This is a genomic window from Luteibacter sp. KNZ12-1A, from assembly GCF_056755675.1.
In genome coordinates, this window is the sequence record NZ_JBPGXU010000009.1 from 1 (window position 1) to 57,671 (window position 57,671).

General features: G+C 65.4%; 47 protein-coding genes (1 of these 47 running past the window's edge). 29 read left to right on the forward strand and 18 right to left on the reverse strand.

What is annotated here, in order from left to right; translation table 11 throughout:
• The 5 genes from ACR9ZJ_RS03745 to ACR9ZJ_RS03765 form a co-directional block, all read right to left on the reverse strand.
• Positions 1-278, reverse strand: a 278-nt coding sequence (locus ACR9ZJ_RS03745) for a hypothetical protein (protein ID WP_481286918.1), incomplete at its 3' end; no start/stop codon positions are given.
• Between the two features lie 275 nt (positions 279-553).
• The gene (locus ACR9ZJ_RS03750) at positions 554-1,159 is read right to left on the reverse strand and encodes a hypothetical protein (RefSeq protein ID WP_481286919.1); all 606 of its coding nucleotides are present in this window, start codon (positions 1,157-1,159) and stop codon (positions 554-556) included.
• Between the two features lie 79 nt (positions 1,160-1,238).
• Positions 1,239-1,745 (reverse strand): hypothetical protein, encoded by a 507-nt coding sequence (locus ACR9ZJ_RS03755; protein WP_481286920.1) that lies wholly within the window; start codon positions 1,743-1,745, stop codon positions 1,239-1,241.
• 292 nt (positions 1,746-2,037) lie between these two features.
• On the reverse strand, positions 2,038-2,478 hold the full coding sequence (locus ACR9ZJ_RS03760; protein ID WP_481286921.1) for a hypothetical protein: 441 nt from the start codon (positions 2,476-2,478) through the stop codon (positions 2,038-2,040).
• A gap of 89 nt (positions 2,479-2,567) precedes the next feature.
• Complete coding sequence (locus ACR9ZJ_RS03765) at positions 2,568-7,034, reverse strand: RHS repeat-associated core domain-containing protein (RefSeq protein ID WP_481286922.1); 4,467 nt, start codon at positions 7,032-7,034, stop codon at positions 2,568-2,570.
• 560 nt (positions 7,035-7,594) lie between these two features.
• Between ACR9ZJ_RS03765 and ACR9ZJ_RS03770 the strand changes: the two genes are divergently transcribed.
• From ACR9ZJ_RS03770 to ilvN, 9 genes are all read left to right on the forward strand, one after another.
• Positions 7,595-8,824: a 2-isopropylmalate synthase gene (locus ACR9ZJ_RS03770; protein WP_481286923.1), complete on the forward strand. Its 1,230-nt coding sequence runs from the start codon at positions 7,595-7,597 to the stop codon at positions 8,822-8,824.
• A gap of 10 nt (positions 8,825-8,834) precedes the next feature.
• Positions 8,835-9,782: a branched-chain amino acid transaminase gene (locus tag ACR9ZJ_RS03775; protein WP_429198851.1), complete on the forward strand. Its 948-nt coding sequence runs from the start codon at positions 8,835-8,837 to the stop codon at positions 9,780-9,782.
• Complete coding sequence (gene leuC, locus ACR9ZJ_RS03780) at positions 9,779-11,194, forward strand: 3-isopropylmalate dehydratase large subunit (protein ID WP_481282264.1); 1,416 nt, start codon at positions 9,779-9,781, stop codon at positions 11,192-11,194. The genes ACR9ZJ_RS03775 and leuC overlap by 4 nt, the downstream gene beginning before the upstream one ends.
• On the forward strand, positions 11,191-11,787 hold the full coding sequence (gene leuD, locus ACR9ZJ_RS03785; protein ID WP_481282263.1) for a 3-isopropylmalate dehydratase small subunit: 597 nt from the start codon (positions 11,191-11,193) through the stop codon (positions 11,785-11,787). Before leuC ends, leuD begins: the two co-directional genes overlap by 4 nt.
• Entirely contained in the window at positions 11,784-12,848 is a 1,065-nt protein-coding gene (gene leuB / locus ACR9ZJ_RS03790) for a 3-isopropylmalate dehydrogenase (RefSeq protein ID WP_481286924.1), read from the forward strand. Before leuD ends, leuB begins: the two co-directional genes overlap by 4 nt.
• The gene (gene ilvD, locus ACR9ZJ_RS03795; RefSeq protein WP_481282261.1) at positions 12,845-14,605 is read left to right on the forward strand and encodes a dihydroxy-acid dehydratase; all 1,761 of its coding nucleotides are present in this window, start codon (positions 12,845-12,847) and stop codon (positions 14,603-14,605) included. The genes leuB and ilvD overlap by 4 nt, the downstream gene beginning before the upstream one ends.
• Positions 14,606-14,651: 46 nt before the next feature.
• The gene (gene ilvC / locus ACR9ZJ_RS03800) at positions 14,652-15,671 is read left to right on the forward strand and encodes a ketol-acid reductoisomerase (protein ID WP_481282260.1); all 1,020 of its coding nucleotides are present in this window, start codon (positions 14,652-14,654) and stop codon (positions 15,669-15,671) included.
• A 357-nt stretch (positions 15,672-16,028) separates the two neighbouring features.
• The gene (gene ilvB / locus ACR9ZJ_RS03805; protein WP_481286952.1) at positions 16,029-17,825 is read left to right on the forward strand and encodes a biosynthetic-type acetolactate synthase large subunit; all 1,797 of its coding nucleotides are present in this window, start codon (positions 16,029-16,031) and stop codon (positions 17,823-17,825) included.
• Between the two features lie 2 nt (positions 17,826-17,827).
• A complete protein-coding gene (gene ilvN, locus ACR9ZJ_RS03810; RefSeq protein ID WP_481282259.1) occupies positions 17,828-18,310 on the forward strand; it encodes an acetolactate synthase small subunit in 483 nt (160 codons plus the stop codon).
• A gap of 45 nt (positions 18,311-18,355) precedes the next feature.
• Here the strand turns inward: ilvN and ACR9ZJ_RS03815 are convergent, their stop codons facing one another.
• Genes ACR9ZJ_RS03815 through ACR9ZJ_RS03840 form a run of 6 tightly spaced genes read right to left on the reverse strand, consistent with a single transcriptional unit; the run spans position 18,356 to position 24,766 of the window.
• Positions 18,356-19,024 carry a hypothetical protein gene (locus tag ACR9ZJ_RS03815; protein ID WP_481282258.1) on the reverse strand — a complete coding sequence of 223 codons (669 nt, stop codon included), beginning with the start codon at positions 19,022-19,024 and terminating at the stop codon, positions 18,356-18,358.
• A gap of 31 nt (positions 19,025-19,055) precedes the next feature.
• Complete coding sequence (locus ACR9ZJ_RS03820) at positions 19,056-19,703, reverse strand: DUF1120 domain-containing protein (protein ID WP_481282257.1); 648 nt, start codon at positions 19,701-19,703, stop codon at positions 19,056-19,058.
• Positions 19,704-19,727: 24 nt separating this feature from the next.
• Positions 19,728-20,912 carry a DUF1120 domain-containing protein gene (locus ACR9ZJ_RS03825; protein ID WP_481286925.1) on the reverse strand — a complete coding sequence of 395 codons (1,185 nt, stop codon included), beginning with the start codon at positions 20,910-20,912 and terminating at the stop codon, positions 19,728-19,730.
• Complete coding sequence (locus tag ACR9ZJ_RS03830; RefSeq protein ID WP_481286926.1) at positions 20,909-23,407, reverse strand: fimbria/pilus outer membrane usher protein; 2,499 nt, start codon at positions 23,405-23,407, stop codon at positions 20,909-20,911. Before ACR9ZJ_RS03830 ends, ACR9ZJ_RS03825 begins: the two co-directional genes overlap by 4 nt.
• A gap of 16 nt (positions 23,408-23,423) precedes the next feature.
• Positions 23,424-24,125: a fimbria/pilus chaperone family protein gene (locus ACR9ZJ_RS03835; RefSeq protein ID WP_481286927.1), complete on the reverse strand. Its 702-nt coding sequence runs from the start codon at positions 24,123-24,125 to the stop codon at positions 23,424-23,426.
• Positions 24,125-24,766: a DUF1120 domain-containing protein gene (locus tag ACR9ZJ_RS03840; protein WP_481286928.1), complete on the reverse strand. Its 642-nt coding sequence runs from the start codon at positions 24,764-24,766 to the stop codon at positions 24,125-24,127. Before ACR9ZJ_RS03840 ends, ACR9ZJ_RS03835 begins: the two co-directional genes overlap by 1 nt.
• Positions 24,767-24,888: 122 nt before the next feature.
• Between ACR9ZJ_RS03840 and ACR9ZJ_RS03845 the strand changes: the two genes are divergently transcribed.
• From ACR9ZJ_RS03845 to ACR9ZJ_RS03890, 10 genes are all read left to right on the forward strand, one after another.
• The gene (locus tag ACR9ZJ_RS03845; protein WP_481286929.1) at positions 24,889-25,815 is read left to right on the forward strand and encodes an AraC family transcriptional regulator; all 927 of its coding nucleotides are present in this window, start codon (positions 24,889-24,891) and stop codon (positions 25,813-25,815) included.
• 253 nt (positions 25,816-26,068) lie between these two features.
• On the forward strand, positions 26,069-27,433 hold the full coding sequence (locus tag ACR9ZJ_RS03850) for an ABC transporter substrate-binding protein (protein WP_481286930.1): 1,365 nt from the start codon (positions 26,069-26,071) through the stop codon (positions 27,431-27,433).
• Positions 27,430-28,305, forward strand: coding sequence for a carbohydrate ABC transporter permease (locus ACR9ZJ_RS03855; RefSeq protein WP_481282250.1), 876 nt, complete (start codon positions 27,430-27,432; stop codon positions 28,303-28,305). Before ACR9ZJ_RS03850 ends, ACR9ZJ_RS03855 begins: the two co-directional genes overlap by 4 nt.
• A gap of 10 nt (positions 28,306-28,315) precedes the next feature.
• On the forward strand, positions 28,316-29,149 hold the full coding sequence (locus ACR9ZJ_RS03860; RefSeq protein WP_481282249.1) for a carbohydrate ABC transporter permease: 834 nt from the start codon (positions 28,316-28,318) through the stop codon (positions 29,147-29,149).
• A gap of 11 nt (positions 29,150-29,160) precedes the next feature.
• Complete coding sequence (locus ACR9ZJ_RS03865; protein ID WP_481282248.1) at positions 29,161-30,231, forward strand: ABC transporter ATP-binding protein; 1,071 nt, start codon at positions 29,161-29,163, stop codon at positions 30,229-30,231.
• 10 nt (positions 30,232-30,241) lie between these two features.
• The gene (locus ACR9ZJ_RS03870; RefSeq protein ID WP_481286931.1) at positions 30,242-31,726 is read left to right on the forward strand and encodes a mannitol dehydrogenase family protein; all 1,485 of its coding nucleotides are present in this window, start codon (positions 30,242-30,244) and stop codon (positions 31,724-31,726) included.
• 78 nt (positions 31,727-31,804) lie between these two features.
• Positions 31,805-31,963 carry a hypothetical protein gene (locus ACR9ZJ_RS03875; protein ID WP_481282246.1) on the forward strand — a complete coding sequence of 53 codons (159 nt, stop codon included), beginning with the start codon at positions 31,805-31,807 and terminating at the stop codon, positions 31,961-31,963.
• A 303-nt stretch (positions 31,964-32,266) separates the two neighbouring features.
• Positions 32,267-33,274 carry a 4-hydroxybenzoate octaprenyltransferase gene (gene ubiA, locus ACR9ZJ_RS03880; RefSeq protein ID WP_481282245.1) on the forward strand — a complete coding sequence of 336 codons (1,008 nt, stop codon included), beginning with the start codon at positions 32,267-32,269 and terminating at the stop codon, positions 33,272-33,274.
• A gap of 146 nt (positions 33,275-33,420) precedes the next feature.
• A complete protein-coding gene (locus tag ACR9ZJ_RS03885; protein WP_481286932.1) occupies positions 33,421-35,910 on the forward strand; it encodes a TonB-dependent receptor in 2,490 nt (829 codons plus the stop codon).
• Positions 35,910-37,406 (forward strand): CehA/McbA family metallohydrolase, encoded by a 1,497-nt coding sequence (locus ACR9ZJ_RS03890; protein ID WP_481286933.1) that lies wholly within the window; start codon positions 35,910-35,912, stop codon positions 37,404-37,406. The genes ACR9ZJ_RS03885 and ACR9ZJ_RS03890 overlap by 1 nt, the downstream gene beginning before the upstream one ends.
• Before the next feature lie 72 nt (positions 37,407-37,478).
• On the opposite strand, the gene ACR9ZJ_RS03895 is transcribed toward ACR9ZJ_RS03890, so the two are convergent.
• Positions 37,479-38,204: a ComF family protein gene (locus ACR9ZJ_RS03895; protein WP_481286934.1), complete on the reverse strand. Its 726-nt coding sequence runs from the start codon at positions 38,202-38,204 to the stop codon at positions 37,479-37,481.
• A 15-nt stretch (positions 38,205-38,219) separates the two neighbouring features.
• Complete coding sequence (locus ACR9ZJ_RS03900; protein WP_371022294.1) at positions 38,220-38,423, reverse strand: hypothetical protein; 204 nt, start codon at positions 38,421-38,423, stop codon at positions 38,220-38,222.
• 136 nt (positions 38,424-38,559) lie between these two features.
• Here ACR9ZJ_RS03900 and bioB point away from each other — a divergent pair, with 136 nt between their 5' ends.
• The 5 genes from bioB to bioC are packed head-to-tail and all read left to right on the forward strand — an operon-like array spanning position 38,560 to position 43,207.
• The gene (gene bioB / locus ACR9ZJ_RS03905) at positions 38,560-39,570 is read left to right on the forward strand and encodes a biotin synthase BioB (RefSeq protein WP_481282241.1); all 1,011 of its coding nucleotides are present in this window, start codon (positions 38,560-38,562) and stop codon (positions 39,568-39,570) included.
• 23 nt (positions 39,571-39,593) lie between these two features.
• Positions 39,594-40,787, forward strand: coding sequence for an aminotransferase class I/II-fold pyridoxal phosphate-dependent enzyme (locus ACR9ZJ_RS03910; RefSeq protein ID WP_481286935.1), 1,194 nt, complete (start codon positions 39,594-39,596; stop codon positions 40,785-40,787).
• A gap of 28 nt (positions 40,788-40,815) precedes the next feature.
• Positions 40,816-41,553: a sulfurtransferase gene (locus ACR9ZJ_RS03915; protein ID WP_481286936.1), complete on the forward strand. Its 738-nt coding sequence runs from the start codon at positions 40,816-40,818 to the stop codon at positions 41,551-41,553.
• On the forward strand, positions 41,550-42,323 hold the full coding sequence (gene bioH, locus ACR9ZJ_RS03920; RefSeq protein WP_481286937.1) for a pimeloyl-ACP methyl ester esterase BioH: 774 nt from the start codon (positions 41,550-41,552) through the stop codon (positions 42,321-42,323). Before ACR9ZJ_RS03915 ends, bioH begins: the two co-directional genes overlap by 4 nt.
• Positions 42,320-43,207, forward strand: a complete 888-nt coding sequence (gene bioC / locus ACR9ZJ_RS03925) for a malonyl-ACP O-methyltransferase BioC (RefSeq protein ID WP_481286938.1) — start codon at positions 42,320-42,322, stop codon at positions 43,205-43,207. Before bioH ends, bioC begins: the two co-directional genes overlap by 4 nt.
• Before the next feature lie 12 nt (positions 43,208-43,219).
• Here bioC and ACR9ZJ_RS03930 read toward each other — a convergent pair whose 3' ends face one another.
• From ACR9ZJ_RS03930 to ACR9ZJ_RS03945, 4 genes are read right to left on the reverse strand one after another with little or no spacing between them, the layout of a single operon-like run.
• Positions 43,220-44,083, reverse strand: a complete 864-nt coding sequence (locus ACR9ZJ_RS03930; protein WP_481286939.1) for a DUF72 domain-containing protein — start codon at positions 44,081-44,083, stop codon at positions 43,220-43,222.
• A gap of 45 nt (positions 44,084-44,128) precedes the next feature.
• Positions 44,129-44,842 carry a DNA-3-methyladenine glycosylase I gene (locus ACR9ZJ_RS03935; RefSeq protein WP_481286940.1) on the reverse strand — a complete coding sequence of 238 codons (714 nt, stop codon included), beginning with the start codon at positions 44,840-44,842 and terminating at the stop codon, positions 44,129-44,131.
• Positions 44,821-45,780 carry a threonine ammonia-lyase gene (locus ACR9ZJ_RS03940; RefSeq protein ID WP_481286941.1) on the reverse strand — a complete coding sequence of 320 codons (960 nt, stop codon included), beginning with the start codon at positions 45,778-45,780 and terminating at the stop codon, positions 44,821-44,823. The genes ACR9ZJ_RS03935 and ACR9ZJ_RS03940 overlap by 22 nt, the downstream gene beginning before the upstream one ends.
• A complete protein-coding gene (locus ACR9ZJ_RS03945) occupies positions 45,777-46,781 on the reverse strand; it encodes an aldose epimerase family protein (RefSeq protein WP_481282233.1) in 1,005 nt (334 codons plus the stop codon). The genes ACR9ZJ_RS03940 and ACR9ZJ_RS03945 overlap by 4 nt, the downstream gene beginning before the upstream one ends.
• 75 nt (positions 46,782-46,856) lie before the next feature.
• On the opposite strand from ACR9ZJ_RS03945, the gene pepN reads away from it, so the two are divergent.
• From pepN to ACR9ZJ_RS03970, 5 genes are all read left to right on the forward strand, one after another.
• Positions 46,857-49,505, forward strand: coding sequence for an aminopeptidase N (gene pepN / locus ACR9ZJ_RS03950; protein ID WP_481286942.1), 2,649 nt, complete (start codon positions 46,857-46,859; stop codon positions 49,503-49,505).
• Positions 49,506-49,995: 490 nt separating this feature from the next.
• Complete coding sequence (gene mnmG, locus ACR9ZJ_RS03955) at positions 49,996-51,870, forward strand: tRNA uridine-5-carboxymethylaminomethyl(34) synthesis enzyme MnmG (protein WP_481286943.1); 1,875 nt, start codon at positions 49,996-49,998, stop codon at positions 51,868-51,870.
• A 116-nt stretch (positions 51,871-51,986) separates the two neighbouring features.
• The gene (locus ACR9ZJ_RS03960) at positions 51,987-52,745 is read left to right on the forward strand and encodes an RDD family protein (protein WP_481286944.1); all 759 of its coding nucleotides are present in this window, start codon (positions 51,987-51,989) and stop codon (positions 52,743-52,745) included.
• Positions 52,746-52,849: 104 nt separating this feature from the next.
• Positions 52,850-55,195 (forward strand): Tex family protein, encoded by a 2,346-nt coding sequence (locus tag ACR9ZJ_RS03965; protein WP_481282229.1) that lies wholly within the window; start codon positions 52,850-52,852, stop codon positions 55,193-55,195.
• Between the two features lie 235 nt (positions 55,196-55,430).
• Positions 55,431-57,248 carry an autotransporter domain-containing protein gene (locus tag ACR9ZJ_RS03970; RefSeq protein ID WP_481282228.1) on the forward strand — a complete coding sequence of 606 codons (1,818 nt, stop codon included), beginning with the start codon at positions 55,431-55,433 and terminating at the stop codon, positions 57,246-57,248.
• Between the two features lie 81 nt (positions 57,249-57,329).
• Here ACR9ZJ_RS03970 and ACR9ZJ_RS03975 read toward each other — a convergent pair whose 3' ends face one another.
• On the reverse strand, positions 57,330-57,671 hold the 3' portion of the coding sequence (locus ACR9ZJ_RS03975) for a hypothetical protein (RefSeq protein ID WP_481286945.1). 51 nt of this gene lie beyond the right edge of the window; the window shows 342 of its 393 coding nt (coding positions 52-393); its start codon lies beyond the right edge, outside the window — the gene reads right to left on this strand; it ends in the stop codon at positions 57,330-57,332.

Below are 57,671 nucleotides of genomic sequence, written 5' to 3' on the forward strand. Positions count from 1 at the left end.
AGATGTGTATAAGAGACAGTCCCTTCGAAATATTCGATATCCCCCCTGTACTCGATGGAAAATAGCTTCCCTGATACACAGAAGACGTGCGCATTCAATGAAAGCCCGACTTCAGGAACCGACACCGTTACCACTGCGATGGAGAACTTATCTTTCCTACTGAATCGAGGCAGAGGCAGATAAGGATTCCTTCCAACACCGCGCATGTCGAAATTTACTTCGAGACCACCCGAAATCCGGCTAATGTTATTGATAGCATCTACCTGTTGATCCCACACATTTCGTTCGGACGGCGGCAGACAAGACGCTATGCAATCTATGATTCTTCGTTCCGACACCGTGAGATGACTACGGAGTTTCGTGCGCTTCGACCAACTCACGCATATCGGAAGTACGACCAAAAAAAGAACCACACTTATGTTGATCTTGAATTCCAAATAATCGGTGATCCACGGCACGCCGACGTACGTTGTCGTGAAGTGAACAAGAAGGGTAGCTGCGGCTGATATCGCGCTGGCAACTACCATGGTCTTTAGGACTTGAACCCCGACCTTCATTGCCTTGCACAACCACAAGACGTCCAGTTCGTCTCGACAACGTTGCTTCGTCCGGCGGTTCCTCCTGCGCCGAGCTCAAGCCCACTTTGCGAGCCGAACGATGGCCGAGACCATGCCCCCGAGTCCTTGGGGCGCGCAAGAATCCTGCCGTTCCCACCAAGCTGAATGCTGGACGCACCGTAACCAGGACCGAATGAAGCTCCGGCGCTCCAAACAGAAAACCAGCCGTTCAATACGCTGGGGTCCAGCCAGTGCCCGGCTTCGTCATACAGGATCAGCCCAGGCGTTCTGCCCGCCTCGGTCCGCACGATACGCTCGTCCGCCGCGTTGTAGCCGTAGCTGACCAGCGGTCGACCCTGCTGACTTGCCGAAGACAAACGACCCGCTGCGTCGTACGCCAACGTCGAGTCGCCGATGGCGATGGTGTTGCCCGCCGCATCATAGCGACGGAGCTTGCCGTCCGTGCTGGACAGGTGGTGACTGGCAGGGTCGTACAGATAGGTTTGTTTGATGCCGTCCACTTCTCCGACCCCACTTTCCATGATTTCCGAGCCGTCTATCGGGTATCGCATGACGTCGATGGCAACGCTCGCTCCGAACAAATCGGTCGAACCGATGGCGACGGATGGAAGATTTTTTCCGGATTGGTTACGGAATTAGTGATGCAATGTCACTAGGACATCACCCACCATGGACTGGTGGCAACCCCATCACCAAGTCCATTGCGATGTCCAAGTCCTCTCGGTCACGAAACCAAAAGTAGACCTCGCTCCGAAATCCGCCATCAAGCGGATAAAATGTGCCAATCACTTTACTGTCCCGATAGACGACGACATCGTTAAAAACGCTATTTCTTATGATTTTCGCCACCCTATCACTCGCGGTTGAACCGAAGACTATCGCAAGTTGATAGCCATTCCCGAATCGAAGTTTTCGAATGATGGCGTAATCAGGAAGCACCTCAACAGCCGAGAATTTTCGCTCCACGCATACCTTATATGCGCTTGTTCCTCGAACATCATCAATCAAACGCTGTTCGACCGTTGCCTTCGATAGATCGCACCGTTTTGCCATCGACAAAGCTGGGATTCGGTAGTGCTTGTTCAATTCATACCTTGAATATTTCAAGTCATCCATATAGATGAGAACCAACACAAGAATGCAGGCAACGAGAACCATCGCCACCATCAACCTCATCGCCTGATGGCCCTTTGCTGAAGTATCCGAGTACCAACCTCTATCCAATCCCAAGGCGTTGCGGATGGTCGCTGAATAGTTGATCCGTTTCTGATTTCAATGGCTTGATCGAGGAAGTTGACTACAGTGCGTGTACAACCTGGATTGGCTCCCGTGAAATCTCTCGATGACGAAAACGCACCGGTTTCTTTGTAGTAGTCCCGCGATGACCAAGTCGGCTCGTCGCGAGTACAGCTATCATTTGTATCCCTATTTGAGGAACAAGAAGCAATGCGAATTCCTTTCAATACCAATGCCATGACCTTGTTGCATCCTCCCCCGTAAGGGACACGACTTGACTCATTGCTTGATCAGCATCTTCTCGACGATCAAAGTAAGCAGCGACCTCTCCGTCGAACTCACTGCCCTCCGATAAAAATCGGGTGAGAAGGGTATCGTTTCTATACATCGCAACGCCTTGCTGGCTCTGCTTGAAGACTTTGGCAATCTTCACGGATTCTTCTTCGCCAAATTGAATGGAAACCACATACGAGCCATCGAACACCGACTTTGTCATGAATACACCGATCGGCTTGATCATCAAAGCGGCCCCCTTTCTCTCTACGCAAACCTGGCTGATAGATAGTTTCTTCCTTTCGTTGATGGCCTTCTTCTCCACCGAAAAATCTCTCATATTGCACGATGAGGAAAAGGATATAGGTGCGGCATCATAGAGCATTCCCATTCGGTAGATTCCTTCCTCGTCACCGGGAGAAAATGCCACGTAAAGAAGGATGAAAGATGCAATCACAGATACGATAACTGCGGACCTATTCACCTTCTTCTAGCCCTACTTTCAAGGAACCTCGTATACGCTTCAATAACATCCCACCCCGATGCAGTGGGCATCGATACACCGCTTTTGCCGCGCCGTTCCATTGCCTTGTCCAGAAAGTCCGTGCGAATACAGGTACAACCGGAATGGGCTTGCGAAAATCCTTCTGTAGAAGGAAATGGTCCAGGCCTCTTGGTGTAGTCGTTCCAGCTGTAAGACGGATTGCTGCGCGAACAGCTATCTCGCACGCAACGCGATTCGGTGCATACCAGGGTGTACTTCAGTTCGACCGCAGAAGGCCATGCACCGGCTGTTTGCTGCATGTAGGCATTCCGCTTCGTCGGAAGGGCCTTCACTCCCTTGCCATAGATACCGCCCAGCCCCGGCGGCTGCTTCCAGCTATGGGCCGACGACACACTCCCCGGCGGAGCCAAACCTTCTGGATCGACAGACCGAAGCGGGTCTCCGTAAACATAGGTATATGGATTGATTCCACCCGCCAATCCAATCGGATCGACCTGGATGTATCGCCCGGCACCCGGGTCGTAATCGCGGTAGTAGTTGTAGTGCAGGCCGGTGAGCGCGTCGTAGCGCTGCCCCGGAAAGCGCAGGTCGAAGACGAAGCGCGCACCATCAGCATCCGGGTCTTCATCGGGCAACGCCGTCCCGAACGGATCGTCACTCGGCCGCCAGCGCCAGAGGGTGACCTTGCGTTCCGGATCGATCACGGCTCTTGGCGACCCAAGGTGATCCGGCTCGACGTAGAGCAGCTTGCCGCCATCCACAAGTCCGACGAGGTAGTCGCCCATCCAGACCGCTTGTCGCGTGACCTTGCCCGTGCTGTCGTAGTCGGCCAGCCAGTGCCCGGCTTCGTCATACAGGATCAGCCCAGGCGCTCTGCCCGCCTCGGTCCGCACGATACGTTCGTCCGCCGCGTTGTAGCCGTAGCTGACCAACAGCCGACCTTGCTCGCTTGCCGAAGACAAACGACCCGCTGCGTCATACGCCAGCGTCGCGTCGCCGATGGCAACGGTGTTGCCCGCCGCATCATAGCGACGGAGCTTGCCGTCCGTGCTGGACAGGTGGTGGTTGGCAGGATCGTACAGATACGTTTGCTTGACGCCTCCGACGGTCATCGACGTACGATCGCCCGTGCTGTTGTAATCGAAACTGCGCAGCGTCTCACCGTCGGTGTTCGCGACGGCGCTCAGGTGCCCTAGACCGTCGTGATCGAAACGAAACGCGTACGCTCGTGCCGTCTGTGATTCGATCTGGCCGGCGGGGGAAAGAGCAAACCAATAGAACGAGTTGTCGGGATCGATACCGCTCCAGGCGGTGACGCGGCCGCTATCGTCTCGCGTAGCACTCAACCGCCAATCGTTTCCGTACCGCCAGCTTTCGATCAGGTCGAAGGGACGGTAGGCGACTGCCGTGATGAGGTCGACCCGGACGCCGTTGGCCGGCGCGACGGCGACACCGGAAACAGAACCGTCCTTGTCGTACTGGTACGTGGTACGCGATCCGCCCTCGATGGAGACTTCCTCCAGGCGACCAGCGAGCGAGTAGCGGTAGGCCACCGTCTTGGCAGTGGTGCCCCAGGACTGGATCTTCCGCGTCACGTTGCCGGGGGCGTCATAGCAATACACGGTTCGGCTGCTCGCCTGGGTCATGGCAGACAGGCGGCCCGTGGCATGACGTTCGCCCGCCGGACAAGCGCTATCCGCTGTGTCGTAGACGTAACGCGTGTCGAGCGCGGCGTCACCGTAGCGCAATAGCGTAGGCCGACCTAGCGCATCGCGCGTTATATCGAAGCTGCCGAGGCCGCCCGAACCTTCATGACGAATGAGTAGCCCGGCAACATCGTGCTCGTCGGTCGACTCGCCGCCGTCAGGGCTATCAGTGCTGCCGACATCGCCCAGGCCGGTGGCGAGATAATGTGTCGTCAGGCCCTTCGGATCCTCGATCGACGTCAACTGGTCGAGCGGGTCGTAGGAAGCCTTGGTGCTGGCACCCACGCCTCCGACATCCTGAATGGATTCGCGCAGGCGCCCGAGGGCGTCATAACTGCTCGTATCGTGGCGACCGTCGGCGTCCGTGACGCCGGTGGGTCGGCCGCGTTCGTCGTAGGTGTATCGGGTAACCGCATTGTTGGCGTGGGTCTCCGTCTCGACGCGACCCAGCGCATCGAACGTGCGCTTGACCTGTGTCTTGAGGAACATGGTGTCGTACCCCTCCTCCGCGATCCGGTTTCCCGCTGCATCGAGGGTGAAGCGCAAGCGATGGTTCGAGGGATTTGCGACCTGGATCAATCGGCCGGCGGCGTCATATTCGAAGCGCAGGGTGATGCCATCCGCATCCGTCACCGAGGCGATATCGCCGCGCGGCGTATAGGTCAACGTGGTACTGGCAATCGTGCCGTTGGGGCGAGTTTCCTTCGCCTCCGTCATCCATCCTCGCGGCGAATACGCATAGGTAAACACGATGCCTTGCACGTCGCGCCGGGAGTGCACGCGGCCGCTTGGGTCATAAGCCAGGATTTCCTCGGCATGACCCAGGGCATCCTCGCTCTTCCATAGATCGCCCTTGCGATAGTCGCAGGCGCCTTGCACACAGTTCGGGGCGTCGGCGCCACGATAGGTATGGCGCGCCAACGTTCCCAGCTTGCCGGTATCACTACGGGGACCTTCCTCATGGGTCAGGCGTCCCTCGGCGTCATACGCCATGCGCCACGCCCGAGACAAGGTGAGCGGCGCGCCCGGCTGGCTCGGGTCGATGGCACCCCAGGCTTCGCGGGCGGTGATGTTGCCCGAGGCGTCGTAAGTGAAGCGTTCTTCCCTGCCGGGCCAGGTGATCCGCGTCGGCTTCCGGAGCACCGCATCCCATACCGTGTTCGTCCGCCGGGCGGCTGGCGTACCCGCCGCCTCGGTGCGTTCGATCTCGTTGCCCTCCATGTCGTAGCGAAAGATGGTCGTCCGACCGTCGAAGTTGGTACGGCTCGATACGAGGCCATTGCCGTCGTACTCGATTTTCGAGTTCGCGGCGCCGCAGCCTGCGCCACCCGGCTGATCGACCCCGACGAGCCTTCGTACGCCACGTACTTCGGTGAAGTGATAACGGTGCACCGCCTTCGTCGGGCCGGTGACGACTACGCTACCGTCGGCTTCGCGGGTCAGTTGCACCCCGTCGATGCCGTCGGCATGCTCGCTGCGAACGGCACGACCATCGCGGTCGTATCGAAAGATCGCAAAGCGCTGTTTGGTCTCGTCGTAGATCGATGTAAGTGCGTGAGGCAGATTCGCACCGTCCTGGAAGACGGCTTCGTTGTAGTAATACTCGTGCAACGAACCGTCGGCATAGGTGGCCGTAGCGAGGTCGGCCTCAAGGCCCTTGCCGTCCGTCTCGCGATATTTATAGGTGACCGCTACCCCGGAGCCGTCGCTTACGGTGGCGATGCGGCCCGCACTGTCGTAGACGAAGGTGAGCTTACGGCCTTGCAGATCGACGGCTTCCAGCAAGGACGGGCCATAGGTAAACCGGACATGGCGATCGGTACCCGCATCGATCGCCACGAGGCGGCCGTCGGCGTCGTAGCTTTCGGTCTCACCGCCACCGGCACGATACGTCCAGCCCGCGCCTTCGCGAAACAGTTGGCCACGGGGGTCGGCGACGCTCTGGAGACGACCGTCCACCTCGGAGAAGTCGAGGCGTTCGCCCGTGTGTCGCTGCAACCTCACCAAGCTGTCGGTCCCGCTGTCAACGAGGGCCAGGGAACGGTCGTACGTGCCACGCCAACGACTACCCAGATGGGCAGTGTCGGGAACGGTCGCCTTGTCAGCTCCACCGTCTTCCGCGTCACCGACGATGCCGCTGTTGTAGTAGCGCGACCAAGTCAGTGGTGAGCCACCAGTCGCGGCGATGTCGACGACTTCCTGGTACTTGTTATTGAGGCCGACATTGATGGGGTTGCCGACGCTGGGGCGGGTTTCGCAGTCGCCGGGGCCGAGATCGGATTGATGAACGGTGCCCAATTGCGGATCGAGTTCGTATCGGCAGACGATATTGCCCCAACCGCCGCCTACTGCCATGTACCGGTTGGCATAAGGCCCCCAACTCTGGTCGCCTCTTACTACGTAAAGAGCCGGAGGACTGTCGCACGTGTAGTAGCGATAGCCTTGGGCTGACGCCGACCAGTGTTCGCCGCTGGCATTCGTATAATTAAAGTCTGCGATGTAGATGGATCCAAGGAACCAGATCTTTGTTATCCGACAATCCGTTAAAGCGTCGTCTTCGCATAAATTCGCTGTCTGTTTTGCGGCAGCGACGGTGACGTCCGTATAGAACTCCGACGGCGAACCCTTCTTCGTAACCTGGTACTCGTGGTATGGCTCCACATCGGTGGCCATCGCTCCCCACGCCGCCACAGACAGCAGCAGCGCACACGGCGCGCCCATCACAATCCTTCGCATGAAACCATCCAACGTGTACTTCGGGAGCGCGAGTCTAGGTAGGGGATGACCCGCCGTCTGTCATCCCGGCGCAGATGGCGGGATTTTTCAGAAAAATTCTATTTCCGCCCTCGGGAGAGGGCTTGGCAAGACCATCGCCGACAGGGTCGGCTCCCACAATCGCGGGACCATACCAGTTAACCTGATCCCAATTCCCAAGCGCCGCAGGCGGCAAAACCACCGTCTCGGGCGTCTAGCCGTCCAAATGTCCTAGGAATAAAGTTTCTTCCGAAAGTGTTGACACGCTCCAACGACCTGACATACGGTCGACTACATGACGCAGCGCAACACCCATGGCCGCTTTGCCCTGAACCGACTTACGTCGGTCGGCGGCAAGCTGCGTCCCGGCAGCGGCCTCCTTCTTCTTAGCCTTGTACTTATTACCTGCGGAGGTGCGGGCTGAGGGCAAGTGTCCAGGTGAAACAAGAAAGAACCTGAAGACTCCCAAAGAACCCCGCACCCGGTAACGGATGCGGGGTTTTTTATTGCCCGGCCCGCCTCATTCACGAGCGGAGCCAGACATGAATCCAGCAAACCAGGGCAGCACCGACGCCGTCGAAAGCGACGTAGGCGGGCGCGTGCGCATCTTCGACACCACCTTGCGTGACGGCGAGCAGGCCCCCGGCTTCTCGATGGACCGTCGCGCCAAGATGCGCATGGCGCATGCCCTGGAGGAATTGGGCGTCGACATCATCGAGGCCGGCTTTCCGCAGGCCTCGCCCGACGATTTCGCCGCGGTGGCGGAGATCGCGAGGACGTTGAAGACACCCACGATCGCCGCGCTGGCCCGATGTCAGAATGCCGACATAGACAGCGCGGGCAGGGCCCTGCAAGGCGCCAGGCACTCACGGATCCACCTGTTCCTCTCGACCTCTCCCCTGCATCGCGAACACAAGCTGGGCAAGAGCAAGCAAGAAGTCATCGATATCGCCGCCGCCGCGATATACAGGGCCAAGGCCCTCGCCCACGAAGTCGAATTCTCCGCCGAAGACGCCCTGCGTACCGAGCCGGAATACCTCGCCGAGATCTTCTCGGTCGCCGTCGAAGCCGGCGCCAGCGTGCTCAACGCGCCCGACACCGTCGGTTATGTCACCCCCTCCGAAATCACCGAGATGTTCCAGTACCTGCGCAAGCATGTGCGCGGAGCGGACAAGGTCGTGTTCTCGGCGCATTGCCACGACGACCTCGGCATGGCCGTGGCGAACAGCCTGGCCGCCGTCGGCGCCGGCGCGCGCCAGGTGGAGTGCACGATCAATGGCATCGGCGAGCGCGCGGGCAATGCGGCGCTGGAGGAAGTGGTGATGGCGCTGCACACGCGCCGGCCGCTGTTCCGCGTGGACACCGGCATCGTCACCCGGCACCTGTACCCCACCTCGCGCCTGCTCGCCGAGGTGACCGGTCAGCCGGTGCCACGCAACAAGGCCATCGTCGGCGACAACGCGTTCGCGCATGAGTCGGGCATCCACCAGCACGGCATGCTCAAGCACCGCGGCACCTACGAAATCATGCGGCCCCAGGACGTGGGCGCGAAGACGTCACTGGTCCTGGGCAAGCACTCCGGACGCCACGCGCTGCGCCAGCGCCTGGTCGAGCTCGGCCACGAGGTCGACGAGCCGACGCTCGACGCTGTCTTCGAAAGCTTCAAAACCCTGACAGACAAGCAGCGCTCGATCACCAACGATGACATCACGACGCTGATGGACATGCATCGAAACACCACCCGGACCGCGGCCGTCGCGGTCGAGTCCTGAAGGAGAACCCATGGAAGCCCCGACCCATCTCTGGCACAACGGTCGCATCAAGACCTGGGCCGACGCCACCGTCCACGTCGGCGCGCATGCGCTGCACTATGGTTCCTCCGTGTTCGAGGGCGTGCGGGTATACGCCACGCCCGACGGCCCGCGCTACTTCCGCCTGGAAGAGCACACCGAGCGCCTGTTCCATTCCGCGCGCGTCTACGACTTGGTAATGCCATACGACGCCGCCACGATCAATCGCGCCTGCCGCGAAGTCATCGTCGCCAACGGGCTCACCTCCGCCTACGTGCGCCCGATCGTCTTCCGCAGCGGCTTCACCTTCAGCCTCGCGCCTTCGCTGGACACGGCGGTAGACGTGGCTGTCATCGCCCTGCCCTGGGGCGCCTACCACGGCGCCGAGGCGATCGAGAAAGGCGTCGACGTGTGCGTGTCCTCGTGGAACCGTGCCGCGCCGAACACCTACCCGAGCGGCGCGAAGGCCGGCGGCAATTACCTCAATAGCCAGCTGATCGCCCGTGAAGCGATCAATGGCGGCTTCGCGGAAGGCATCGCGCTGGGAACCGACGGCTTGTTGAGCGAAGGCGCGGGCGAGAACCTGTTCATCGTGCGCAAGGGCGTCATCTACACGCCGCCCGCCGCCTCGTCGATCCTGTGCGGGATCACCCGCGATTCCGTGCTGACGCTGGCCCGCGAGCGCGGCTACGACGTGGTGGAGCAGTCGCTGCCACGCGAGATGCTGTATTTCGCCGACGAGGTCTTCATGACCGGTACCGCCGCGGAAGTGACCGCCGTGCGTTCGGTCGACCGCAAGCCCGTGGGCAGCGGTCGTCCGGGACCGGTCACCCGCCAGTTGCAGGAGGATTTCTTCGGTCTGTTCGACGGCCGTACGGAAGACCGTTGGGGCTGGCTCACGCCCGTCGAAGACGCCGTCGCCGGGAGGGTCGCGGCATGAGCGCACGTACCCTGTTCGACAAGCTGTGGGACGCGCACCAGGTGCGCGCGGAGACCGAGACCACGCCCGGCGTGCTGTACATCGACCTGCACATGGTCCACGAGGTCACGTCGCCGCAGGCCTTCGACGAACTGCGCAACCGCGGCCTGAAGGTACGCCGCCCCGACCGCACGCTGGCCACCCTGGACCACTCGACACCCACCCTGCCGCCGGATGCGCAAGGCAAGCGTCCGTACTACACGAAGGAAGCCGAGGCGCAGGTCGCCAAACTGGAAGCGAACGTGCGCGAGTTCGGCATCGACCTGATGGGCTGGGATAGCCCGCAGCGCGGCATCGTGCACGTGGCGGGCCCCGAGGTCGGCGCGACCCAGCCCGGCATGACCATCGTCTGCGGCGACAGCCACACGGCCACGCACGGGGCCTTCGGCGCGCTGGCCTTCGGCATCGGCACCACCGAGGTCGGACACGTGCTGGCCACGCAGTGCCTGCTCCAGCGCAAGCCGAAATCCTTCGCCATCCATGTCGACGGAAGGCTGCAGGCCGGGGTCACGGCGAAGGACCTGATCCTGCACGTCATCGGCAAGATCGGCATCGGCGGCGGCACGGGCCACGTGCTCGAGTACACCGGCGAGGCGATCCGCGCGCTGTCGATGGAAGAGCGCATGACGGTGTGCAACATGTCGATCGAAGCGGGCGCGCGCGCCGGGTTGATCGCGCCGGATGAAACCACTTTCGCCTGGCTGGAAGGACGCGACCGCGTACCGAAGGGCGAGGCCTGGGACCGCGCCGTCGCCTACTGGCGCACCCTGCCCACGGACGAAGGCGCCACGTACGACCGCGAAGTCCGCATCGACGCGTCGGCGATCCAGCCATCGGTGACCTACGGCACGCATCCCGGCATGGTCGTCGGCATCCACGCGCCCGTTCCCGCCGCCGCGGACGCGGTGGAACAGCGCGCGCTCGACTACATGCAGGTGACGGCGGGCAAGCCGATGGCGGGTGAAAGCGTCGATGTCGTCTTCATCGGCAGCTGCACCAATGGGCGCCTGTCCGACCTGCGCGCGGCCGCGGGAATCATGCGTGGCCGCCGTGTCGCCGCCGGCGTGCGCATGCTGGTGGTGCCCGGTTCCGAGCAGGTGCGACGCGATGCGGAAAGCGAAGGCCTGCACGAGGTCTTCCGCGCCGCCGGTGCCGAGTGGCGCCAGTCGGGCTGCTCGATGTGCATCGCCATGAACGGCGACCTCGCCCAGCCGGGCCAGCTCGTCGTCGCCACCAGCAACCGCAACTTCGAGGGCCGCCAGGGCAAGGGCGCACGCACCGTGCTGGCCAGCCCCCTGGTCGCCGCCGCCTCGGCCATCGCCGGGCGCGTCGCCGATCCTCGCGAATACATGAACCAGGAAGTCGCCGCATGAGCCAGACCAGCCGCCCGCTCGCCTACGTGCATTCACGCACCGCGGTGTTGCGCAACGAAAACATCGACACCGACCGGATCATCCCCGCGCGTTTCCTCACCACGACCGAACGCACCGGCCTGGGCAAGCATTGCTTCGAGGACTGGCGCTACGCCGCCGACGGCAGTGACGACCCCGCGTTCCCGCTGAACCAGCCAAAGGCCCGCGGATGCGCGATCCTCGTCGCCGGCCGCAACTTCGGCTGCGGGTCCTCGCGCGAGCACGCACCCTGGGCACTGCTGGACTACGGCATCCAGGCGGTGATCTCCAGCGAGATCGCGGACATCTTCCGTGGCAACTCGCTCAAGAACGGCCTGCTCGCCATCGTCGTGAGCGAAGCGGAGCACCGCTGGCTGCTCGACAACCCCGGCGTCGAACTGCGCATCGACATCGCCGAGGGCACGATCCGCCTGCCCGATGGTGGCAGCGTCCGCTTCGACCTCGATGCCTTCTCGCGCCACTGCCTGTTGAACGGCGTGGACCAGCTGGGCTTCCTGCTCCAGCAGGAAGCCGATATCGCGGCATTCGAATCCCGCATGGAGGAAGCCGCATGAAGGCCTCGATCGTCGTATTGCCCGGAGACGGCATCGGCCCGGAAGTCGCATCGGCTGGCGTCGCCGTATTGCGCCAGGTGGCCGAACGCTTCGGCCACGAGTTCACGTTCACCGAGCATGCCATCGGTGGCGACGCCATCGACCGCTTCGGCGACCCACTGCCCGCGCAGACGCGCGAGGCGTTGATCGCCGCCGATGCCGTCCTGCTCGGCGCGGTCGGTGGACCGAAGTGGTCGGACCCGAACGCCACCGTGCGTCCGGAACAGGGCCTGCTGGCGATGCGCAAGCTGTTGGGCGTGTTCGCCAACGTGCGCCCGCTGAAACTGCACCCGCGCACGGCGGCGCTGTCGCCGCTGAAGCCGGAACGCACGAAGGGTGTCGACCTGGTCTTCATCCGTGAACTCACCGGCGGCATCTATTTCGGCGCAAAGACGCGCAGCGAGACCGACGCCACCGACGAATGCCGTTACACCGTCGAGGAAATCGAACGCGTCGTGCGTCATGCCTTCGAACTGGCACGCACGCGCAAGAAGAAGGTCACCTCCGTCGACAAGGCGAACGTACTGGAAACCTCGCGCCTGTGGCGCTCGGTGGCGACGCGCGTCGCCGCGGACTACCCGGACGTGGAACTGGAACACCAACTGGTGGATTCCATGGCGATGCACCTGCTGACCCGGCCGGCCGACTACGACGTGATCGTCACCGAGAACATGTTCGGCGACATCCTCACCGACGAGGCGTCGGTGCTGGCCGGCTCGCTGGGCCTGTCCCCTTCCGCGTCGATCGGTGGGCCCGGCGCCGGGGTGTACGAACCGATCCACGGCTCGGCGCCGGATATCGCCGGCCAGTCGCTGGCCAACCCGCTCGGCACGATTCTCTCCGCCGCCATGCTGCTGCGTCATTCGCTCGGCCTGCCCGATGAAGCCGCCGTGGTCGAGACCGCGGTGGATCACGTGCTGGAGCACGGCAACCTCACCCGCGATCTCGGCGGCAATGCCACCACGCATGCCGTGACCCGCGCCGTCCTCGACGCCTGCAACGCGAAAGCGGAGGCCGCATGAACACGAAGAAGATCCCGATCCGCACGCTGCGCAGCGATGCGATCAAGACCGGTCCGGACCGCGCGCCCGCACGCGCGATGCTGCGCGCCACCGGCCTCGACGACGACGCCATCGCACGGCCGATGGTGGCCATCGTGCATAGCTGGTCCAACGTCTCGCCGTGCAACCTCAACCTGCGCGATCTTGCCGAGGCCGCCGCCGAAGGCGTGCGCGCCGCCGGCGGTACGCCGGTGGAGTTCAACACCATCGCCGTCACCGACGGCATCGCCATGGGCACGTCGGGCATGCGTTCGTCGCTGGTCAGTCGCGAGCTGATCGCCGACTCGATCGAGTTGGCCGTCGACGGGCATTGCCTGGATGCGATGGTCGTACTGTGCGGCTGCGACAAGACCATCCCCGCCGCCGCGATGGCGCTGGCCCGGCTCAACATTCCCGGCGTCGCCCTGTATGGCGGCAGCATCGCGCACGGCAACCGCAACGGGTGCCCGATCACGGTGCAGGAAGTGTTCGAGGCCGTAGGTGCCCACGGCGCTGGCAAGATCGACGATGCCGAGCTGGACGATGTCGAGCGTCATGCCTGTCCCGGTGCCGGTGCCTGCGGTGGCCAGTTCACCGCCAACACGATGGCCATGGTGTTGACGACCCTGGGCCTCTCGCCCATGGGCCTCAACGACGTGCCGGCCACGGACCCCGCCAAGCGCGATGCCGCGTTCCGCTGCGGCGAACTGGCCATGGCGTGCCTGGAGGCGAACCTGCGCCCGCGCGACGTGATGAACCGCGCCGCCTTCGACAACGCCGCGCGCATGGTCGCCGCCACCGCCGGCTCCACCAATGCCGTGCTGCACCTGCTGGCCATCGCCAACGAGGCGCGCGTGCCGCTGTCGATCGAGGACTTCGAGCCGGCTTCCGCGCATACGCCGGTGATCGCCGACCTGAAGCCGGGCGGCCGTTACAGCGCGGTCGAACTCACCGCCGCCGGCGGAACGGCGATTGTCGCCCGCGAGTTGCGCAAGGCCGCCCTGATCGCCGACACGCCGACCGTCACCGGCCGCACCCTGTTCGAAGAACTGGACGCGGCACCGGCGGCCACCGAGGGCCAGCAGGTCGTCCGTCCGGTCGACAACGCGTTCAAGCCGCGCGGCGGCTACAGCATCCTCTACGGCAATCTCTCCCCGGAAGGCTGCATCCTCAAGCTCGCCGGTCACGGACGCACGAGCCATGCGGGCCCGGCACGCGTCTTCGAAAGCGAAGAGGACGCCTTCGCCGCCGTGCAGGCCGGGCGCATCCGCGCCGGCGACGTGATGGTGATCCGCAACGAAGGCCCCGCCGGCGGTCCGGGCATGCGCGAGATGCTGGCGGTGACGGCGGCGCTCGTCGGCCGGGGTCTCGGCAACGACGTGGCCCTGATCACCGATGGCCGCTTCAGTGGCGCGACGCACGGCTTCATGGTCGGCCACGTCGCACCGGAAGCCGCGCGCGGCGGACCGATCGGCTTGTTGCGCGAAGGCGACGCGATCTTCATCGATGCCGCCACGCGCGAACTGCGCACCGACGCCGACCTGGCCTCGCGGCGCACGGCATGGCGTCCCTCCGCGCCGAAGGTGACCCGCGGCGTGCTCGCCAAGTACGCGCGCCTGGTCGGTTCGGCGGCGGAGGGCGCCGTGACCCAGGCCTTCGACGACACACCCGCTACGGCCGGCCGTGTCCGCCGCGAAATCGAAGACGAAGACATGACCCAGGAACTGATCGGCAACTGATCCCCGCTTTTATTTCGCGACACCTCTATTCCCAAGGAGACACCCCGTGACCGATATCCAAGCCACCATCGCTCCCCTGCAAAACGCCCGTATCGCCGTGCTCGGCTACGGCAGCCAGGGCCGCGCGCACGCGCTCAACCTGAAAGACTCCGGCCTCGACGTCGTCGTCGGCCTGCGTCCGGGTGGCCCCTCCTGGAGCCGCGCCTACGTGGATGGCTTCGCTGTCGCCGAGCCGGCCGATGCCGTGCGCGGCGCCGACCTGGTCGCCGTGCTCACCCCGGACATGACCCAGCCGGGCATCTACAAGGACGCCATCGAGGCGAACATGAAGCCCGGCGCGACGCTGCTGTTCGCGCACGGCTTCAACGTGCATTTCGGCCAGATCCAGCCGCGTGCGGACATCGACGTCGTGCTCGTCGCGCCCAAGGGCCCGGGTGCGCTCGTCCGCCGTGAATACGAGATCGGCCGTGGCGTGCCCTGCCTGTACGCGGTGCACCAGGACGCGACCGGCAAGGCCGCCGAGCGGGCCATGTCGTATGCGGCGGGCATCGGCGGCGCGCGCGCGATGCTGATCGAGACGGACTTCAAGGAAGAAACCGAAACCGATCTGTTCGGCGAGCAGGCCGTGCTTTGCGGAGGCGCCTCGGAGCTGGTGATCAAGGGCTTCGAGACCCTCGTCGAGGCCGGCTACCGTCCCGAGATCGCCTACTACGAGGTGATGCACGAACTGAAGCTGATCGTGGACCTCTTCTACGAAGGCGGCATCGCGCGCATGCTCGAGTTCGTTTCCGAGACGGCGCAGTACGGTGACTACACCCGCGGCCCGCGAGTGATCGACGAGGGCACCAAGGAGCGGATGAAGGCCGTCCTCAAGGATATCCAGGACGGCACCTTCGCCCGCGAATGGACGGCTGAATACAAGGCCGGCCTGCCGAACTACAAGGCCTTCAAGCAGCGCGACCTCGAACATCCGATCGAGAAGGTCGGCGCGCAGCTGCGTGCGCGCATGCCCTGGCTCGCCGCGAACCAGCCGAAACCCGCCGTGGAACCCGCCAAGGCGGAATAGGCCCGGCAAGCCTGGAGGTCTTCAGGAAGGGTGTCGTGGGAGGGATGTTGTGGGATCAGCCCTGGGTGGGATCCGCCCTGGGTGGGATCAGCCCTGTGGGAGCCGACCTTGTCGGCGATCCCGCGGCAGCGGGCCCGTTCGACGCGAGCGTCCATCGCCGCTGAAGCGGCTCCCACAACACCCCTCCCACAAGCCACCGCTTCGAAAAAAACCACCACTTCGCCAAGCGTCATTCCACCGACACCCGAAAGCACCGGTTCTTCGCTTCAAAGGAAACGACACACCGTGAACGCCCAACTGGACTCCGTCGGCGACATTCGCCGCCCCCCTTCGACCCACCCCCTGGCCGGCCAGACGATGACCGGTGCGGACATCGTCGTGCAGGTACTTGCCGACGAGGGTCTCGACGTCCTTTTCGGTTACTCCGGCGGCGCCATCCTTCCCGTGTACGACGCGGTATTCCGTTACAACGGCACCCATCCGCGCGAGGATGGCAGCGAGCCCATGCCCCTGATCGTGCCCGCCAACGAGCAGGGCGCCTGTTTCATGGCCGCTGGTTACGCGAGGGCTTCCGGCCGCGTCGGCGTCGCCCTGGTCACCTCCGGTCCCGGCGCCACCAACGCGGTCACGCCGGTGCGCGATTCCATGGCCGATTCCATTCCCGTGGTCGTCATCAGTGGCCAGGTGCCGACCGGTTCCATCGGCACCGACGCGTTCCAGGAAGCGCCCATCAGCACGATCATGGGTTCGTGCGCCAAGCACGTGTTCCTGGTGACCGATGCCTCCACGCTCGAAGCCACCCTGCGCACGGCCTTCCACATCGCACGCAGTGGCCGGCCCGGCCCCGTGGTCATCGATATACCCAAGGACGTGCAGAATACGCCCCTGGTCTTCCATGGCAGCCGGGAACTGGCCGTGCGTGGTTATCGCACGCGCCTGCACGCGGTCGAGTCCGCCACGATCGACGACCGGGCATGTGCGGCTTTCTTCGACGCCCTCGCCAAGGCGGAGCGGCCCTTGATCTACGCGGGGGGAGGCATCGTTTCGGCGGGCGCCTCCTCGGCCCTGCGTGAGTTCGCGCACGCGTTCGGCGTGCCCGTGGTCACCACGCTCATGGGCATCGGCGGCTTCGACACGACCGATCCGCTGGCCCTGCACATGCTCGGCATGCATGGCGCCGCCTATGCGAACTATGCGATGGACGATTGCGATTTCGTGCTTGCCCTGGGCGCGCGCTTCGACGACCGCGTGGTCGGCGTGCCCTCGAAGTTCGCACCCGGTGCGCGCACCGTCGCGCAGATCGATATCGATCCGGCGGAGATCGGCAAGGTCAAGGCGGTGGACTGGCACCACGTGGGCGCACTGGAAGTCTCGCTGCCCCGCTTGACGGCATATGGCAAACGCGCCGGTTTCCGGCCCGACTACGGGGCGTGGCACGAGCACGTCGCGGCGCTGAAAGCCCATCACCGCATGAATTTCTGCCGTGACAGCGAAGCCATCCAACCTTGCGCGGTGATCGAGGCGATCAACCGCATCACCGATGGCCGCGCCATCATCAGCACGGGGGTCGGCCAGCACCAGATGTGGGCAGCGCAGTATTTCGATTTCCGCGAGCCCCGGCACTGGCTCACCTCCGGCTCCATGGGAACGATGGGTTTCGGCCTGCCGGCCGCCATCGGTGCGCAGTTCGCGCGGCGCGACCGTGTCGTGATCGATATCGATGGCGACGCCAGCATCCGCATGAACATCGGGGAGCTGGAAACCGTCACCACCTATAACCTGCCGGTGAAGGTCGTGGTGCTGAACAACAGCGGCGACGGCATGGTGCGCCAGTGGCAGAAGCTGTTCTTCAAGGGCCGCTTCTCCGCGTCCGACAAGAGCCTGCACAAGAAGGATTTTGTCCGCGCCGCGGAGGCCGACGGCTTCGAGTGGGCGCGCCGCCTGGACGACCCGGCCATGATCGAGTCCACCATCGCCGACTTCCTCGCCTTCGATGGCCCCGCCTTCCTGGAAGTGGTGATCGACCCGGATGCCGGCGTCTATCCCATGGTCGGCCCCGGCGCGACCTATGCCGAGATGATCACCGGCGACTGGATTCCCAGCCGCGGCAGCGCACCGGTGTCGCGCACCGCCGAACCGACAGGGATGTTCTAGACATGCGCCACCTGGTTTCCCTCTTGCTGCAGAACGAAGCGGGCGCGCTGGCCCGCGTCGCGGGACTGTTCGCATCGCGTGGATACAACATCGAGTCGTTGACTGTCGCGGCAACGCACGACATGGACGCCTCCCGCCTGACCCTCGTCGTCTTCGGCGACGATGCCGTGATCGAGCAGATCGTCAAGCAGTCGGCCAAGCTCGTCGACGTGATCGAGGTGTCGCAACTGTCGGGCGAAGGTTATGTGGAGCGCGAGTTGCTGGTGGCCCATGTCGACACCCGCGACGTGGCGGCCATCGACGCGTGCCTTGGACGATTCGGAGCGCGACTCCTGCAGCGCACTGGCGACAGGTCGGTGGTCGAGTACACCGGTCGGTCGGAGGACATCGACGCCTTCCTGGACGCGCTTCGACACGCGGGCCGCATCGCCGACCACGCACGCAGCGGCATCGCGGCGATCGAATGGCCCCTGGTCGCGGCTTGACGCCACGGGCTCCGCACGACGGAGCCCGTGGCGCCAGATTCCGCGTCAGAAGTACCTGATTTCAAGCCCGATGTCGCTCGCGAACGCGATCTCGCCGGAGAGGTCGAGGTCGTTCACCGGGTTGAGCCTCGGACGGACGAGCAGGTCGACGCGCAGGTTCTTGATGGTGCCTGGCGCATCCGTGCTGCCCGGGTTTTTTACGAAACCTACCGCGTAGCGTCCATTGGTGATCGGCAGGTTCTCCTGGAAGGGAGTCGACGGCCCCCAGGTGGCGTTGCCGAGATCGGTGATGCCTTCGTTCGAACCGGTGGGATAGCCTTGCAGGCTATCGATCCTGGTCGACTGCGCGTCGAACAGCAGGAACAGCTTACCGGGACTGGAGACGCCATCCTGGTCGTACATCTTGAATACTTCCGGCAACGCGGCATCGCCGCCCCTCGCTTCCGTGACCACGAAGGCGAATCGCGCCGGATTGGCGCAGTCGACCAGGGTCCTCATCTTTCGTTCGTCCAGGCTGGTCGGCTTGGACGGATCGGGGTTCAGCATTTCGCGGGTGATCGTACCCAGGTCGATCGAGCCACCACCGACGGTGACGTTGCAGGCGGCTCCCGGAACGATGCTTCCTTCGATGAGAAGGTCCGTACTTTCCGCGTTTACCGCTGTCGATGCCGCCATCGACAGCGATGCCGATACGAACAAGGTGGCCAGTTTCATGCGCTTCTCCTCTCCATGATGGAACGTGATGTCAGAAGTACCGGATCTCGAATCCGAGAGTGCCGGAGAACGTGATGTCGTCGGTCAGCGCCAGTTCGTTCAAGGGCTTGATCAACGGGTTTACGAGCAGGTAGGTATCGAGGTGGCCGATGGGACCCGGCGCATCGAAGCTGCCATCGGCCGTCACGAAGCCGATCACGATGGATGCCCTGCCGATGGGTACCGTGCTGAACGTGGACGGTCCCCATGCCGCGGTCCCGAGGTCCTGGCTATCCGCACTGGTGTAGTAGGCATCGCTGCCCTCGATATGGGCCGACGCATTGTCCAGGCGCACGAACAGGCTGCCCACGGACGATGCGTTCGTCGTCGAGAAGAGCCCGAGGTCGTAAGCGTCGCCGGGTTCGTCCCGTGGCGATACGTTGGTCGACACGAGGGCGTAACGCATGGGCGTGGCGCAGTCGATATGCATCTTGACCCTGCGCACGCCGAGTTCGGTATACAACGTCGGATCGGGATTGAGCTTGTTGCGCGAGATCCGTCCGTAGTCCATTCCAGGGCCTACCGTCATCTCGCAAGCCTGGCCCGGCGTGATGCTGCCGGCGACCTGAAGGTCGACGTTCGATGCATGCGAGGAAGCGGCGAGTGACGCGAGAGCGAGTGCTGTCAAACCATGTTTCACGGAATAGATCCTTATGCAACGACTTCAGTAGATGATTTCGAAACTCACGAGGCCATCCGCCTCGATGTCTTCGCCGCGTGGAAGCACGTGCGCGGGTGCGATGTAGATTTCCGCGTCGAGCACCACGTCGAGGGTGGCCACCGCGGCAGGCTCCACCGTCGTGTGATGTGGCCTGGCGTAACCCATGCGTTCAAGCGGGGCATGACTGGCTACGGGGCTGTCGGTCGCGAGCGCCCACGAGCGCCCACCGTCGGAGGATCGCGACGCGAGCAACTCGCCTTGGCCGGATGGGGCGGTCGCACCCCAGCGAAGCACGTAGGCACCGATGTTCGCACCCGTGCGATGGGTGCCGAGCCCAAACAGCTGGTCGTCCGTATACCGCACGCCGAGACCTTCCGGCGTGGCTACCGTTCCCGCTCGCTCATCGCGCTGGACGCGCAACGCGATCGGCATGGGCGCATCGCAACGCACCTGCAACTCCCCGCGCTGCGTCGGATGGATGAGGGTGGAGGCGCCCCGGCTGTCCAGGTCGGTGGAACGAAGCGTGCCGAAGGAGATGTGCCGGACGACCTCCACGCGGCAACTTCCCGCGATCGCCTCGGCATGCACCGAAAGGTCCCGCATGGCCCCGCTCGCCGCCGCTTCCACCCGGCCCTGGGCCAGCCATTGGGTGGCGTCGCCGACATTCAGCGCGTCCGCATCGAGCCTTGCATCGATGTCGATGTAGACGCTGAATACCCGGCCGGTGGCGATGTGTCCCGCCTTCACCGGCGTAATCCCCTGTTCGGGGAACCAGGGCAACGACGCTCCCACTCGTGCCGGCGTGGCGCCGAGGCTGTCCAACTGGCCCAGGTCCACCCGCTCGCCGTCGAGCAGGCCGTCGCGCAACCGGAGCGAGAACCGGCCCCGGTCCGCGAAGCGAAATGCCTGCGCGTCCCGTGCCGTGGCCCGGAAGAACACCGTCATGTCTTCCGGTTGCGAGCAACTCACATCCAGCCTTGCCGTGCGCAACGGCAATACCAGTTCACCATCCTCCGCAGGTGCGATGGTCGCGCGGCTGAGCCGGCCGTAATCGATCCGGGTCGTGCTCGACGTCACCTCGCAGACGGCGTCCCTGGCATAGCTGGCCGGTGCGAGTGACAGCATCCAGGCCAGGACGACTCCCCTGGCCAGGCACCTCGCCAGGAACGGGGTTCGTAGCGACATCATGGGCCGAGCCCTCCCACCACACGACAAACCGCCGTGGCCGATTCGTAATACGCGCCCAGATCGACTTGCTCTTCCAGCCGGAACTCCAGTTCGCAGCGCGGCAGGTCCGGTGCGCTCACCGACAGGCGTGGCGTCGCCAACGCGTTCGCGACGAATATCTGGCCACCGCCCTGCACCAGGCTGACCAGCTCGCCTTGCTCGTCCGTCACGGTGGCGCCCTCTGGCAGGCTTCGCCCATCCACCGTCATCGCGGTAAGCAGCACGCGGCGGGTCTTCGACATACCGAAGGTCAGGGAGGCGACCGCACCCCGGCCGGCTTCGACGACGGCGGCTCCGTTCTCGATATCCACGTTGCGCGGCAGCGAATCGGTGGCGACTTCGATGCTGCTCTTCCCGAACGGTGCGAGCTGCGGCAACACGGCGTAACCGCGGGCGTCGGTCCATACCGGGCCGCTCGGTGTCGAGATGCGAACGCCGGCGCTATCGCCTGCCGAGAGCACGCCGAACGTGTCGCGCACGGGATACGGCGATGCCGTCAGCCCATGCGCGTGCCACAGGACGCCGCCGCGCACCCCGATACCGTACGTCGTGCTGTTGGCGTTTCGCGTGTAGCTGCCGTCGACCTGCGCATAGCGCGGCAATAGCGACACTCCCGCGTCGAGGCTGCGACGCCGGTCGCTTGAGCGGTACTCCAACCCGGCGCGGTAGCTCGCATAGTCGCTGACCTGTTCGGAGAAGTGGGCGCCGTAACGTGTCTCGCCCGCATAACGGCGCACGGAGCTACCCACGCGGCCGCTTTCCCCGAATGGAACGCTGATATTGAGATACACGCTATTGCCCTGCTGGCGGCGCGCGCGCCCGAGGTTCCACTCGGCGGACAGCGAAACCGATGCCCGGCCCAGGCGCGAAGCCCATGAACCGAGCGCGCGGCTGGTGCCTCCGCGATTGAACAGCAGGGTTCGGGAATATCCCGCGCTGACGCTACCCAGGCGGGGATGCGACCACGATACGCTCGCCGAGGACTGGTTCCGGTAACGCGACCCCTGCGAGGCGATGTTCCTCACGACCGTCGTGTCCAGCAGGTCCCGGAATCCCCGGCTCTGCCGCGAATGGGCGAGTCCGATCGACCAGCGGCCGTCCAGTCGCTGCGACAGGGTCAGCATGCCCTGCCATCCCTTGGCGCCTTCACGCGCCGCATTCGATCCAGCCACGTTGACGTTGAGTTGCGTGTCCCTGGCCACCGTCGCACCGACACCCAGCCCGATGGCGTGGTAGCGGGAGGCGGCCATGATGCCGGCACTCAGCGACATGTTCCGTTGGAACGATCCGCTCCAGCCCCCGCTGACGACCCAGGGCGCCTCGGTGCCGCCGGTGTTGCGCAACCTCCCGAGCGCAATCGCATAGCCCGGCGCCGTGTCCAGTGCACCTGCAAGGGCGCCGCTCACCGTGAATCGCTGTGCTTCGCCGTCGGTGCCGGTGACGGTGACATCGAGGTCGGAGTAGCGATTGATACGAGGGATGCCGATCAAGGTGAACGGCCCCTGTGGCACGACCGTGGAATACACGAGCACGCCGTCCTGCCTGACCTCGATGCGCGCCGGGCCCTGTGCGATCCCTTCCACCGTCGCGCCCGCGCCCTGATGGGCCAATGCCTGCTCGCTCGTCACCTGCGCGCCCGTGAGCTGCGCACCGGACAGGGCGGGATTCACGACGTTGATTTCACCGAGCTGGACGACGGCACGCTGTTCGGCGAACGAACGGCTGGCATAGGTGTCGAGCACCTCCATGCGCTGGCGCCCGCCGGTGGACGTGGATACCTGGCGACTGCGGACGACCCAGTCACCCGCATTGAAGCCCAGTTCGGTGTTGGCCGACCTGTAGCGGCTCGTACGCGAGCCCCAGCGACTGTCCAACCCGACGATCTCGTAATTCAACAGCGCCGCCGTGCCGCCGCGCACGTAGCCCGACAGGTCGCGTCGCCGCGTGCGCAACGCCTCGGTCGGCACCAACAGCGAGATCGTCGCCTTTGCCGGACTCAGTTCGACCTTCGACGACGGATAGATCGTCGCCAGGTCCACGCATGTCGACGCGGCTGGATCGCGGAGGGTGGGAAGTTCCGCATCCACTTCCGCCACGTCCAGCAGTTCCCGATCGATGCATAACGCACCGCGGCTATCGAAGCGTGCCTTCGCCGAACCCATGGCCTTTCCGTTGACCTCCAGGGAAACCACATGACGACCTTCCGTAAAGCGCGGAGCGCTGCGGAAGTACCTGGCGAGCTTCGGGTCGATGCCGCGAAGCTTCAACATACGCTCGTCGAACTCGATGTCGGCATCGGTGTCCCCGCCTTCGGACACGGAAGGCGGCATCGACGCCGCGTTGGCCGCCCCGGCATCGACCCGGGCGTTCGCCATGTCCGGCGCACACGCCAGCGGAAGGAGCGCCAGACGCAGCTGTGCGCCGCACAGGCGGCGCCCGGTCGTGGGCGAATTCACGAGTACAGCCTCGCACTCAGTCCGTGGCGATGGACAACGACGCGTCGTAGGAGTCCACCGCGAAGCCGTAGACGGTCGCCGGATACAACCGTACCGCCGTGGCGTTACGGGCGCTTTCGGGTAATGGCAGCGCGTGGCGGCTTCCCGGCAGCACGTAACCGGCGGGAACCCGCACCGAGGTCATCGTCGGCAGAAGGACCACTTCCTGGCCCATGCGCACCACGTAAGGGGTATCGTTGCGAACGACGAGCTCGCCCCGGGCGATGGTCCAGGTCAGTCCTTTCCACGGTTCCCGGTTCGGGGCCAGACCCTTGGGATGCAGGATCACCGGAAGGTTCTGGCGGATATTCACTGAAACCGTGGCACGGCCCGGCTCCAGCTTGTTCTTCGGCTGCAGCCCTTCGAACACCACCCGCTTCAGACGCTGTGTCTTGAGGGGCGCGGCGTTACGCAGGATGAACCTGACGAGCTGGTTCTCACCGGGTTCCACGCGGGACACCGGAGGCGTGACGAACAACAACGGCTCGGTGTCTTCGGGAATGTCCTGCAACGTCACATGCAGGAGCGAGGGTTTCGGATCGCTGTTCCTGACATTGATCGTCGCCTCGCCCTTGTCTTCGTAGACGATGACGACGGAGGTCTCCGGCAGCATGCCGTCCGCGAAGACAGGCGCTGCCGGGAGTAACCCCGACAGCGCCACGGCAAGCATGCGGCGCATCAATAGAAGATTTCGATGGTGGCCCTTCCGGAGAGCGTCACGTCTTCGTTGACGACCGGGTCCTTCGCCAGCACGGCGTCGATCTTCAGCGGCACCGTCAGGTCGGCCAGGGCGACCGGCTCGGTCGCGCCGGCATCGTTGGCGAAAGCGAACGCCTCCCCATCGTTATCGAATGCCACCATGCCGGTCGCTGGCGTACCCCATGCCGTGCCCGCGCCGCCGTCGGTGGACTTCAACACGTACTTCGATGTCATGGCGTCGGCGTCGATGCTCAGCTTGAAGTAGCCGTTCGGATTGTTGCCGCCGCCCTGCTCGTTCCTGCCGAGGCTGTAGTGGTTGGCGCCGGCGGTGGAAACGCCTTCACCGGAATCGGTGGCCTTCAGGCGGAATCGTGCGGCGGTACCCTGGCAATCGATGCTCAGGCTCGCGTCCTTCGGCTCAAGCGGCAGGTCCTGGCCTGGGGTGAAATCCGAAAGCTTCACCGGATCGAGTTGCACTTCCGACGGGCCGAGGATCGACACGCTGCACGACGCCGGCGTGATCGTGCCGGATACCTTGAGTTCGGCGGTGTCGGCGGCCGTGGCGGCCAGCGGGGCCAGGAACGCCAGGGTGACGCCGGTAAACAGAGCAATATGACGCATTTCGCATGTTCTCCTTGAAGCGAGGCGGCATCGTAGTGATGGCACGGCGTCGGCCGATATAGGATCACTCCTAAAACCGACAACTACTTGGTCGTGACGACCTGAAAGAGTAGGCTCGACGCATGAATCGCCGTGCCGCCCTTTCGCTGCCGCCGCCTCTTGCCGACACCTCGGCGCTCGGACGTGAGCAAGACCTGCTGGGTCTTTCCGACGAGCCGTCGATCCACTATCTCGACCACGGCTCGCGCAGCCGCCTGATCCGCTGGCACTACCACCCGGCGTACGAGTTGCACCTCATCGTGGCCACCGAGGGAACCGCCTACGTCGGCGATTACGAAGGCCGGTTCTCCCCATACACCCTGATGCTCACCGGCCCCAACGTGCCGCACAACTGGGTGACCGACGAGACGTGCGAGCCCGTGGCGCTGCGCGACCGGGTCATTCTTTTCTCCGAGGCGTTCGTTCGCCGTTGCATCGATTTCCTGCCATCGGCGCGTCACGTCAAGTCGCTGCTGCTGGAAGAAGCCCGCTACGGCATCGCGTTTTCGCCCGAACTCGGGCGCAGCCTCGAACCGTATTTCCGCCGGGTGGCGGAGCATCCCGGGTTGCGCCGCGTGGCCAGTTTCTTCGAGATGATCGAAGCCCTGGCCGAGGACACGACGCGGCATTCGCTCAGCAGCCGTCCCTTCCAGGCGTCGGCGGATCCCAGCCAGTCGATGAAACTGCATCTCGCGGTGACCTATATCGACCGCCACCACGCGGGCGACGTATCGTTGAAGACCGTCGCCGACCGGCTGGGCATGTCCGAGACCGGGTTCTCACGCTTCTTCCACCAGCACACCGGCTACCGCTTCATCGATTACGTGAACCAGATCCGCATCCAGCGTGCCTGCGAAAAACTGGTGTCGTCGGCAGGTTCGATCACCGACATCTGCTACGAGGCCGGTTTCAGCAACCTGTCCAACTTCAATCGCCGCTTCCTGATCCTCATCGGAATGACGCCGCGCGAATACCGGATGCGCCATCGGCGGCCGCCCGCCGATCTCTGATGATGCGTCGCCGCACGACGAGCGCCATCGCGCACGCCACGGTCTTCATTTCACATACTTTCATGCCGGCGAACTCGCTTGCTGCAATGCGGCAATATGGCCGGCGCGCGGCGCCTCGTGCGGGAGCGGTGCCACTCGCCATGGCAAGAAAGTATGTATTTTCACCATAAAACGACACGGCACGTATTGGTGAGCACCACCGCGCTGAACCTATAAACGCACATCCATTCGACCGCCCACCCAGGGAGGCAAGATGAGCGATTACCGGAACCGGCTCGGCGCACTCGCCATCACCCTGTTCGCCACGCTGCCGGGCGTCGTGGCCGTGGCACGCGCCGACACGACGCTGACGATCGGCACCGTGAACAATGCCGACATGGTGCGCATGCAGGCGCTCTCTTCCGAATACGAGAAGGCGCATCCGGACGTGCACCTCAACTGGGTGGTGCTGGAGGAAAACACGCTACGCCAGCGCCTCACCACCGACATCGCCACGCATGGCGGCCAGTTCGACGTGATCACGATCGGTGCCTACGAGGCGCCACTATGGGGCGCCCAGCAGTGGCTGAAGCCGCTGGACAACCTTCCCGCCGATTACGCCGCCGACGACATCTTCAAGAACGTGCGTGAACAACTGACGGTAGAAGGGCATCTCTATGCGCTGCCCTTCTACGCCGAAGCCAGCATCACCTACTTCCGGACCGATCTCTTCGCCAGGGCGAACCTGACCATGCCGGCCGCACCGACCTGGGACCAGATCCGCGGGTTCGCACGGAAACTCCACGATCCCACGCACGGCGTGTACGGCATCTGCCTGCGCGGCAAGGCCGGCTGGGGCGAGAACATGGCCCTGCTCGGCACCATCGTGAACAGCTGGGGCGGCCGCTGGTTCGACGAAGGATGGAAGCCACAGATCGACACGCCGGAGTGGCACCAGGCCGTGAATTTCTATGTCGACCTGCTTTCGAAATACGGACCGCCCGGCCCCTCGGACAACGGGTTCAACGAGAACCTGGCGCTGTTCTCGGCGGGGCGTTGCGCGATGTGGGTGGATGCGAGCGTCGGCGGTGGCACCGTCGCCAATCCCAAGGAAAGCTCGGTGGCCGGCAAGGTCGGCTTCGTGCGCTCGCCACACCAGGTCACGGACCGCGGTTCGTCATGGCTCTGGGTCTGGTCGCTCGCGATCCCCGCCAGCTCCCGCCAGGCCGATGCCGCACGTGACTTCATCCTCTGGGCTACGTCGAAACCCTACCTGCGCATGGTCGCCGAAAAATATGGCGAGGAATCCACGCCGCCCGGCACCCGCGAATCCACGTACGCCAACGAGGCCTATATCAAGGCCGCTCCTTTCGCGCGGGTGACCTACGATTCGCTGAAAGCGGTCGACCCCGCGCACCCGACGTTGAAGCCTGTCCCTTACAAGGGCATCCAGATCGTCTCGATTCCGGAATTCCAGGCCGTCGCCACCCTGGTCGGCAGGCAGATCGCCGGTGCGCTCGCCGGGCGCGGCAACGTGGATGAACTGTTGCATACGGCGCAGGGCGCCGTCGATCGCACCATGAAGCGCGCCGGGTACTACGACAAGAAACCGGTCATCCAGAAGGAGTCGTCGCCATGAACGCGCGCATCCGCAAACGCCCGGAACGATGGCTCGCGCAACCGGCCATCCTGATGCTTCTGGCATGGATGATCGTGCCGCTGGCGATGACGCTGTACTTCTCCACGCAGTACTACAACCTGCTTTACCCGGGGAAGTCGGCCTTCGTGGGCCTGGAGAATTTCGCCTATTTCTTCACCTATCCCAGCTTCTGGGCTTCCGTGTTCAACACCATCGTGCTGGTCGGCAGCGTACTCGTCATCACCGTCGTGGGTGGCGTGCTGGTATCCGTGCTGGTGGACGAGACCTTCCCCGGCCAGGGCATCGTGCGCATGCTGCTGATCTCGCCGTTCTTCATCATGCCCACCGTGGCCGCGCTGGTCTGGAAGAACCTGCTGATGAACCCGGTGTCCGGCTTCCTCGCCTGGGTATGGAAGCTGTTCGGTGCCACGCCGGTGAACTGGTTCGCGGACTGGCCGCTGCTTTCGGTGATCGTGGTGGTCTCGTGGGAATGGTTGCCCTTCGCCATCCTGATCTTCGTCACCGCCCTGCAATCGCTCGACCGCGAGCAACTGGAAGCGGCGCGCATGGACGGTGCGCGCGGCATGGCGATCTTCCGTTACCTCACCCTGCCGCATCTCGCCCGGCCCATCGCGGTGGTGGTGATGGTGGAGGCGATCTTCCTGCTCAACATCTTCGCCGAGATCTACGTCACCACCAACGGGGGACCGGGTGACGCGACCACCAACATACCGTTCCTGGTCTACACCCAGGCCCTGCTGGAATTCGACGTGGGCGCCGCCTCGGCCGGCGGCCTCGTCGCGGTGGTGCTGGCCAACATCATGGCGGTGTTCCTCATCCGCCTGATCGGCAAGTCGTTGACGGCGCGTTGAGGAGGACACCATGGCCCACAAGAAACCGCAGCGCCGCCTCGCCCGCACGATCCGCGCCATCGCATCGTGGATCGTCGCCCTCGTGGTCTTCTTCCCCATCCTCTGGATGCTGCTGACCAGCTTCAAGTCGGAGCTCGATGCGTTCAGCATGCCACCGCATTTCCTGTTCAAGCCCACGCTGGAGAACTACGAACAGGTGCTCGCACGCGCGAACTACCTGCACTACGCATGGAACTCGATCGTCACCGCCGGCGGCGCGACGGTCCTGGGCATGATCGTGGCCGTGCCCGCGGCCTACGCCTTCGCCTACCACCCGACGAAACGCACCAAGGACGTGCTGTTGTGGATGCTGTCGACGAAGATGCTTCCCGGCGTGGGCGTGCTGGTGCCGATCTACCTGATCTGCCGCGACCTGAACCTGCTCGACTCGAAGACCGCCCTTGTCGTGATCTTCGCGCTGATCAACCTGCCGATCATGGTCTGGATGATCTATACCTACTTCCGCGACATTCCCTACGACATCCTGGAGGCGGCGCGCATGGATGGCGCGAGCACGTGGCAGACCATGTTCCGGGTGTTGATCCCGGTCAGCCGCGGCGGACTCGCCTCGACGGCGCTGCTCTGCCTCATCCTGTCCTGGAACGAGGCGTTCTGGTCGCTCAACCTCACCACCACCAGCGCGGCACCACTGACCGCGCTGGTCGCCTCGTTCTCCAGCCCCGAGGGACTGTTCTGGGCGAAGTTGTCCGCCGTGTCGACGCTGGCCTGCGCACCGATCCTGGTGCTCGGCTGGTTGTCGCAGCGACAGCTCGTCCGCGGCCTCACCTTCGGCGCCGTCAAATAGGAGCCCTTCCCATGTCCCGTCTGGAAATCCGTTCGCTGCGCAAGTCGTTCGAAGGCGTCGACGTCATCAAGGGCATCGACCTCGTGGTCGAGGACCGCGAGTTCTGCGTCTTCCTGGGCCCTTCCGGCTGCGGCAAGTCGACCACCTTGCGCCTTATCGCCGGGCTGGAGGAAGCCGACGATGGTCAGGTCCTGCTCGACCAGGACGACATCACCGATCGTGCCGTCGACAAGCGCGACCTCGCGATGGTGTTCCAGAGCTATGCGCTCTACCCGCACATGACGGTGCGCGAGAACATGTCCTTCGCCCTGAAGCTGGCGAAGATGGACCCGCGCGCCATCGACGAGAAGGTAGCCCGCGCGACCAAGATCCTCGCCCTGGAACCTTACCTCGAGCGCAAGCCATCCGCGCTGTCGGGCGGGCAGCGGCAACGCGTGGCGATCGGCCGCGCGATCACCCGCGAGCCACGCGTATTCCTGTTCGACGAACCGCTTTCCAACCTCGACGCCGCGCTGCGCGCCGCCACGCGCCTGGAGATCGCGCGGCTGCACCAGGAACTCAACGCCACGATGATCTACGTCACCCACGACCAGGTCGAGGCGATGACCCTGGCCGACCGCATCGCCATCTTCAGCGAGGGACGCATCGAGCAGATCGGCAAGCCGATGGAGCTCTACCGCAAGCCGGTGAACCGTTTCGTCGCGGGATTCCTGGGCATGCCGCGGATGAATTTCCTCGACGCCACGGCGGAAGGGGGCACGTTCCGCCTTCGCAATGGCAACACGGTCGCCGTACCGGGCGCATCGGCGGGCACGGGTGCCGTCACCATCGGTATTCGCCCCGAGCATCTCCAGGTCTGCGACGGCGATGGCACCGGCGAAACCGTCACCGGCAAGCTCACCGTCGTCGAGCGGCTGGGCAGCGAGACCTACGCCTATGTCGACGTGCCGCAGGTCGGCTCGATCACGGTGCGTGCCGATGGCGACTTCGACCGCCGCGCAGGCCGCGATATCTGTATCCGCCTGGACCTCACCCACGCCCACCTCTTCGATACCTCCGGTGTCGCCATCCACCATCCGTAAGAACCCCGCCATGCCCGTTTCCCTGAGCAACGAGACCCTCGGCCAGCTGCCCCCGGGCGTCGAGCCGCCACCCTTCGACCGGCGCACGGTGAAGGCCGGCATCGCGCATATCGGCGTCGGCGCCTTTCATCGCGCACACCTGGCCATCTATACGAACCGCGTGCTCGCCGACGAGGACATGCGCGAGTGGGGCATCCTCGGGATCAACCTGCTCGAACACGACGAACCGCTGGCCGATGCCTTGACGGCACAGGATGGCCTGTACTCGGTCAGCGAGTTCGATGCGAAAGGCGTACGCACGACACACCTCGTCGGCGCCATGGTGGACTACCTGTATGCGCCCCGCGATGGCTCCCGGGTGCTCGGGCGACTCGCCGATCCTTCGATCCGGATCGTCTCGCTCACCATCACCGAGGGCGGCTATCTCATCGACGAACACGGAAACTTCCGCGTCGACGATGCCACGGTGGCGCACGACCTGGCGCATCCCGATTCGCCGCGCGGCGTCTTCGGCTACCTCGTGGGCGCGCTGGAACGGCGTCGTACCGCCGGTATTCCCGCGTTCACGGTGATGTCGTGCGACAACCTGCGGCATAACGGTGCGCAGGCGAAGAAGGCCGTCCTCGCGTTCGCACGAGCCCGTTCGCCGGAGCTTGCCGAATGGATCGAGCGAGAGGTGGATTTTCCCAACGCCATGGTCGACCGCATCACCCCCGCGACCACGCCCGCCGTGCGCGAGCAGTTGAATGCCGCCACCGGGCTCGACGACCGGGCACCGGTGGTCTGTGAAGACTTCATCCAGTGGGTACTCGAAGATACGTTCCGCCATGGCCGTCCGGCGTGGGAGCGCCATGGCGCGCAGATCGTGAGCGACGTCTCGCCCTATGAGGACGCCAAGATCCGCCTGCTCAACGGGTCCCACCAGATGCTCTCGTACCCCGCCTTCCTCGCCGGTCATCGCCGCGTGGACGAGGCCGTGAAAGATCCGCTGTTCAATCGTTACCTCTCGGATTTCCTCGACCACGATGCGGGCGTCTGGTTGACCTCGCTGCCGGGCATGGACCTCGATCCGTACAAGAAGAAATTGCTGGAGCGCTTCAGCAACGCGTCGATCGCCGATCAGCTCGACCGGCTCTGCCTCGACGGCGGTTCGAAGATTCCCGGTTTCCTCGGACCCACCCTCACCGCCTGCCTGGAACACGGCAGGGACGCACGCCGGCTCGCCTTCCTTCTTGCCGCGTTCGATCGCTACGTCCGCGTGGGCAAGGACGATCATGGCGAGGCCTATCCGCTGCGCGAACCGAATGCGATGCGGCTCGTCCAGCCGCTGATCGACAGCGGCTCGAAGGACACCCTGATCGAAAGCGTGGAACTGGTCGGCCCCCTGCCGGCCAGGGACCCGCGCTTCCGCAAGCAGTACGACACTTGCGTGGAGGCCCTCTCCTCGCACGGCGTACGGTGGACGCTGGAGCGGCTCGACGCCCTCCTCGACTGAAGCTTTACGGGGCCTACCCGGGGACTTCACCCGCGCGAACCTAGGTTGGCATCCAACGTGGCCGAGTGGAGTCCGCACATGCCTTACACCCCGACAAATCCCCAACCCCCGTTCGCCGAGCCGGGAAAGAATCGCCCGGATGATGAGATCCGCAAACCGGGAAGTTACAAGCCCGAGCGCGACGCGGACCCCGAGCCGCCGGTGGACGACGATCCGATCGAGCCGCTGGAGCGCTAAAGACCCGCCTCGATAAACACCCGGCCCGCTGTGAGCGGCTCTTGTGGGAGCCGCTTCAGCGGCGATGGGAGCTTGCCGCACCCTGGCCCGCTGCCGCGGGATCGCCGACAAGGTCGGCTCCCACAAAGACTTGGCTCGCCATGGGCGGCTCTTGTGGAAACCGCTGCTCTTGTGGGAGCCGCTTCAGCGGCGATGGGTGCTTGCCGCAACCTGGCCCGCTGCCGCGGGATCGCCGACAAGGTCGGCTCCCACAAGGCTGCGAAGTCGGCGATTCGTGCCGCCGGGTCGGCTAGACTTCTCCGCATGAGCCCCACCCCCCGCAAGCCTTCACCGCGTCGCAAGGCGACGCCCGCCGCGCGCAAGACCGCCGTGGCAGCGCCGGCAGCCCGCCCCGCCGACGCGTCGACCAACGCCGAGCGCGTGCTCGCCTTCCTGCTGAAAGGCCTGCCGCCCGCACGGCGCGAGAAGATCCACGCCTATCTCGTGCTCACGCGCATGGACCGGCCTATCGGCGCACTCCTGTTGATGTGGCCGACATGGTGGGCGCTGTGGCTCGCCGCGAAAGACTTTCCGCCCATCGGCCCGCTGGTCATCTTCACCCTTGGCGTCTTCGCCATGCGCTCGGCGGGTTGTGCCATCAACGACTATGCCGACCGCAAGCTGGACCCCCAGGTGACGCGAACGGCCGGACGCCCCATCGCCAGCGGACGCGTGACGCCGCGCGAAGCACTGATCGTCTTCGGCGGCTTGCTGCTGTTCTCGTTCATCCTGGTGCTGTTCACCAACAAGCTCACCATCCTGCTCTCCTTCGCCGGAGCGGCGCTGGCCGCGGTCTACCCGTTTACCAAGCGCTATACCAACCTGCCCCAGGTGGTGCTCGGCGCCGCGTTCGGATGGTCGATTCCCATGGCCTTCGCGGCGGTGACGAACACCGTGCCTCCGGTGGCATGGCTGCTATTCATCGCCAACATCCTCTGGTCGGTGATCTACGACACCGAATACGCGATGGTGGACCGCGACGAAGACATCAAGGCTGGCGCCAAGTCCACGGCCATCCTGTTCGCCGACGCCGATCTCGTGATCATCGGCGTGCTCATGGGCACGTTCCTGCTGGCGATGCTGCTCGTGGGAACGCGTTCAGCGCTGGCCTGGCCGTACTGGATCGGCCTGGCCGTTACCGCCGGACTGTTCGGCTACCAGCAATGGATCATGCGCGACCGCGATCGCGCCGCATGCCTCACCGCGTTTCGCCACAACAACTGGGTGGGGCTGGCACTCTGGCTCGGCATCGTCATCGCCCTCGCCTTGTGACCGGCATCACAGCGTGAAACGGCCGTCATCATTTGGCTCGATTGAAATCGGACCGTCATGAAACTTCAGCCGTTCCGTCATCGGTAACGCATAAGTTCTTGCGGGTCGCGGGCTTCCTGCCCCCACTCCCCCGGAAGACAAAAAAGATGCGTAAGACCCTGCTCAGCCGCGCCGTGCGCGCGGCGCTCGCCGGTGCGTTGCTCGTTTCCGCCGCCGCCCACGCGCAAGACGGCAATCCCGAGAAGAAGACGACCGACCTCGACAACGTCGTGGTCACGGCACGCTCGGGCGTGGAAAGCCGGACCAAGGCCGAGACCAGCTACTCGATCACCACGATCGACGAAGACCGTCTGCGCATGCAGGCGCCGACCAGCGTCACCGAAGCGGTGAAATCCGTTCCTGGCTTCTGGGTGGAATCGTCCGGCGGCGAAGCCTCGGGCAACATCCGTGCGCGTGGTATCCCGGTGGACGGTTACGGGTCGGTGACCTTGCTCGAGGATGGCATCCCGGTGCAGCACGATCCCGCGCTGGGCTACCTCAACGCCGACCAGGCCTTCCGCCTCGACGAGACGATCGAACGCGTCGAGGTGGTCCGCGGCGGTCCTTCGTCGGTGTTCTACTCGAATGCACCGGCCGGCGCGATTAATTTCATTCCGCGCAAGGTCGGCGACACGGCGGAAGGCCTGGTCAAGTACACCGTCGGCAATTATTCGCTGAACCGGCTCGACTTCTGGTACGGCACACCGATCGGTAGCGGCTGGAAACTCGGCGTCGGCGGATTCTGGCGCGTGGACGACGGCGTGCGCCGCCCGCAGTTCCATGCCGATGATGGCGGCCAGCTGCGCGCGACGCTGTCGAAGGAACTCGAGCACGGGGATATCAGCTTCGACGTGAAGCACATGGACGACAAGGTCGCCCTCTACCTCGGCATTCCGATGCGCACCAACGCCAGCGGCGACATTCGCGCCGTGCCCGGCTTCAACGGCAACTACGGGACGTTGGCCGGCCCCGAGACCGAGCACCTGAAGATGCGCGAAGCCGGCGGTGGCCTCTACGATTTCGACAACACCGAAGGCACGCACGTGAAGCGCACCCAGGTGTCGTTCAAGTTCGACCATGACCTCGGCGACGACTGGAAGCTTGCCGAATCGATGCGCTACAGCACGACCGACACCCAGCGCAATGGCGTTTTCCCGAACGCGTTGCAGAGCGCCAGCTCGTTCATCACCCAGGACAGCAAGCGCCTTTCGAGCATCCCTGGCGCCACGGCGTTGCAGTTCCGCTACGTCGACAACCCGTCGCAAGTCTTCAACGTGGCGAACCAGAACGGCAACGGGCTGGTCGTGACCGAAGGCCTTCGCGGCGTGACCTTGCCGGTGGACGAATTCATCAACGATACGCGCGTACTGCGCAAGTTCGAGTTCGGCGACCAGAGCCACGACGTCACCTTCGGCTATTACCACGCCAACTTCGAGCAGGATTTCGACCGTTACTCCTCGACCGTGCTGACCGATGCCCGGGACAACGCACGGCTGCTCGACCTGGTGGGCGTGGATGCCAATGGCAACGTCGTGGGTTCGTTGACCGACCATGGCTTCTATCGCTACGGATACGAGTGGGAACACGCCAGCGGCAAGTCGAAGACCAACGCTTTCTACGCCTCCGACGAATGGCAGGTCACGCCGGAGTTGCGCATCGACGGCGGCGTGCGCTGGGAGAAGGTGAACGTGGAGGGCTACACCGAAGGCAAGCAGACCGTCGATATCGGCGGCTCGCCGGCGGCCACGCAGGTGCTCACCGGAAATGGAAAGCTCGCCCACTACGACCAGTCGTTCGACAAGACGGGATGGACCCTCGGCGCCAACTGGCAGTTCTCGCCGCGCCAGGGCCTGTTCGCACGATGGACCTCGGCCTTCCGCCTGCCCAACCTCAGCACGTACATCACCAACCCGACGGCCACGCCGCTGCTGCAGACGATGGACCTCGCCGAAGCGGGCTGGAAGTACAGCGACCGCTTCATGGACCTGTACGCGACGGCGTTCTACACCAAGTACGACAACGTCAGCTTCACCAACAACGTGTTCGACCGCAACGGCAACACCTCCACGCCGCAGACGGGCTACGCGAACACCAAGACCTATGGCCTCGAACTCGAAGGCACGCTGTATCCGACGAAGTGGTTCGACGTGCAGTTCAACGCCACCTTGCAGGACCCGAAGTACAAGGGCCTGAGCTACACCGACGTGGTGGCCGGTGCGCCGGTGCTTCGCGATTACGACGACAACCAGCTGATCCGCGTGCCCAAGGTGAGTTACCGCATCGTCCCCGGGGTGAACCTGCTCGACGGCCGCCTGCGCCTGCAGGTGTCGTATGAGCATGAAGGCAAGCGTTACGTCGACACGGCTAACTCGGTCGTGCTTCCCTCGTACCACGTGGTGGGTGCCAGTGCGCGCTACGACGCGACGCCACAGCTTTCGTTGTTCCTCTACGCGGACAACATCACCAATTCGCTCGGACTCACCGAGGGCAACCCGCGCGCGGGCGAACTGGCCAGTTCCGACGCCGGCGCGAACACGTTCATCGCGCGCCCGCTGCTGGGCCGCTCGTTCCGCCTCGCCGCGATGTACCGTTTCTGATGCGGGCGCTGATCGCCCTCCTGCTGTGCTGCTTCGCCGCCGTCGCCATGGCGGCGGAGCGGGCGCCCGACCTCGTCCTCCGCGGCGAACTCACCGGTGCCGACCAGCACACGTATCGCGAGGTGCCCTTCGACGTACCCAGGGGCACGTCGCGGATCACCATCGACGTCGACTACACGGGTCGCGAGGAACGCACCACCGTCGACCTGGGCCTGCTCGGGCCGGGTGGGTTCGAGACGCAGGATGGCTTCCGTGGATGGAGTGGCGGCAGCAAGCGCCGCTTCACCGTATCGGCCACCGATGCCACGGCTTCCTTCCTCCCCGGGGCCATCGTGCCGGGACGGTGGCGGTTGCTGCTGGGCATCCCGAACATCCGTCCCGCATCGAAGGCCACGTATACGGCGCGCGTCTGGCTGTCGGGGGATGACGAAGGTTTTGGCCCGGAACATGGGCTGACCGCGCCCCTGTCCACGACGGAGCGCTGGTATCGCGGCGACCTGCACATGCATTCGGCGCACAGCGACGGCAACTGCCTCAGCGCCTCCGGCACCAGGAAGGTGCCTTGTCCGCTGCTCTTCACGTTGGCTTCGGCCGCGAAACGCGGACTGGATTTCATCGCCGTCTCCGAGCACAACACCATGTCGCAGGTATCCGGCATGCGCGAGATGCAGCCGTACTTCGACACCATGTTGCTCATCCCGGCGCGGGAGATCACCACGTTCTCGGGCCACGCCAACCTGTTCGGCGTCTCCCGTGCCGTCGATTTCCGCGTAGGGAGCAAGCAGGTGCCGGACTGGAACGCGCTCCTGGCCGACGTCGCGCGCGCCCACGGGCTGATCTCGGTGAATCACCCGCGCCGGCCGAACGACGAAACCTGCATGGGTTGCGGGTTCACGCCGGTCACGCCGGTGGACATGCACGGCTTTCAGGCCATCGAGGCCGTGAACGGCCGTGATGCCGAACGTGCCGACACCGGCATACCCTTCTGGGAGTCCCAGTTGAACGCGGGCCTTCGCATCACCGCCATCGGGGGTAGCGACAGCCATGTGGGCACGGATGATCCGCGTGATGCATTCGCCGGCGTGATCGGCACGCCGACGACGGTCGTGCACGCGCGTGAACTGTCGATGGAAGGCATCCTCGATGGCATCCGCGCGGGGCATGTATTCGTCGACACGGAGGGTTCGCGCGACCGTGCACTGGACGTGCTCGCGAGCAACGGCTCCTCGCGCGCCACGATGGGCGATGCGATCACGGTGGCTGGCGGCGCGACGCTCCATATAGGCGTTCGTACCACGGCGCTGCAAGGAAACGACATCGCGGTGACGATCGACGGCAAGCCGTTCGACGGCGTGCCAGTGAAGCGCATACCGGCGAATGGCGAAGCGTCGTTCGACTGGACGAGCGATGGCAAGCCGCACTGGTTGCGCGTGGACGTACGCTCGGCGGAAGGCAAGCTGCTGATCCTGGGTAATCCGGTTTATGTGAACTATTAGAGCATCGCCGACAAAGTCGGCTCCCACCGGGTTGCGGTGGCCTGGTGGGAGCCGACCTTGTCGGCGATGCTTCTAGCTTCCGCCATGGCTCGGCAGCGGCGTCCGTGCCAGTGCCCACACGTCCACCCGCTCGACGCCCACCGCCAATAATGCGCCAGCACACTCGGCGAGTGTCGCGCCCGTGGTCATCACATCGTCGACGACCGCCACGTGCTTCTGCCGTGGCACGCGGCTCACCGCGAACGCGCCGCGCACGTTGTCCTGACGTGCGGCCGCGTCCAGGTCGGTCTGCGCATCGGTCGTTCGCGCGCGTAGCAGCACGTCGCGCGCAAGCGGCAAGCGATAGCGGCGCGCCAGCGGCCGGGCCAGTTCCAACGCCTGGTTGTAACCACGGGCGCGCAACCGGCGTCCATGCAACGGCACCGGCACGATCAGTTCGGGCATGAGCGGTGGTGGCCCGGCTTCCATCCAGCACGCCGAAAGGACACGCCCCGCCGCGAGGCTTCCGCCGAACTTGAAGCGCATCTCAAGCGTGTCGAGTGGCCACGCGTAGGCAAAGGGCACCCACACATCCGCCCAGGGGCGGGGATGCCGCTGGCAGGTATCGCATTCCGGTGTCGGCTCGGCCAGGGGGAGCGCGCAGCGGCCGCACGACGACAGGTTGCCGATCAGCATGGACCGGCAACCCGCGCATAGTTCGAGTCCGCCGCGACCGGAGCCGGCGCAAAGCAGGCAACGCGGCGGCAGGATGAAGCGCCCCACCGACGCCAGTCGTTCCTTCCAGCGAAACGCGTCCATGCGCGGGATGGGCGGTTACGGTCGGCGGAACATGGCTGCGTCGACGATCGACCACAGGTGGATGATCCAGCCCAGCCAGATCACCCAGAGCACCGCGGCGAGCACGAACATGATCAGCGCCTTGAAGACGCGTCCCTGTACCAGCTGGCCCAGGCCCGGGATGAAGAAACTGCAGATCGCCGCAAGCACGTTGCCACTGCTGCCCTGTCCATCGCTCATCGGTCGCCTCCTCGTGGGATTCGAAGCCATCGTACGGCAGGGATGGCGCACCCGATGTCAACTTGCAAAAGGTCGTTAAGGTTGACAGTGGCGACCGGGATTTACACACTGCGCGCCTTCGCCCCGGGAACCCACCATGACCGCAGCCATCCGCCACGACTGGTCCCGCGAAGAGGTCGAGCACCTTTTCGCCTTGCCGTTCAATGACCTGCTCTTTACCGCGCAGACCATCCACCGGCAATACCACGATCCCAACGCGGTGCAGGTCTCCACCCTGCTCTCGATCAAGACCGGCGGCTGCCCCGAGGATTGCGCCTACTGTCCCCAGGCGGCGCGCTACGCCACCGGCGTGAAGGCCGAGAAGCTGATGAGCGTGGAGGCCGTCCTGGCCAAGGCGCAAGCCGCCAAGGACGCGGGCGCGAGCCGCTTCTGCATGGGCGCCGCGTGGCGTTCGCCCAAGGACCGCGACGTAGCCAAGGTGGCCGAGATCGTCAGCGCGGTGAAGTCGCTGGGCCTGCAGACCTGCGCCACGCTGGGCATGCTCAGCCAGCCGCAAGCCGATACGCTGAAGGCCGCGGGACTGGATTTCTACAACCACAACCTGGACACCTCCCCGGACTTCTACGGCGAGATCATCCACACGCGTGAATACCAGGATCGCCTGGATACGCTCGAACACGTGCGCGAGGCGGGCCTGCGGACCTGTTGCGGCGGCATCGTGGGCATGGGCGAGTCGCGCGCGCAGCGTGCGGGCCTGCTGGCGACGCTGGCCAACCTGCCCGAGCATCCGGAATCGGTGCCGATCAACCGGCTGGTGCAGGTCGCGGGCACGCCATTGGCCGGCACCGAGGCGCTCGATCCGTTCGAGTTCGTGCGCAGCATCGCCGTCGCGCGGATCCTCATGCCCGCGTCCGTGGTGCGCCTGTCCGCCGGCCGCGAAAGCATGGACGACGCGTTGCAGGCGTTGTGCTTCGCCGCCGGGGCCAACTCCATCTTCTACGGCGAAAAACTGCTGACCACCGGCAATCCCGACGTCGAGCACGATCGCCGCCTGTTCGCACGCCTCGGCCTCAAGCCGATGGAAGTCGAGGTCGAACCAGGCACGGTGCACGCCGACATCGTCGCGCACGACCACGCCGCCGCGTGAACCGGCCCGATCTCCGAGCGCGCATGGACGCCGCCCGGAGCGGACGCGCGCAGGCCGGCCTGCTGCGCCAGAGCCGCGTCTGCGACGTTCTTGGCGGCGACCGGCGTCTCGTCGGCGGGCGCGTGCTGGCGGATTTCTGCGGCAACGACTATCTCGGCCTCGCCGGCCATCGCCATCTCGTCGCCGCGTTCACCCGCACGGCCGCCGCCGAGGGTGTCGGCACCGGTGCGGCCCACCTCGTGGCCGGCCACCGCGGCGAGCATGCGGCCCTGGAGGAGGAACTGGCCGACTGGACCGGCCGCGAACGGGCGTTGCTGTTTTCCACGGGCGTCATGGCGAACCTCGGCGCCCTGCAGGCGCTGCTCGGCGCGGGAGCGACGCCGGTGCAAGGCCGGCCGGATGCCCTCTGCGTGCAGGACCGGCTCAATCACGCCAGTCTCATCGACGGTGCCCATCTGGCTGGCGCGGAACTGCGCCGCTATCCCCATGCCGACGCGCACGGCGCCGCCCGCCAGCTCGACGCCTGTCCCGGACTGCCGGCGCTGGTGGCCACCGATGGCGTGTTCAGCATGGATGGCGACGTGGCGCCGCTCGCCACGCTCGCCGCCGTCTGCCAGGAGCGCGGCGCCATGCTTTACGTGGATGACGCGCACGGCCTGGGCGTCATGGGGCCGCAGGGTGCGGGTTCGGTCGCTGCGGCTGGCCTCGGCGCCAGGGAGGTTCCCGTCCTCATGGGCACCCTGGGCAAGGCGCTGGGTTGCGCTGGCGCCTTCGTGGCGGGCGACGCGTCCGTCATCGAGGCGATCACCCAATTCGCCCGCACCTACGTGTATACGACCGCCATGCCGGCGGCACTCGCCGCCGCCACCCGGGCGGCCATACGCCTCGTGCGAACCGATCCCGAAGGCCGCCGTGACCGCCTGGCGGCGAACATCGGGCGATTCCGCGCCGGTGCCGCTCAACTCGGCCTGCGCCTGATGCCCTCGGCGACCGCCATCCAGCCCCTGCTCGTCGGTTCCGCCGGGGCCGCCATGGCCGCCGCCGCCGCGCTGGAAGCCGCGGGATTCCTGGTCGTGGCGATTCGTCCGCCGACCGTGCCGCCGGGCGGCGCGCGGCTGCGCATCACCCTTTCCGCGACGCATTCGCCGGAGCGGATCGACGCCCTGCTGGACGCGCTGGGCCGCTTGCCCCGTGCCCTGGAAAGCGCGGCCGTATAATGGGCGGTCACACCCGCCGGTCATGACGATGACGATCCTCAACATCTCCGCCTATAAGTTCGTCGGCCTCGACGACCTGCACGCCTTGCGGGCGCGGATCGTCGAACGCTGCGAAGCCCTCGCCCTCAAGGGCACCATCCTGCTCGCGCCCGAAGGCATCAACCTGTTCCTGGCCGCACCCTCCGATGCCGTGGCCGCCTTCATCGACTGGCTGCGCGAGGACCCGCGCTTCGCCGATCTCGCGCCGAAGGAAAGCGTGTCCGACGCACCACCCTTCCGCCGGATGCGCGTGCGCCTGAAGAAGGAAATCATCACGATGCACGCGCCGGCCATTCGTCCCGCGGAGGGACGGGCGCCGCACGTGCTGCCGGCGGACCTCCGCCGCTGGCTCGATCGCGGTCACGACGACGCCGGCCGCGAGGTGGTCTTGCTGGATACCCGCAACGATTACGAAGTGGCCGAGGGAACGTTCGAGAACACCGTCGACTACGGCCTCTCCAGCTTCACCGGCTTCCCCGCCGCCGTCGCCGCCGACCGCGAGCGGTTCGAGGGAAAGACCGTGGTCTCGTTTTGCACGGGCGGCATCCGCTGCGAGAAGGCGGCCATCCACATGCGCGAGATCGGCATCGCGAACGTGTTCCAGCTGGAAGGCGGCATCCTCAAGTATTTCGAAGAGGTGGGTGGCGCCCACTGGCGCGGCGACTGCTTCGTGTTCGACGAACGCGGCGCGGTCGATCCGTCGCTCGCGCCGAGCCGGAAGGCATGAGCGGCCTGCACATCGAAACCCATGGCGCCGGCGCGACGCCGCTGGTGATGATCCATGGCTGGGCCATGCACGGCGGCATTCTCGCGCCACTGGTCGAGGCGCTGGCGGCACGCTACACGATGTACGTCGTCGACCTGCCAGGTCATGGCTATTCCCGCGATTCCGACATCCCGCTGGAACCGCTCGCCTGCGCGCGTGCGATCGCCGCCGCCACGCCACCGGCCACGTGGCTGGGCTGGTCGATGGGCGGATTGGTGGCCCTGGCCGCCGCCCTGGACGTGCCGGAGGCCGTGCGAGCGGTGGTCCCCGTCTGTTCCACGCCATGCTTCGTGCGCGGCGAGGATTGGCCACACGGCAACGACGTGGCCATGGTCCACCGCCTGGCAGCCGATCTCGAGGACGACTACATGGCCACCGTGGAGCGGTTCATCGCCCTGGAGGCCATGGGCAGCGCCGATCCGCGCGCCGAGGCGCGCCGGCTGAAGGAGGAAGCGTTCTCTCGCGGCGAACCCGACCCGCGCGTGCTGCTGGAAGGCTTGCGCCTGCTCGAAACCACCGATCTGCGACCGCGCCTGGCCGGGCTTCGCCAGCCCAGCCTCTGGATCGCGGGCCGCCGCGACCGCATTGTCCATCCCGAGGCGATGCGCTGGTCCGCCGGAGCGGCACGTGGTCGTTTCGCCGAGATCGCCCATGCCGGGCACGCCCCTTTCATCGGACACGCCGCCGCCGTGGCGGATGTCCTGACACAATTCACCGACGCAGACGCATGAGCGATTTCCACTTCGATCGACGCCAGGTTCGCCGCAATTTCGGGCGCGCCGCCGGCAGTTACGAAAAACACGACGCGCTGCAGCGCGAGGTGCAGTCCACCCTGGTCGACCGGCTCGACATCTACGAATCGGCGCCGGAAATCGTCCTCGATGTCGGCGCCGGCACCGGCCGTGGCAGCGCGGCACTGAAGAAGCGCTATCCGAAGGCGCAGGTGATCGCGATCGATCTCGCGCTGCCGATGCTGAAACAGGCCCGGCATAACGCGTCCTGGCTGAAGCCGTTCGGCCGCGTCGTCGCCGACGCGTACACCTTGCCCGTGCCTGACCACAGCGTGGACGTGCTCTTTTCCAACCTCTGTTTCCAGTGGTGCGAAGACCTCTCCCGCCTGTTCGCCGAATGCGCGCGCGTGCTGAAGCCGGGCGGGCTGCTCACCTTCTCCACGTTCGGCCCCGATACCTTGAAGGAGCTGCGTGCGGCCTGGGCGGAGGCCGACCAGCACGCGCACGTGGCGCGCTTCCTCGACATGCACGACATCGGCGACGCCATGCTGGCCCAGGGCCTGCGCGATCCCGTGCTTTTCGCCGAGCGCTACACGTTGACCTATCCCACTCCCCGTGCGCTGCTGGATGAATTGAAGGGCCTGGGCGCGAACAACGCCGATGCCGACCGTCCTCGTGGCCTGACCGGCAAACAGCATTACAAGCGCATGCTCGACGCCTACGAGGCCATGCGCAGCGAGGGTGTCGTCCCCTCGACCTGGGAAGTGGTCACGGCGCACGCATGGGGGCCGCCCGCCGGGCAGTCGCGGCGCGAAGGCGGTGGCGAGATCGCCAGCTTCCCGATCGAGAACCTGCGTGGCTCACGGCGCAAGACCCCGTTCTGACTCCACCCGGGATCAGAGCAACGCGGCCAGGGCGTGCGCGTCGCCCGGGGCCTTCACCTTGGCGTCGTTATCGAAGTAAACATAGATGTCGCGGGACGCGCGCCTGGGCGGCGCCGACCTGGCGATACGCGGATCTCCGGCAGGCTGCGCGCCACGACGCCATGCGCGAATGCGGCGCGCCCAGTCGGCCAGGGCCGCCTCGCCGTACCCGCTTGCATACAGTTCCTCGTCGCCGTGCAGGCGCACGTAGACGAACGGCGCCGTGACGTCGAAATAACGCGGATACTTGCCCGCCGTATCCGCCACGACGAAAGCGATACCGTACTTGCGCAACAGGGCGATGAACGAGGGATCGACGAAGCTTTCGTTGCGGATCTCCACGGCATGGCGCAAACGGTGATTGCGAGCCACTTCAAGGAAGGGTTTGCGTTTCAAGTGTGCGTCATGCTTGCGACCAAGCGTCGCGGCGGCCTTCACGTGGGTCGGCAACGAGGCAAGGAAGGCTTCGAACCGCTCCGGTTCGAAGCGGAAGCTCGGCGGAAACTGCCAGAGGATGGGGCCCAGCTTCTCGCGCAAGGCGAGCACGCCCGAGGCGAAGAAATTCGCCAACGGCCTTTCGATGTCGCGCAGGCGCAGGGTGTGCGTGATGAAGCGCGGGCCTTTCACGGCGAAGACGAAGCCCCTGGGCGTGGCCTCGTACCAGGACTGGTAGCTTTCGGGCCGCTGTAACGAGTAGAACGAGCCATTCAGTTCGATTGTCGGAAATTGCCGCGACGCGTAGGCGAGTTCGTCCCGCTGGACGAGATCGGAGGGATAGAAGACGCCACGCCAAGGCGAGTAGCGCCAGCCGGAGATGCCGATGCGAGTGGTAGCCATGCCCCATGGCAACGCGCCGCCGGTGCAGCGATGGTGAACGCGGCGTCATCGATAGCGATGACAGCCGACGACATGGTCGTTGACCATGCCCACCGACTGCATCACCGCGTAGCAGATGGCCGTCCCGGCGAAACGGAAGCCGCGCTTGCGCATCGCCTCGCTCATGCGGTCGGAGGCCGGGCTATGCACTGGCACCTGCGCGTCAAGCCGCCACGCGTTCTTCTGCGGAGAATCGCCGATGAACGACCAAAGGTAGGCGGATAACGAACCCACATCGTCGATAACGCGCAAGCTTGCACGCGCGTTGCCGCGTATGGATTCGATCTTGAGGCGGTGCCGGATCACGCCGCGATCGCGCAACACGGTGGCGAGCTCCGCATCGGTCATTGCCGCGATGCGTGCGATGTCGAAACCATGAAAGGCGAGGTGGTAGGACTTCCGCTTGGCGAGTACCGTGCGCAAGGCCAGGCCCGCCTGCGATCCGCGCAGTACCAGCCATTCGAACAGACCGCGATCGTCATGGACGGGCACGCCCCATTCGGTATCGTGGTAGACGCGCTCCGCGTCGCTGCGTTCGGCCCATTGGCAGCGCATCCGCCACCCCCGTATCTGCACTTGAGGAAGGGCGAGGATAGCCACGCGACGCAGGAGCCGATGTCCGCTCGTCGCCTTGACATACGTCCGCATGCGATGACCAGAAGCGGCGCGGGCGGCCGTCATCGTGTTGGGCGGCGCCGTCAGCGTGAAGAAGGACTCCACGGCAGCGCGTCCAGGTCCACGTTACCCCCGGTGAGCACCGCGCCGACGCGACGCCCTGCGAAGCGCGCGGGATAGCGCAGCATGGCGGCGAGCACCGTCGCACTGGAGACTTCGACGACGATACGCAACTCGGTCCAGAGCAACTTCATCGCCTCGACGCACTCCGGGTCGCTGACGCGCAACGCGACCACGCCATGATCGCGCAGGGCGTGGAAGTTGGGCTCGCCGATCAGCGTGCGCAAGCCGTCGCAGATCGTATCGGCCACGAACGGCCCTACGCGTTCGTCCGCCTCGAGCGAGCGGGCGGCATCGTCGGCACCTTCCGGTTCCGCGCCGAACAGCGCGATAGCCGGATCGATGCCATGCGCCGCGATCGAGCAACCGGAAGCCAACCCACCGCCGCCGATGGGAAACAGGACGGTATCCAGCCCCGGAGCCTGGCGAAACAGTTCAGGCACGAGGGTGCCTTGCCCCGCCATCACCCGTGCGTCCGCATAGGGATGGACCAGGGTCGCACCGGTACTGGCCTGCAAGGCGGAGGCCAGCGCCTCGCGCGCCGCGGTTGTCGGCGCACACCGATGCACGGTCGCGCCGGCGGCGACGATCGCATCGACCTTCGTCTTCACGGCGCCCTCGGGAATCACGACGTGGGCGGGAATGCCGCGCGTTCGCGCCGCCATGGCCAGCGCGTTGCCGTGATTGCCGGAAGAATGCGTTACCACGCCGCGTGCCGCCTCCTCGTCGGTCAGCGACCACACGGCATTCGTCGCGCCGCGGAACTTGAACGCGCCACCGCGCTGGAGGTTCTCGCACTTGAACACGACGGGCGTGCCGACGAGGTCGTCGATGCGGTCGCTGCGCAGCACCGGGGTGACCCGGGCGTGTGGCGCGATGCGGGCCGCCGCGTCGCGAATGTCCGCGAAGCCGGGAAGGTTCACGCGTCGAACTCCACGCCGCAGACGAAGCGACGCTCCTGGCCCGGCGCCAGCGTGACGAGCGGCGCGCAATCGTCACGATTGAACGCATCCGGCATGCATTCCATCGGTTCGAGCGCCACCGACTTGCGCGCGTCCCGGTCGGCCGTGTCGGCGGTGAATACCAGCATGACGCCCTTCTCCTGCCACACGGCGATGCCCATGCCGGATTTCGGATCGCGCAGGCGTGTACGCGCCTTGCCATCGGAATCCAGCTGGAGGTCCGCGTAGGTGTGGTTCAGCTGCATGTCGCCGATGGCTTTCGCCCTGCGGAAATCCAGTCCGCGATCGGCCTTGTCGATGGCCTGCCAGGCCCGCGTTCCCGGCAAGGGGATGAAATCCTTGTCGGTGGCGATCACCTTGTCGGCCGGCACGTGCAGCTCCCAGCCTTCGATCGGGTTGTCCGACAGGCGGAAGTAGGGATGCCAGCCGAAGAAGGTCGGCGCGGCGTGTTCGCCCACGTTGCGCGTCTTCGCTTCCACCGCGAGGCCACGGTCGCCGAGCGTGAACGTCACGCTGAAATCCAGCGCGAACGGGTAGCCGGCGTTCGCCTCCGGGCGGATGGCGTGGGTGACCAGGGTGACGGACGCCTTGTCGTCGTCGGCATGTTCGCGCTGAACGTCGAAGAGAACGCCGCGCAGGAAACCATGGCGGCTGGCGCGATCGGCGCCCACGGCACCTGGCTGCAAATCGTAGGTTTTTCCTTCAAATGTATACCGCGAATCGTTAACGCGGTTTGCGAACGGCGTCATGATCGCGAAGCGGGAGCCCTTGTGGCCGACGAGTTCCCGCTCGTCGCGAAAACCATCCGCGATATTGCGCTGCTCGTCGCGCCAGCATGTGCCGATCGACAGGACGGTGGCGCCACGCCGGGCGATACGGACCTCGCGGTCGGCGTCGGCATCGACCAGGACCACCAGCTCCTGGGCACCGAGACGGGAACGCGTAACGCTGAAACGGGACATGGGAAACTTCCTTTTGACGATTCCGAGCGCATGTTAGCCTGCCTGCCTTACCAGACAACCGTTAGTAGTGCCGCCATGAGCGATCGTTCCGACGCCCCTACCTCCGTCATCCGCCTTGCCGACTACCGTCCCCCGGCATGGTCGGTCGAGCACGTGGCCCTGGAGTTCGACCTCGGCATCGATCGTACGGAGGTGGCCGCCACGCTCGACCTCGTTCGCCAGGCGGACGAGCCGATACGACTGAACGGCGAGGGCGTGGAACTGCTGTCGCTGGGCGTGGACGGGCGGACCCTCGCCGAGGGCGAGTACATCCTCGCCGATGGGGTGCTGGAAATCGCCGTCGACACCGACCGCTGTACCGTGACCACGCGGGTGGCCGTGCGCCCGGCGGAGAATACCGCCTTCGAGGGCCTGTACCTGTCCGGCAGCCGCGACCGCGGGTTCCTGCTGACGCAATGCGAGGCGGAAGGTTTCCGCCACATCACCTTCTTTCCCGACCGGCCCGACGTGCTGTCGCGCTATACCGTGACCTTGCGCGCCGACCGCGACCGCTTTCCGGTACTGCTCGCCGGTGGCAATCCCGATGGGGAGGGCGTGCTCGCGGATGGCCGCCACTGGGCGCGCTTCGTCGACCCGCATCCGAAGCCGAGCTACCTGTTCGCCGTGGTGGCGGGCCGCCTCGAGCGGATCAGCCACGACTACACCACCGCCGATGGCCGCGCCGTCGCCTTGCATATCTGGGCGGAAGCGGATGTCATCGATCGTTGCGACTACGCGATGGATTCATTGATCCGCTCGATGCAGTGGGATGAACGAGCGTACGGGCGCAACTACGACCTCGACGTCTTCCATGTGGTCGCCACGCACGACTTCAACATGGGCGCGATGGAGAACAAGGGTCTCAACATCTTCAATGCGAAATACCTGCTGGCGGACCCGGATTCGAGCACCGACGACGAGTATCGCCACGTCGAGGCGGTCGTCGCCCATGAGTATTTCCATAACTGGAGCGGCAACCGCGTCACCTGTCGCGACTGGTTCCAGTTGAGCCTGAAGGAAGGCCTCACCGTGTTCCGCGAGCAGAGCTTCTCCGCCGACATGAACTCGGCGCCGCTCAAGCGGATCGAGGACGTGGCCCTGCTCCGGCGCGCGCAGTTCCCCGAGGACGCCGGCCCCTTGTCGCATCCGGTGCGCCCCTCGCAATACAGCGAGATCAACAATTTCTACACCGCCACCGTCTACGAAAAGGGTTCTGAACTGGTTCGCATGCTCGCCGGCCACCTCGGCCAGGAAGGCTTCCGCAAGGGCATGGACCGTTACTTCGACAGGCACGACGGCCAGGCCGCCACGATCGAGGATTTCCTCACGGCGCTCGGCGACGCCAATGGTGTCGACCTGTCGCCGTATCTCGCCTGGTACGGGCAGGCGGGCACGCCACGGCTATCCGCCGAAGGGCGATTCGATGCCGCGCAACGGCGGTATCGCCTGACGCTCAGGCAACGCACGCCCGCCACCGCGGGCCAGACCGCGAAACAGGCACTGCCCATCCCCGTGCGCCTCTCGCTGTTCGACCAGTCGGGCAAGGCCCTGCCGCTTCGCCTCGAAGGCGAAGCCGCCGCCGGTGCGACGGAACGTACCGTGGTGCTCGACAGCGCGGAACGCAGCTTCGTGTTCGAAGACATCGAAGCGGTTCCGGTTCCGTCGCTGCTGCGTGGTTTCTCCGCGCCGGTCATCCTCGAATGCGACTACGTTCCCGGGGAACTCGCCGTCCTGCTGCGCCACGATCCCGATGGCTTCAACCGCTGGGAGGCCGGGCAGCAACTGGCCGGGCTGGCCTACGACGACTGCCGGGACGGTAACGTCGAAGGCTCGGCCCTGCGTGCATGGACCGAGGCCCTGGCCCATCTGTTCAACGACAAGGGCGTGGACGATGCCCTGCTCGCCGAATTGCTGACGCCGCCGGGCGAGATCGAGCTGGTGGAACGGCAGGCGGAACGCGATCCGGACCGCATCCGCATCGCCCGGCAATCCATGTTGCGCATGCTGGCCCAGCGCATCGGTGCGGAGGCCCTGCGTGCCCGCTATGCGGCGCTGCGTTCGGAGACCACCGCGGCGCTGGATGCCCTCAGCCAGGCGCGGCGCCAGCTGAAGCGCAGGGTCCTCGATCTGTACGCCTTGATCCAGCCGGGCGAGGCGCGGGAACTGGCGCGGGCGCAGTACGAGCAGGCACCCGGCATGACCGACCGTCTCGCGGCCCTGACCACGCTGGCCACGCTCGACGCCCACGCCGCCGAGGCGCCGATCGCGCATTTCCGCCAGCGGTACGACGGCAACGCGCTGGCCCTCGACAAGTGGTTCGCCATGCAGGCGTTGCTGCCCGGGGCCGACGCCCTGGCGCGGGTCCAGGCACTGGAAGACGATCAAGCGTTCATGCTGAAGAACCCGAATCGTGTCCAGTCCTTGCTGGGCAGTTTTGCCCGGGCCAATCCCACCGGCTTCCATCGCGCGGACGGGGCGGCCTATCGCTGGTTGGCGGATCGCCTGGTCGCGATCGATTCGCTCAACCCACAGGTGGCGGCGCGGATCGCGACGGCGTTCAACGGCTGGAAACGGCTGGAGCCCGTGCGACGGGAGGCCGCGCATGCCGTGGTGGCCGAACTGGCCAGCCGGAAGGACCTGTCGCGGGATCTCACCGACATCCTCGCCCGGGTCGCCCTGGGCTGAGGAAGAAATGTGCGCGGTGTCTCAATGTGGGGGAGAAACTGACGCACCGCGTCACCAATTGCCGATTTGGAGCACCTCGTTGACGAAAAAGTCACACACGGTTCATTCCGACGGTGTAATGTTCGACCCAACGAAGAAAGCCGCGGCATAGCCGCGGCTCTTCGTGCCAGTCACTCGGTTTCTGGCGCCCGGCAGCACGGTCATCCTGGATTCCCCCTGTTCCTGAGACCGCCGGGCGCCAGATCTCATTCGAACCGAATGGGGCATCCCTGCCCACATCCCGCTTCCTTCCTCCGGCACACGGCCAAACCCCTGTCGTTCGGCCTCGGCGCGCGTATCGTCGCGCAGCGTCTGCCCAGCGGAAGTGCGCCCATTGGCAAGCACGAGTCATGCCATGTCGTCGTGCCCGGGCCAGGGTTCCTGTCGAGCGGCGCCCGTCCGTACCGCGTAAAATCACGCCCTGCTTCCTGCCTTTCTACGCCTGATTCCCATGCTGCATAGCGAAACCTTCGATGTCATCGTGGTCGGTGGCGGACACGCCGGCACCGAGGCCGCGCTCGCGGCCGCGCGCGCGGGTGCGCGCACGCTGCTGCTCAGCCACAACATCGAGACCATCGGCCAGATGAGCTGCAATCCCGCGATCGGCGGGATCGGCAAGGGCCACCTGGTCAAGGAGATCGATGCGCTCGGCGGCGCCATGGGCATCGCGGCGGACCGTGCGGGCATCCAGTGGCGCACGCTCAATGCCTCGAAGGGCCCGGCGGTACGCGCCACGCGCTGCCAGGCCGATCGCAGCCTCTACAAGGCCGCCATCCGCGCCATGGTGGAGACGCAACCGAACCTCGTGCTGTTCCAGCAAGCGGTGGACGACCTCATCCTCGTCGGAGGGCGGGTCGCCGGCGTACGCACGCAGATGGGCCTCGACTTCCACGCCGCCGCCGTCGTGCTGACAGCAGGCACCTTCCTGGCCGGCAAGATCCATATCGGACAAGCACAGTACGCCGGCGGCCGGGCGGGCGATCCGCCAGCCTCGGCGTTGGCCGCGAAGCTGCGCGAACTGCCTGTCGCCGCCGACCGGCTGAAGACGGGAACGCCGCCGCGCATCGACAGCCGCAGCATCGATTTCTCCATGCTGGACGAGCAGCCGGGCGACGACCCGATGCCGAACTTCTCCTTCCTGGGCTCGGCGGCCGATCACCCGCGCCAGGTGAGTTGCTGGATCACCCACACCACCGAAGCGACACATGACCTCATCCGCGGCTCGCTCGATCGATCGCCGCTGTACAGCGGACAAATCGAGGGTGTCGGTCCACGGTATTGCCCCTCGATCGAGGACAAGGTCGTCCGCTTCGCCGATAAGACCTCTCATCAGATCTTCGTCGAACCGGAGGGCCTGGACACCTTCGAGATCTACCCCAACGGGATTTCCACGTCGCTGCCCTTCGACGTGCAATACGCGCTGGTCCGCTCGATCCCGGGTTTCGAGCGTGCGCATATCACGCGCCCCGGCTACGCCATCGAATACGACTACTTCGATCCTCGCGGCCTGCACCCCTGGTTGGAAACCAAGGGCATTCCCGGCCTGTATTTCGCCGGCCAGATCAATGGGACGACGGGCTACGAAGAAGCCGGAGCGCAGGGACTCATCGCCGGCATGAATGCCGCGCTCGCCATTCGTGGCGAAGCGCCGTGGTATCCACGCCGCGACGAAGCCTATATCGGCGTGCTCATCGACGACCTGACGACGAACGGAACGATCGAGCCCTATCGCATGTTCACCTCGCGCGCCGAATACCGGCTGCACCTGCGCGAGGACAACGCCGACCTGCGACTGACGCCGCAGGGCCATGCACGCGGCGTGGTGTCGGACGCACGCCTCCAGCGCCTGGAAGCCAAGCGCGAGGCCACCGAGCGCGAGACCGCGCGACTGCGCGGTTTATGGGCCGCCCCGGGCAACGCGTTGGGCGCGGCCATCGAACGCGCGCTCGGCATCGCCGTCAGCCGCGAGACGCACGCCCTCGACCTGCTCCGTCGTCCTGAAATGGACTACGCGAAGCTGAGGACGGTGGCCGAACTCGGACCTGGAGTGGACGACGCCGAGGTGGCGACGCAGGTGGAGGTGCAAGCGAAGTATTCCGGCTACCTGGAGCGCCAGCGCGAGGAGATCGAGCGCCAGCGGCGGCACGAGACCACGGCGATACCCGACGGCTTCGATTACGACCGCGTGCGCGGCCTTTCCGCCGAGGTCCTGTTGAAGCTCAAGCGCTCCCTGCCCGCGACGATCGGACAGGCCGCACGCATCAGCGGCGTCACGCCCGCCGCGATTTCACTGTTGCTGGTGCATCTGAAGCGCCGGGCGGCCTGAGGGGAACCCGGCGCGCCACGCGCCGTCGCCGTCGCTGCATGACCACCAGCAGTCGGCGTCGTCACCGGCCATCTGGCATCATCACTCCCATCGAGTTAGCGAGTGGAAGGACCACCATGCAAGTCTGGATCGGACGAAACGGCGAGCGCTTCGGCCCCTACGCGGACGATGAAATCCGCCAGTGGCTGCGCGACGGCACCTGCCGCCCGGAGGAACTCGGCTGGCATGAAGGCATGACGGACTGGCGTCCGCTGGGCGAATTGTTCCCGGACGAGCGCCCCGCTGCCGGCAGCGTCCCGCCGACGCCCCCGCCCGCGCCGCCACCCTTCATGGGCGTCACCGACGTCGCCGAACCCGAGTACGCCGGCTTCTGGCTGCGCTTTGGCGCCTGGGTGATCGACTACCTGATCCTGATGGTGCCCTTCACGATCATCAGCCTGAGCATGGGTCTGGGCGTGGCGATGACGAAACTCCTCAGCCAGATGGAATCGGACCGGACGGCGGCGATCTCCGCCTACGCCGTGGCCGTGCAACCAATCACCTACGTACTGCTGGTGATCGGCTTCGTCTACTACGCGGCTTTCGAAAGCTCGAAGTGGCAGGCCACGCCGGGCAAGATGGCGGTGGGCATCCGCGTCACCGACACGGAAGGCAAGCGCATCAGCGTGGGCCGCGCCGCCGGGCGCAATGCGATTCGCCTGGTCAACGCCTTCACCTTCCTCGTCCCCATGGTCTTCTACGTCACGGCCGCCTTTACCCAGCGTAAGCAGGGCGTGCACGACCTCCTGGCCAGCACCTACGTGCTGACCGGGCGCGCCGACAAGGCCGCCGCACCCGCCCCACGTGGCGGCACGAGCGGCAGCTTCGACGCCTGACGGTTCCGCCCAACCCCGGCCTCCCGGCCGGGGTCTTCCCGTGCCTTGCTATCATCCCCGGCCCGGCCCGACGTTCGGCCGGCCGAGTCACGCACAGGAACGACATGCAGAGCATCGAACAACGTATTGCCCAGGACATCGCCGCCAAGCCCGAACAGGTGCGTGCGGCGGTGGAACTCCTCGATGGCGGCGCCACCGTGCCCTTCATCGCACGCTACCGCAAGGAAGTGACCGGAGGTCTCGACGACATCCAATTGCGCCTGCTGGAAGAGCGCCTGCGTTACCTGCGCGAACTCGAAGACCGCCGTACGGCCATCCTCGACAGCATCGCCGAGCAGGGCAAGATGACCGACGCCCTGCGCGCCGACATCCTCGCCGCCGACACCAAGGCGCGCCTGGAGGACCTGTACCTCCCCTACAAGCCCAAGCGCCGCACCAAGGCGCAGATCGCCCGCGAGGCCGGCCTGGAGCCGTTGGCGACCGGCCTGCGCGAAGACCCGACGCTCGATCCGGAAACGTTCGCGGCTGGTTTCGTCGACCTGGAAAAGGGCGTGGCGGATGCCAAGGCCGCGCTGGATGGCGCCCGCGCCATCCTCATGGAGACGATCGCCGAGGACGCCACCCTGGTCGGCGAGCTGCGCGACTGGCTGTGGGAGAAGGGCCAGATCCGCGCGACCGTCGTTCCGGGTAAGGAAAACGAGGGTGCGAAGTTCCGCGACTATTTCGACCATGCGGAGCCCGTTTCGAAGATCCCTTCGCATCGCCTGCTCGCCCTGATGCGCGCGCGTAACGAAGGCGTGCTGGAGATCGACCTGAACCCGGGCGTCGACGCCGACCAGGGCCACGCCGAGGGCGAAGGCCGAGTCGCCGCTCGCGCCGGCATCGTCGACCGCGGCCGCCGTGCCGATGCGTGGCTGCGCGAGACCGTGCGCCTCACCTGGCGCGTGAAGCTGCACCTGCACCTCACCCTCGATCTCTTCGGTCGCGTGCGCGAGTACGCGGAAGACGAAGCCATCCGCGTGTTCGGCGAAAACCTCAAGGATCTGCTGCTGGCCGCGCCGGCCGGCGCCAGGACGGTGATGGGGCTGGACCCGGGCATCCGCACCGGCTGCAAGCTGGCCATCGTCGATGCCACGGGCAAGCTGCTCGCCTACGACACCATCTACCCGCACGAACCGCGCAACCAGTGGGACCAGTCCATCGCCCGCATCGCCCAGCTGGCCAGGCAGCATGGCGTGAACCTCGTTGCCATCGGCAACGGTACCGCGTCGCGCGAGACCGACAAGCTCGTCGGCGAGACGATGCGCAAGCACGCCGACCTGAATCTTTCCAAGGTCGTGGTGAGCGAAGCGGGTGCGTCGGTGTACTCGGCCTCCGAACTCGCGTCGAAGGAGTTTCCCGAGCTCGACGTCTCGATCCGCGGCGCCGTTTCCATCGCGCGGCGCTTGCAGGATCCGCTCGCCGAACTGGTGAAGATCGAGCCGAAGGCGATCGGCGTCGGGCAATACCAGCACGACGTGAACCAGGTGAAGCTGGCCCGCGCGCTCGATGCGCGCGTGGAAGATTGCGTGAACGCCGTGGGCGTCGACGTGAACACCGCCTCGGCCCCCCTGCTCTCGCGCGTGGCCGGCCTCTCCTCCAGCGTGGCCGAGAACGTGGTGAAGCACCGTGACGCGAACGGCCCGTTCCCGAGCCGCAAGGATCTGCTCAAGGTGCCGCGCCTCGGCGACAAGGCCTTCGAGCAGTGCGCGGGCTTCCTGCGCATCACCGGTGGCAGCAATCCGCTCGATGCCAGCTCGGTGCATCCCGAGGCGTATCCGGTGGTCGAACGCATCCTCAAGCAGTGCGGCCGCGAAGTGAAGCAGGTGATCGGTGACACGTCGTTCCTGCGTGGCCTCAAGCCCGAGGACTTCACCGACGAGACCTTCGGCGTGCCGACTGTGCGCGACATCCTCAAGGAACTGGAAAAGCCAGGGCGCGACCCGCGCCCTGAATTCGTGGCGCCGAGTTTCGCCGAGGGCGTCGAAGACCTGAAAGACCTCAAGGTCGGCATGGTGCTCGAAGGACGCGTGACCAACGTGGCCGCGTTCGGCGCTTTCGTCGACGTCGGCGTGCACCAGGACGGACTCGTACATGTGTCGGCGCTTTCGCACACGTTCGTGAAGGACCCACGCGACGCCGTGAAGGCCGGCGACATCGTCAAGGTCAAGGTGATGGAGATCGACCTGCCGCGTAAGCGCATCGCCCTGAGCATGCGTCTGGACGATGTACCGGGCGAAGCTCGTGGCGGCCGTCCGGGCGCGCGCGACGAGGCTCCTGCAGGCGGCGGCAACCGCCGTGGCCCGCAAGGTGGCCGTCCGGCACAACCCGCCAAGTCCACTGCCAAGCCCGCCACCGCGCCCGCCAACAGCGCGTTCGCGGATGCGTTCTCGCGGGCGTTGAAAAAGTAGGAAGGCTCGCGCCACCAGGGGATTTTCTCAAGCCGGATGCCGGACCTCACGGTTCCGGCCATGGCTCGATCGCCACAGGCTTTCCTCGCGCCGCTCCTGCACCGACAGGAGCGGCCGTCGTGCACGGCGCCAGGCCCGGCGCGTAGCTCGCCGCCCTACCGCAGCGCAGCATGCGCCGGCGTATGGCTTCCATTACCGTAACGTTTCTCTAACGCCCACACACGGAGTGAACCACATGCGTATTCGCCATCTTGCCGGTGCCATCGGCGCTGCCCTTCTGTTCAGTGCCGGCGCTCACGCCGACGGCTTTACGCAGGTCGTTTCCTTCGGCGACAGCCTCAGCGACAGCGGCAACGTCTCCAAGTTGATCGGCTCGCCGGTGCAGCTGCGCTTCACCACCAACCCGGGCACGGTGGCGGTGGAGAACATCGCCGCCCACTACGGCTACACGCTCACCCCGTCCCTCCTGGGCGGCACCGACTACGCCTACGGCAACGCTCGCGCCGCGACCGTCAATCCCGTGACCGGCACGCCCCTGACCGTTCCGCCGACCTCCACCCAGATCCAGACCTATCTGGCATCGACGGGCGGCAAGGCCGACCCGAACGCGCTTTACACGATGTGGATCGGCGCCAACGACCTCCTGGCCGCCACGGCCAACCCGGCCACCGCCCAGGTCGTGGTCGCCACCGCGGCGCAGAACGAAGTCGCGCAGATCAAGGCGCTGCAAGCCGCCGGCGCGAAGACCATCGTCGTCTTCAACCTGCCGGACGTGGGCAAGACGCCCGCCGCCATGTCGCAAGGCGCCGCCGCCTCCGCCGGAATCACCCAGTTGACCCAGGTGTACAACGGCATCCTCTCCGGCGGCCTGGCCCAGGCCAACCGCGGCATCGTGCCGATCGACACCTATGCATTGCTCAACGAAGTCATCGCGAGCCCGGGCACCTACGGCTTCACCAACGTGACGACGCCGGCCTGCACCACGTCGAGCTCGCTGACCTGCACACCCGGCACGCTGCGCGACCCGAATGCGGCCAGCACCTATCTGTTCGCCGATGGCATCCATCCGACCACGGCGGCACACGCACTGCTCGGCCAGTACGCGATCTCGGTGATCACGGCCCCGCAGCAGATCTCGCTGCTCGGCGAGGCCGGTCTCGCCTCGAACGCCGCGCACGTGCGCTCGCTGCGCAACCAGATGATGGCCGACAACTTCGGCGCCGATTCGCGCGTTTTCGCAGCCGTGGATTACGGCCAGCAGAAGTTCAAGAACACCGACACCTCGCCCAAGACCGATAGCGACAACGTCAACCTGACCATCGGTGCCGATGCGCGCGTCAACGATCACGTCTCGATGGGTGTGGCCCTGGGCATCGCGCAGTCCAAGGCTGACTTCCAGGGCGGTGGCGGCTACAAGATGCAGGACATCGCGGGCTCGGGCTACGCGTTCTACCACAACGGCGGCGGCTACTTCGGCGGCTTCGCCAGCTTCGGCCAACTGAGCTTCACCGACATCGATCGCCGTATCGACCTCGGCGCTGCCCGCCGCACGGAAACGGGCAAGACCGACGGTTCGCATGTCGGCGGCGGCCTCACCGGTGGCTGGTGGTTCGGCAACGAGACGCTGAAGACCGGCCCGTTCGTCTCGGTGGAGTGGGAGCAACTGCGTGTGTTCGGCTACACCGAGCGCAACGACACCAGCACGGCGATGCATTTCGACAGGCAGACGCGTAACGCCCGCATCGAAACCGCAGGCTGGCGCCTGCAGGGCTCGTGGACCTCGGGCAACACCGTGCTGCATCCGTTCGCCGAAGTGGCCTACAACCACGACGGCCGCGCCGACGACCGCTACGTGACCGCAGGCCTCACGAACATGTCGGGCGAGTTCAGCGTGCAGGGCTTCACCCCGGACAAGACCTGGGTCACCGCCGACCTAGGCGTCACCGCCGAATTCAACCAGACCTGGAGCGGCTGGGTGAGCTACACGGGTCGCTTCGCTGATGATACGCAGCGGTATAACGGGTTGAATTTGGGTGTGAAGATGGCGTTCTGATCTATCGGCCCTAGTGAGTAGTTAAAAAACGCCGGCATAAAATGCCGGCGTTTTTTTACTGCACGACTGTTCAGCAATGCATCAGTTCCAACCGAGCTCGTATTGCTCGTACGGAAAAATGTAATCAAGTTCGGTTGCCTCCTTACTCGCACATTGCGCTAGAAGACATGCTTGCTGAATAGTCAGAAAGCCGGGCAATGTATACGCGGTTACACGGGTTCCGGGAACAATCGGGGAAGGACGCGATTCTTGCCCAAGAACGCAACTTGCGGCTTCGGATACTTTGTAGGCGGTATGGATATTGCCGTAGTGCGCCGAACGACTGAAATTGCACGTCGTTATTTGTTGACCGACGACGGCACCGTTCTCGTCGAAATACTTTACAGAGATCGCACTTGTGACTTCCGCACAGACCACCCCGGT

Coding starts and splice junctions, on each gene's coding strand:
- ACR9ZJ_RS03840 (WP_481286928.1), bottom strand. CDS start 24,766: ATGCGTCATATTGCTCTGTTTACCGGCGTCACCCTGGCGTTCCTGGCC.
- ACR9ZJ_RS03845 (WP_481286929.1), top strand. CDS start 24,889: ATGAATCGCCGTGCCGCCCTTTCGCTGCCGCCGCCTCTTGCCGACACC.
- ACR9ZJ_RS03765 (WP_481286922.1), bottom strand. CDS start 7,034: ATGCGAAGGATTGTGATGGGCGCGCCGTGTGCGCTGCTGCTGTCTGTG.
- ACR9ZJ_RS03915 (WP_481286936.1), top strand. CDS start 40,816: ATGACGATCCTCAACATCTCCGCCTATAAGTTCGTCGGCCTCGACGAC.
- bioB (WP_481282241.1), top strand. CDS start 38,560: ATGACCGCAGCCATCCGCCACGACTGGTCCCGCGAAGAGGTCGAGCAC.
- ilvN (WP_481282259.1), top strand. CDS start 17,828: ATGCGCCACCTGGTTTCCCTCTTGCTGCAGAACGAAGCGGGCGCGCTG.
- ACR9ZJ_RS03835 (WP_481286927.1), bottom strand. CDS start 24,125: ATGCGCCGCATGCTTGCCGTGGCGCTGTCGGGGTTACTCCCGGCAGCG.
- ilvD (WP_481282261.1), top strand. CDS start 12,845: ATGAACACGAAGAAGATCCCGATCCGCACGCTGCGCAGCGATGCGATC.
- ubiA (WP_481282245.1), top strand. CDS start 32,267: ATGAGCCCCACCCCCCGCAAGCCTTCACCGCGTCGCAAGGCGACGCCC.
- ACR9ZJ_RS03850 (WP_481286930.1), top strand. CDS start 26,069: ATGAGCGATTACCGGAACCGGCTCGGCGCACTCGCCATCACCCTGTTC.
- ACR9ZJ_RS03890 (WP_481286933.1), top strand. CDS start 35,910: ATGCGGGCGCTGATCGCCCTCCTGCTGTGCTGCTTCGCCGCCGTCGCC.
- ACR9ZJ_RS03865 (WP_481282248.1), top strand. CDS start 29,161: ATGTCCCGTCTGGAAATCCGTTCGCTGCGCAAGTCGTTCGAAGGCGTC.
- ACR9ZJ_RS03900 (WP_371022294.1), bottom strand. CDS start 38,423: ATGAGCGATGGACAGGGCAGCAGTGGCAACGTGCTTGCGGCGATCTGC.
- ACR9ZJ_RS03825 (WP_481286925.1), bottom strand. CDS start 20,912: ATGATGTCGCTACGAACCCCGTTCCTGGCGAGGTGCCTGGCCAGGGGA.
- ACR9ZJ_RS03815 (WP_481282258.1), bottom strand. CDS start 19,024: ATGAAACTGGCCACCTTGTTCGTATCGGCATCGCTGTCGATGGCGGCA.
- ilvB (WP_481286952.1), top strand. CDS start 16,029: ATGACCGGTGCGGACATCGTCGTGCAGGTACTTGCCGACGAGGGTCTC.
- ACR9ZJ_RS03870 (WP_481286931.1), top strand. CDS start 30,242: ATGCCCGTTTCCCTGAGCAACGAGACCCTCGGCCAGCTGCCCCCGGGC.
- ACR9ZJ_RS03970 (WP_481282228.1), top strand. CDS start 55,431: ATGCGTATTCGCCATCTTGCCGGTGCCATCGGCGCTGCCCTTCTGTTC.
- ACR9ZJ_RS03860 (WP_481282249.1), top strand. CDS start 28,316: ATGGCCCACAAGAAACCGCAGCGCCGCCTCGCCCGCACGATCCGCGCC.
- ACR9ZJ_RS03895 (WP_481286934.1), bottom strand. CDS start 38,204: ATGGACGCGTTTCGCTGGAAGGAACGACTGGCGTCGGTGGGGCGCTTC.
- ACR9ZJ_RS03760 (WP_481286921.1), bottom strand. CDS start 2,478: ATGGGAATGCTCTATGATGCCGCACCTATATCCTTTTCCTCATCGTGC.
- mnmG (WP_481286943.1), top strand. CDS start 49,996: ATGCTGCATAGCGAAACCTTCGATGTCATCGTGGTCGGTGGCGGACAC.
- ACR9ZJ_RS03965 (WP_481282229.1), top strand. CDS start 52,850: ATGCAGAGCATCGAACAACGTATTGCCCAGGACATCGCCGCCAAGCCC.
- leuB (WP_481286924.1), top strand. CDS start 11,784: ATGAAGGCCTCGATCGTCGTATTGCCCGGAGACGGCATCGGCCCGGAA.
- ACR9ZJ_RS03875 (WP_481282246.1), top strand. CDS start 31,805: ATGCCTTACACCCCGACAAATCCCCAACCCCCGTTCGCCGAGCCGGGA.
- bioH (WP_481286937.1), top strand. CDS start 41,550: ATGAGCGGCCTGCACATCGAAACCCATGGCGCCGGCGCGACGCCGCTG.
- ACR9ZJ_RS03930 (WP_481286939.1), bottom strand. CDS start 44,083: ATGGCTACCACTCGCATCGGCATCTCCGGCTGGCGCTACTCGCCTTGG.
- ACR9ZJ_RS03885 (WP_481286932.1), top strand. CDS start 33,421: ATGCGTAAGACCCTGCTCAGCCGCGCCGTGCGCGCGGCGCTCGCCGGT.
- ACR9ZJ_RS03960 (WP_481286944.1), top strand. CDS start 51,987: ATGCAAGTCTGGATCGGACGAAACGGCGAGCGCTTCGGCCCCTACGCG.
- ACR9ZJ_RS03770 (WP_481286923.1), top strand. CDS start 7,595: ATGAATCCAGCAAACCAGGGCAGCACCGACGCCGTCGAAAGCGACGTA.
- ACR9ZJ_RS03910 (WP_481286935.1), top strand. CDS start 39,594: ATGGACGCCGCCCGGAGCGGACGCGCGCAGGCCGGCCTGCTGCGCCAG.
- ACR9ZJ_RS03945 (WP_481282233.1), bottom strand. CDS start 46,781: ATGTCCCGTTTCAGCGTTACGCGTTCCCGTCTCGGTGCCCAGGAGCTG.
- leuD (WP_481282263.1), top strand. CDS start 11,191: ATGAGCCAGACCAGCCGCCCGCTCGCCTACGTGCATTCACGCACCGCG.
- ACR9ZJ_RS03755 (WP_481286920.1), bottom strand. CDS start 1,745: ATGGTGGCGATGGTTCTCGTTGCCTGCATTCTTGTGTTGGTTCTCATC.
- bioC (WP_481286938.1), top strand. CDS start 42,320: ATGAGCGATTTCCACTTCGATCGACGCCAGGTTCGCCGCAATTTCGGG.
- ACR9ZJ_RS03775 (WP_429198851.1), top strand. CDS start 8,835: ATGGAAGCCCCGACCCATCTCTGGCACAACGGTCGCATCAAGACCTGG.
- ACR9ZJ_RS03855 (WP_481282250.1), top strand. CDS start 27,430: ATGAACGCGCGCATCCGCAAACGCCCGGAACGATGGCTCGCGCAACCG.
- leuC (WP_481282264.1), top strand. CDS start 9,779: ATGAGCGCACGTACCCTGTTCGACAAGCTGTGGGACGCGCACCAGGTG.
- pepN (WP_481286942.1), top strand. CDS start 46,857: ATGAGCGATCGTTCCGACGCCCCTACCTCCGTCATCCGCCTTGCCGAC.